Genomic DNA, 57671 nt, shown 5'->3' with positions numbered 1-57671 from the left:
CCAACGCCGTACGCAGGAAGGTGCGGCGACCATCGGACTGTTCGAGACTGCGCAACAATGGCTGACTGGCGCGACCCCGCCACGGCGATTGCTGGAACTGCGCCAGCCCCGCCAGCAGGCGCTGGTACACCTGGCGATGGTGGCTGGAACGGCTGCGCCAGTGCTCCAGTTCAGCGTGGAGGTGATCGTCGAAGTCACCCGACTGCAAGCGCACCATCCAGTCGATGGCCTCCTCCGCCACCGGGTCGTCGAGACGCTGCTCGTTCATGCTTGCAACCCTCGGTAACAGCAGCGCAGAGCCTGGGCCATGAGTTGATGAATGCGCCCGAGGGACAACCCCAGGCGGCCCTGGATCTGCACGTAGGTGAGTCCCTCGAGCTGACTGAGCACGAACACCGTGCGCGACTGGCTGGACAAGCCATCGAGCAGCCGGTCGATAGCGACCAGGCTCTCGATGAGCATCAGTTGCTCCTGCGGCGAGTGCTGGAACTCTTCCGGCACCAGGGCCAATGCCTGCAGACAGGCTTTTTCCAGATCACGGCGCCGCCAGGTTTCGTACATCAGGCGCTGGGCAATGGTGGTCAACAGCGCGCGCGGCTCGCGGATCGCGCCTGGGTCGGGGAGCATCCACACCCGCAGAAAGGTTTCGGCGGCGAGATCTTCGGCGCTGTGGCGGCAGCCGGTGCGAAACGCCAGGCGCGTGTGCAACCAGGCGTAATGCTCGCGGAAAATACGGGTCACGGTCTGCTGTTTGGGCAGGTTTTCCACATCCATGGTCTGACAATCTTCTGAGGGACTGCGCACGCCATCGGACAAGAAGGTGGTGGCCGGTCAAGGGATCGGTTGACTGCTTCCCTGGCAGTTGGGTCGAGTGTGCCCCAGGGAAATCACGCTGAAAAAGAATAAAAAATCGTAGAGACATGAAAGTTTTGCATATATGCGCCGCGCCCCACGGTCCCTTGGCGTGCACCTGAATTGCCCCTCCATCTCGCCTTGAATCAGCGTGCCAGCGCCCGCCAGTGGTTATAGCCACCTGACAAGATGTTCTAAATGATTGACTGAAAATCCCGGGCTCTCGTTGCTCAAGGTGGGAAACAACGGCCAGTAGACCACTGCGCTTCACCGACCCGGAGTTTCATCCATGCCCCGACGTTTTCCCCCGCCTCCCTGACGTGCGCACGAGCCATTCGGCACGTGCGGGCGGTTCGGGATCGTCCCGCCCCCGCGCCCGAATACGCCCCGCATGATTTTCCCGACAGCCTGCGGCTGTTCGCCCACGGCGCCAGCGGGCGCTGATGGAACTCTTTGCCAAGGATCGCTCATGATTCACCACGTCCCGCTGTTCTCGCGCAAACACCTGCCCGGCCTGCTGGTCGGCGGCCTGCTCACCGCCCCTGCCTGGGCCGCCGATACCACCCTGGACAAGGTCCAGGTGGTCGGTGCCCGCGTCACCGAAGCCAGCGCCGCCATCGGCGAAGACCGCATCAGCAACACCCTGAGCATCTCGCACCAGGCGCTGCTTTCAGCGCCCGCAGGCACCTCGGGCCTGAAAATGCTCGAAGCCCTGCCCGGCTTCAACGTGCAGGTCAACGATGCGCTGGGCCTCTATGAGTTCGGCAATTCGGTGTTCGTGCGGGCGTTCAACCTGCAACAGATCGGTTTCTCGCTCGACGGCGTGCCGCTGGGGCGCAGCGACCAGTTCGGCGGCAGCCCGATCTATCGCTACGTGGACAACGAGAACACCGAGCGGGTGACCGCCTCCACCGGTGCCGGTGATGTCACCCAGTCCGGCTATGCCTCGCTCGGGCCTTATGTCGATTACCAGACCATCGACCCGTCCCCGGAGCCGGGTGCGAGCCTGTCCTACACCTTGGGCAGCGACAGCCTGCGGCGCAGCTTCGTGCGTCTGCAGACCGGCGAACACCAGGGGCTGTCGGCCTATGTCAGCCGCTCGAAGATCGACGGCGACCTGTGGCGCGGCCCCGGCACCATCGACCGCGAACACCTGGAGGCCAAGGTCCGCTACCGCTTCGGCGAGGACAACAGCGTCTGGCTCCGCGCGGTGCACAACTCGTTCTTCGACTACGACTCGCCCTACGTGAGCCTGGCGCAGTACCACGGCACCGCCAACGACGCGTTTGGCCGCTCCGGACGCGACTTCGCCTACCTCGATTACCTCCCCGACCTGCCCGAGACAGCGCCGGGCGTGCCGTACAGCAACAGCGGCTACAACCAGTACTACAAGCAAGCCATCAACCAGCGCCGCGACACACTCTACAGCCTCGGCGGACAATTCCGCCTGAACGACAACCTGAGCCAATACGCCACGCTCTATTACGAGGGCAAGCGCGGCTACGGCGTATCGCCCGAGGCCTACGCCACCTCGCTGGCCCTGCACAATGCCGAGAGCAACGTGCCCGGGCTGGTCGATCCACGGGGCGTGCAGTACGGACTTTCGGCACTCAGCGGGCATCGCTACGGCGCGCGCACCGGCCTGCAATGGGACCTCGGCGCCCATCGCCTGGAAGCCGGCGTGTGGGCCGAGAAAGACGTCTTCAACCGCTTGCAGGCGCGCTACAACCTCGTCGGAGGCAGCCCGGCGGGTGAGCCGTTGCGCAACGAGCCGGTGCACTTGCAGGGTGATTTCACCTCCACCCGTGACTCGCTGCAACTGCACCTGAAAGACACCTGGGCGCTGCTCGATGACCGCCTGCTCGTGCAATACGGGTTCAAGCGCCTCGAACTGGACTACCGCATCGAAGGCCAACGCAACGCCGGCGACTACATCAACGGCCGCAACCCGCGCCTGTCGACGACCTGGCGCGACGGTTTCCTGCCGCAACTGGGGGCGGTCTACAACCTCACCGACAGCAGCCAGTTGTTCGCCTCGTACTCCGAGAACATGGCATTACCGCGTGGCGCCGACGACATCTACCGTGCCGCCAGCCCCCAGGCACCGGCGCCGGAAGCGGAGCGGGCGAAGAACTACGAGCTTGGCTGGCGCCTCAATCGCCCCACGTTCAACGCCGCCTGGGCGCTGTACCGCAGTGATTTCGACAACCGCCTGCAAGCCTTCGCCTCACCGGTGCCCGGCAGCAGCCAGGTCGAAACCTTCTACCAGAACGTCGGCAAGGCGCAGGCCTACGGCACTGAACTGAGCGGCCAGTGGAAACCCGGCGTGCTGGGTGGCCAGGTGATCCTCAACGGAGCCCTCACCTACAACCGCGCCCAGTTCCAGGACGACGCCGCGGGCCTGGCCCTGAGCGGCAACGACCTGCCCGACAGCCCGCGCTGGCTGGGCCAGACCGGCATCACCTGGGAAATCACACCGTGGGCGATCCTCAACCTTTCGGCGCGCTACATCGGTGAGCGCTACAGCAACTTCACCAACAGCGAACAGGTCCCCGGTTACACGCTCTACAACGCCTACCTGGACCTGGGCGGCGAAGCCTGGGGCAACGGCGCGCTGAAAAGCGTCAAGTTGCGCTTTAACGTCGACAACCTCTTCGACAAGGACTACCTGGGCTACATCCTCACCAGCACCACCGGCCCCGCGGTGTACCGCCCGGGTTCGCCGCGCACCTTCCAGACCACCCTGAGTGTGGACTTCTGACCGCCCTGGCCGCGCCCGCCAGGCGCGGCCGCTGATTTCTGGAGCCTGCCCCATGAAGCCAATGCTGTTCACCCTTGCTCTGGCGAGCCTGACGACCCATGCCGCCAGCGTGCCGGAGCCCGCCGCTGTCAGCCCGGAAACTCTCGCCCTGCATCAGCGCCTGCTGGTCCTCGACAGCCACCTCGATACGCCCTTGCAACTGACCCGCCCCGGCTGGGACATCAATCAGCGCCACGACACCCAGATCGATGGCAGCCAGGTCGATCTGCCGCGCATGCGCGAAGGCGGGCTGGATGGCGGCTTCTTCGCCATCTACACCCCCCAGGGTCCACGGGACGAAGCCGGGCTCGCCCATGCCAGTGCCTATGGCCTGGCGACCCTGCAGCGCATCCGCGACATGATCGACCGCCAGCCGCAACAGTTCGCCCTGGCACGCACCGCCGACGACGCCCGGCGCATCGCCGCGAGCGGCAAGCGGGTGGTGTTCATCAGCATGGAGAATGCCGAACCGCTGGCGGCCGACCCTGAGCTGTTGCGCACCTACCAGCGCCAGGGCCTGAGCATGCTCGGGCTGGTGCATTTCGCCAGCAACAGTTTTGCCGACTCGGCCACCGCCCTGCCCGAGTGGCACGGGCTGAATGACAAAGGCAGGGCACTGGTGCGCGAAGCCAACCGGCTGGGCATTCTGCTGGACGTGTCGCATGCGTCCAACGCCGTGCTCGACCAGGTACTGGTGTTGTCCACAGTGCCGGTCATTGCCTCGCATTCCAGCAGCCACGCGATCAACGCCCACCCGCGCAACCTCGACGATGAGCGCTTGCGCAAATTGGCGGCCAAGGGCGGTGTGATCCAGGTCACGGCTTACAGCGACTACCTGGTGCCGCTCACACCCAACCCTGAACGCAACAAGGCCCTGGCCGCGCTGGGCGCGCGCTTTCGCAACATCGCCGCGCTCAGCCCGGAGCAGGCCCGGGCGTTGTTTGCCGAACGGGCCGAGATCGACCGGCGCTACCCGCAACCGCGAGCGGACCTGGAGGTGTTCATGAAACACCTGCTGCATGTGCTGGAGGTGGTCGGCCCGCGTCACGTCGGGATCGGTGCCGACTGGGATGGCGGTGGCGGCGTGATCGGGCTGGAGGATGTGAGCCAACTGCCCCGGGTCAGCCAGCGATTGCTGGATGCCGGGTACAGCGAACAGGACCTGGCGGCTATCTGGAGCGGGAATCTGTTGCGGGTGTTGCAGGAGGCACAGGCCGGGGCGGGTTGAGCCGTCAGGATCGAGCGCCGCGTGGGCGGCGCTGGATTTCCCGTCCGGCCCTCAAACCGACAATTGATTGGTGAACTGCCCCACGGCATTCACCACCTTCTGCGCCCCGTCCTGGATCTCGACGATAACGGTCCCCGCCTGCGCGGACAGCTCAAGGCCCTGCTCGGCATGGCGCTTGCCCTGTTCGATGATGCGCACGGCTTCTTCGGCCAGTTTCTGGTTTTGCGTCACGACGTCGACGATTTCTTCGGTCGCCTTGGTGGTGCGCGAGGCCAGTTGCCGGACTTCATCGGCGACCACCGCAAAGCCGCGCCCCTGCTCGCCCGCACGCGCCGCTTCGATCGCCGCGTTCAAGGCCAGCAGGTTGGTCTGGTCGGCAATGCCGCCGATGCTTTTGACGATGCTGCCAACGATCTGCGACTGCTTGTCCAGCGCCGCGATACCTTCCACCGCCGCAGTCATTTGCACCGCCAGGCCCTGGATAACATCGACGGTTTCCTGGATCACGACGCTGCCGCGCCGGGCGCTGTCGTCGGTCTGTTGCGAGGTGGTGAAGGCGATTTCCGCCGCCTGCGACACGGCGATCTCGCGGTTGACCTGGTCGGTGATGACCGTGGCGAACTTGACGATCTTGTACAGCCGGCCATGGGCGTCGGAAATGGGGTTGTAGGTCGCTTCCAGCCAGACCACATGGCCGTGGCTGTCGATGCGCTTGAAGCGATCGGCGATGAACTCGCCACGGCGCAGTTTTTCCCAGAACCGCTCGTAGCCCGCAGAACCCTGCTCTTCGGCGTCGCAGAACACCCGATGGTGTTTGCCCTGGATGCCTTTGAGGGTGTAGCCCATCGCATTGAGGAACCGCTCATTGGCGTTCAGCACCGTGCCCTGCAGGTCGAATTCGACCACGGCGGTGGAACGTTGCAGGGCCTCGATAAGGTTTTCCCGCTCCCGCGAGGTTTCGATGGTGCGGGTCAGGTCGTTGGCGTACAGCGAGACATAGTCGATCTGCCCGCGTGCGTTCCTGACCGGCTGCACGATCGCCCGCAGCCAGGCCTCGTTACCGTTGCCACGGCGCAGTTGCAGGGCGCCGGCCCAGTGCTCGCCGCTCTGGATCGCGCGCTTCATGAGGCCGAAGTGGTTGGTGCTCTGGGCATACTCCGGCACCAGCCCGAAAAGGATCTTGCGTTCCACGGCGCTGGCCGAGTACTGCATTTCCTTGAGGAAGTTGCCGTTGGCATAGGTGATTTCACCTTGCGAGCTCAACGTCAGGACGAGCATTTCACTGTCCAGGCTGTCCTTGACCTGTTCGAGCGACGAGAGCTTTTCACGCGCTTCTGCAAGCTCCTGCTTGAGCCGCCGATATGCTGAAAACATGAGGAAGTCCTCCAATTACGAGAGAGATAAGCAGCGTGCACCTTCAATACGTCAGTACTTCGTCATCCAGGCTTCCAGGTCTTGCGGCGTAAGCGGCTTCGACAGCAGGTAACCCTGGGCAACGTGGTACCCCTGATCCTTGAGAATCTTGTACTGGCCTTGCTCCTCGACCCCTTCGGCAACCACCTTCAGGCGAAGGCTGTCGCCGATGCGCATCACTGCGTCACTGAGCGCACGACTGGTTTCATCCGCTTCAAGATCCAGCACGAAGCTACGGTCCAGCTTCAATTCCTGGATGGGCAGTTTGCGAAGGTAACTCAAGCTTGAGTAGCCTGTCCCGAAATCATCCATGGCCAGTTTGATGCCGCGTTCGCTGAGGTCGTGAAGAACCTTCATGGTCCCCGGGTTAGTGTCGAGCAGCAGGTTTTCGGTGAGTTCAATGGTCAGGTCCTTGGCCGCCAGGCCATGTTGATCAAGCACGTTGCCGATCATTCCGGCCAGGTCCAGATTGTGGAAGTTGCTGGGCGACAGGTTCACCGACACCGACGGGATGTTCAGGCCCTTGCGACGCCACACCGCCAGTTGCCGGCAGGCTTCCTTGACCGCCCAGTGCCCCAGCTCGGTAATCAGCCCGCACTCCTCCGCCAGCGGGATGAAACGCGCGGGCGAGACCACGCCGAAGGTCGGGTGCGTCCAACGGGCCAGGGCTTCGACGCCATACACCTGGCCGTCTTCGATATTCACCTGGGGCTGGTAGTTGAGGTGCAGGCCGCCCTGTTCGATGGCGTCGCGCAGGGCGTTTTCCAGCGCCTGGCGCTCCTGGGCCAGCTCGTTCAGCTCATGGCTGAAGAAGCTGAAGCGGCCGCGGCCCGAGTGCTTGGCCTGGTACATGGCCATGTCGGCGCGGTGGATCAGGGTGCCCATGTCATGGCCGTCGCGCGGGTAGATGCTGACGCCCATGCTGGCGGACGGCGAAAAACACGAGCCGGCGATCTGACAGGGCTGGGAAATCGCATGCTTGATGTCCTCGATCGCCTCGGTGACGTTGTCGCTGTCGCAATTGGGCAGGACGATGACGAACTCATCGCCCGACAGCCGGCCAACGATGTCGGCGGCGTTTCGGTTGGCATTGAGGCGCTGGGCGATCAATTTGAGCAACGCGTCGCCCGCCGGATGGCCCAGCGAATCATTGATTTGCTTGAAACGGTCGAGGTCGATGAACAACACCGCCAGCGAGGTTTTGCTGCGCCGCGCCTCGATCAACGCGTGATCGGCCTTGGCATGCAGCAGGCTGCGGTTGGGCAGTTGCGTCAGACTGTCGTAGAACGCCAGTTGGCGGATGCTCTCGCGGTTGACCTCGCGTTCCATGGCCAGCGCGCACAGCGGAATGATCACATCGACCATCTGCTGGTGCAGCACCGAGGGCGTCCGATGATCGCTGTAGTAGAAGGCCAGCACCCCGATGGCGGCGCCCTTGGCGCTCTTGATCGGAATGGACCAGCAGCTCTTGATTCCCAGGTCGAGGAATTCGTCGCGGATCAACGCCCAGCGCGGGTCGCTGCCAATGTCCCGGACAAACACGATCTCGCCCCGCTCAGCCGCAAGGCTGGACGAACCGATGCCGTCCTTGATCGGCATGCCTTCGAGCAGTTGCCCATAACGCTCGGAAAAGCCGGGCGCCGCCAGCGGGTGCATGGCGCCATCTTCATCGACCTGGATCACTGCGGCGCGAACTTCCGGGGACATCCGCTCGACTTCCTTGCACAGCAAGTCCATGACCGACTCCAGCGGCATCTCCCGCACCATCGCGTCGAGAATGCAATGTTGCAGCACTTCATGAATCTTTGACGCGGTGATATCGGTCAATACCGTCACGGTGTGGGCAAGTTCGCCATTGGCGCCAATCACCGGGTTGATTGCAACATCACACCAGATACGTTCGCCGCCTTTGACTTTCAATAACTCTTCGAGGCGGAATGAACGGCCGCCTTTCAAACCTTCTTGAACCCGCGCAATACGCGCCGAGGGTAAATGCGGCACCAGTAACTTCGCGGGTTTGCAGCCTTCAACCTCACTAAAGTCATAACCAAAGATCTTGGCAAAACCTTTATTCGCATAGACCACGCCGCCACTACCATCGGTAATAAAAATCGCATTATCAGTTTGATCGGCGACCATCGATAACAGTTTGATGCGTTTGCGTTCCTTTCGCTGTTCCGTCACATCTTTGACAAATGCGGTGAATAATATCTGGCCCTCACTGACGACCCGCGAAATCGACATCGAACCCCAGCGTTGCGTGCCGTCTTTTTTATGAATGGGCACATCCCGGGTCGTACCGACAATCTTGTTGATACCGGTGCGCCGATTGGAGTCGACATAGCCATCATGTTTACTGCGGATGTTTTCCGGCACCAGCATGCTGACATTTTTTCCAAGCACTTCTTCCCTGGAAAATCCCCACAACTTTTCCGCGGCGGCATTGAACAACACCACACAGTTGCAGGTGTCGATTACAACCACACTGTCGATGGCTTGTTCCAGCGTTTGCACGAAAACATCAGAGAGGTTTTGGGAAATAGGCATCAACTCGATCCGAAAAAACATATGTACAGTTGCGAAGGCACGGCAAGCCCGATGAAACCGTCTTTCATCACGCGCGTTACAGGGCTGCCTCAATAACCAGGAAAACGCCCGGCGGGGCGCGGCGCATAGCTTACGCCCACCAATGGCCCATAGCCATTATTGATGACGGCAGGCTATGTAAAGTTTTCAGCGCCGGCTAATAACGCAGGAAAATATTTTATTTATTAAAAATAAATGACAACTTCCTGACGCACATCAATATCTAAACAACCCGCATGTGTTAAGCGAATCAATCGGCACACATTAAATAATATGCACGCAAAGCAAAGGCCTCGCCGAGGGCTCCTCGCTGAACGAAGCGGCCTGCGGGATAGTCGGAACAGCAGGACCTTCACCCCGGGATGCTCAACCGATGCCGTTACGATCCGCCGCTTTCGCCACCGTGCTCATGCTGGCCGGCAATCCTGTGACCGCCGCGGAAGCGCCGCTGCGCCTGGAAAGCCTGAAACGCTGTGGCGACCTGCTGGAAAGCCGGCAGCAGGACTGGTGCCTGCGCGTGCGCGGGCTGGGCGCGGCAACGCCGCACTTGAAGCTGGGTGACAAGGCGCTGCCGGCCAACAGCGTGCAACGCGAGGGCGACACCTTGCGGCTGCGCCTCGACAGCGCCGGCTACCAGAGCGGCCCGCTCTGGCTGGAAGACGGTCCGCGCGCCAGCAACGCCGCCTGGCTGAGCCTGCGCAACAGCCATGTGCTGGCCGCCGGGCCGGACGAGGTGGCGAAGAACATGGACGGCCTTACCACCTACGTCGATCTGGTCAGCCTGCTGATCGAGGAAAACCAGGACGGTCGCCAGGAAGCCGAGCGCCTGGCGCGCAAGTACGGCGCGAAGGTGGTCGGCAGCATCGCGCCGCTGAACCTCTACCAGCTTCGCCTGCCGGCCAATGACCTGATGCAGCGCGATGCGTTGGTGCTGCGGCTGGGCAGCGAGACCAGCGTGGATGCCGTGGTGGTCGAGGAGTCCGCGGCGGAAGAATCCGAGCACGCCACCGCCCGCCCCGCGGCGCAGAACAAGCCGGCCGAGGACTCGGACGAGTGGGCCGCGAACCGCTTTCTCGATGCAGTGAATTACTACCAGCGGCGCATACCGGGACGACAGGCGCCCATCCATCCGCAGCCGGTGCGCATCGGCCTGATCGAGCGCGACGTCGATTTCGACACGGCGGACTTCGCCGACTACCTGGGCGCCTGCTCGCCACCGCGCACTTGCGTCTACGCCCGCGACGCCGCCAAGCCGGACAACCACGGCACCACTGTCGCCGGCATCCTCGGCGCGGGCTGGGATAACGGTGGCAATACCGGTTTCCTGCGCGGGCTGGACAAGGCCGGCGGCGGTTTCGAGGTCATCGTCGAGCGCAATTCCGATGCCGGCATCACCGCCAACATCGCCGCCTCGGTGAACCTCGTCGAAGACGGCGTGCGCGTGCTCAACTGGAGTTGGGGCATCCACCGCGTCGGCGCGAAGAATGTCGACGGCGACGACGTCGACTCGCTGCTGCGCTCGGGCATCGCCATGGCTGGCTACGAGGAGTTGCTGGAGGAATTCTTCCTCTGGCTGCGCAAGGATCATCCCGATGTCGTGGTGGTGAACTCCGCCGGCAACGGCGCGTCGTTCTCCGGCAGCGATGAATACCGCCTGCCCTCCTCGTTTATCACCGAGCAGTTGCTGGTGGTCGGCGGGCACCAGCGCAACGCAGACGGCGGGCGCGCCGTCGAGGACCCGGCGTACGCGGTCAAGCGCAGCACCTCGAACATCGACATGCGCGTCGACATCACCGCCGCCGCGTGCGCCCACGCCTCGAACCGCGAGGCCGGCCAGACCGGCGCAGTGCACTGTGGCACCTCCTATGCCACGCCGATGGTCGCCGGCCTGCTGGCGGCGATGCTGTCGATCAATCCGCAACTGCAGCCCGAGCAACTGCGCATGCTGCTGCGCCGCAGCGCCATGACCATCGGTGACAACCACGACTTCGAAGCCATGGACGGCGAGGACCTCACCGCGCCCATCCTGCCGTCCGAGCGCAACTACCAGCTCGGCGACCGCGACGTCGGCCGCTCGGCGCGGCTGGACATGCAGAAAGCGCTGGACCTGGCGGTGCAGAGCCGCGATCGGGTGCGCTGAGGCCCGGCCACGCTGCCACCGGTCGCACACGGTGCGTTTCCGGCGAACGACGGCGCTGCCGGCGAAGTCCTCTCTACAGCGCTCATCCAAAGAAGCGCGACGCCTGCGTGATTCCCGAGCCTGACTGGAGATGTGCTGATGAGCGATCTACCGACCACACGACCCGCCGCACCCCCGCTGCGCTTTCAAGCGGACTTCGAACAGATCCCGGAGGACGAGGCGCAGACCAGCAAGGAGCTGGCCGAGACCCTGCGCTCGATCATGGAAACCACCTTCGCCGACCGTGGCCATGCCGACCGCAGCGTCCACGCCAAGGGCCACGGCCTGCTGCGCGGCGAGCTGACCGTCCTCGACAACCTGCCGCCCGAGCTGGCCCAGGGCGCGTTTGCCCGCCCCGCCACCCTACCCGTCTACCTGCGGCTGTCGACCAACCCCGGCGATATACTCGACGACAAGGTGTCCACGCCCCGGGGCCTGGCGATCAAACTGGTGGGCGTCGAAGGGCCGCGCCTGCCGGGCAGCGAGGGCGAAGTCACCCAGGACTTCGTGATGCAGAACGCCAAGGCGTTCATTTCCGCCACGCCAAAGGCATTTCTGAGAAGCCTCAAATTGCTGGCGAAAACCACCGACAAGGCGCCGGGCTCGAAGAAAGTACTGTCGGCGGTGCTGCGCGGTGTCGAGGCGGCCGTGGAAGCCCTGGGCGGTGAAAGCGCCACGCTGAAAAGCCTCGGCGGCCATCCGCAGACCCACATCCTCGGCGAGACCTTCAACACTGTGGTGCCGGTGCTCTACGGCCCGTACTACGCCAAGCTGGCGATGGTGCCGGTGTCGGCGTCGCTGACCGAGCTGACCAACCTGCATGTCGATTTCCATGGCAACCCGGATGGGCTGCGGGCGGCGGTCGCCCAGTACTTCGCCGGGCACCGCGGTACCTGGGAATTGCGCGTCCAGCTCGCCACCGACAGCGAGCAGATGCCCATCGAGGATGCCTCGGTGCAATGGGACGAAAAACTCAGCCCGTTCGTGACCGTGGCGCGGGTCGAAATCCCCGCGCAAAGCACCTGGGACGCGGAAAAGGTCAGGGAAATCGACGACGGCATGGCGTTCAGCCCGTGGCACGGACTGGCCGCGCACCGGCCATTGGGCGGGGTGATGCGGGTACGCAAGCCGTCGTATGAAATGTCGGCGGATTATCGCGCCAGCCACAATGGCTGCCCGATCCACGAGCCGCGCTGAAGGCTGGCCCTGGGCGTGATCCGCCCAGGGCCTCGCGTCATTTCTTCGGCAACACGCTACTGAGCACCTGCCGCGCGGTCTGCCGGATCACCCCGACGCTGTCCGGGTCGCCCTGCAGCAGCGCGCCGGCAAACTGCCGGGCCTGCTTGAGGCTGATATGCGGCGGCAGCGGCGGCACGTTCGGGTCGGTGCGGAAATCGATCACCACCGGCACATCGCTGGCCAGCGCCTGTTCCCAGGCAGCGGCAACATCCTCGTCGCGCTCGACGCAAATGCCCTTGAGGCCAATGGAAATGGCAAACAGGTGATACGGCACATCAGGGATGTCCTGGCTTGCGGCGAACTTCGGGTCGCCCTCCATGACCCGCTGTTCCCACGTCACCTGATTGAGGTCCTGGTTGTTGAACACCGCGCAGATCCAGCGACCATTGCCCCACTGCTTCCAGTACTTGGCGACGGTGATCAGCTCGGCGAGGTTGTTCATCTGCATGGCGCCGTCGCCGACCAGGGCGACGACGGTCTGCTCCGGGTGGGCGAATTTGGCGGCGATGGCATACGGCACCGCCGCGCCCATGGACGCCAGCCCGCCCGACAGCGAGCACTGCATGCCCTCGCGGATGCGCAGGTCGCGGGCAAACCAGTTGGCGCAGGAGCCCGAGTCACTGGTGATGATCGCGTTGTCCGGCAGGCGCGGCGACAACTCGTGAACGACCCGCTGCGGGTTGATCGGGTCTGCGGTGGTCAAGGCGCGCTTCTCCAGCTTGGTGTCCCAGGCCTTGCGCCAGCCTTCGACTTTCTTGCGCCAGCGCCGGTCGGTCTTCTGTTCGATCAGCGGCAACAGCGCCTTGAGGGTGTCGGCGGCGTCGCCCACCAGGTTGATGTCCATCGGGTAGCGCAGGCCGAGCATGTTCGGCGCGATATCGATCTGCACGCCGCGGGCGTGGCCCTCCTTGGGCAGGAACTCGGCGTAGGGAAAGCCCGAGCCGATCATCAACAGGGTGTCGCATTCGTTCATCAGCTTCAGGCTGGGTTCGGTGCCGAGCAGGCCAATGCAGCCGGTGACCCACGGCAGCTCATCCGGCAGCACGGCCTTGCCCAGCAGCGCCTTGGCCACGCCGGCACCGAGCTTTTCCGCCAGGGCGCGGACCTGCTCGCTTGCCTGCAAGGCGCCGGCACCCACGAGGATCGCGACCTTGTTGCCCGCGTTGAGCAACTGCGCCGCGTCGACCAGGTCGGCTTCACGCGGCACGACGCGCGGACGGCAGACACCAACGCTGGAATGCAGGGTGCCATGGGCACGGGCGGGTTCTTCGTAGGGCAGGTCCTGCAGGTCATTGGGCAGGATCAGCGCGGTGACTTTGCGTTCCCCCACGGCCGTGCGCACGGCACGGTCCAGCAGGTGGCGTACTTGCGATGGTGCCGACGCCTGCTGGACAAAGGCCCCGGCCACGTCCTTGAACATCGACATCAGGTCCAGTTCCTGCTGGTAGTGGCCGCCCAGCGCTGTGCGGGCCTGCTGGCCGGTTATGGCGAGGACCGGCATATGGTCCAGGCGCGCATCGTAGAGGCCGGTGAGCAGGTGCGAAGCCCCCGGCCCGGACGTGGCGATGCACACGCCTAACTCGCCGGTGAATTTGGCATGGGCGCTGGCCATGAAGGCGGCCATTTCTTCGTGACGGCACTGGACGAATTCGATCTTGCCGGAGCGCCGCAGCGCACCGAACACGCCGTTGATGCCGTCGCCGGGGTAGCCAAAAATACGCTTCACGCCCCACTGGCTGAGCCGTTCCACGAGAAAGTCGCCTACGGTGCTGGACATGGTTGCTGCCTCCTTGATCCTGCGGTCGATAAAGGCTGGGACCGGCAGTGGAGCGCGCATGTTCAGATTGATTTGCGGCGGCGGCTCAGGCGATCTGGATGTACAGCGAATAGCCGCCGAGCAACATCCAGAACGCGAGGAAGATCCACGGCGTGCGCAGCGAAAACAGCAGCGATTTGCGGTGACCGGCGCGGGACGTCTCGGCCTCGCTGAACAGCGGCGATTCGTCGTAGGCCAGGCCCATCAGCGGGTCGCTGTGCAGCAGATGGCTCTGTTTGACCTGCCAGTGGTCAATGATCCGGTACGCCGCATGAATCCCCGGCCACGCGTTCAGCGAACTCAACACGCCCAACAGCGCGAGAAACGGCGGCACCACCATGGTGAACATCTTGCCCCACTCGGGGTTGAGGTTGGCCATGGACGACACGAAGGCAATCACCAGGAACGACTGGGCGGCCAGGTAGGCGTCGGTTCGGTTGGCGAGGATGCTGGTTTCGTACTGGATTTCGCGCCGGTAAAAGTCCAGGCGCTCCTTGGGAGAGCCGAACATCCGGGCGTTCTGGGCATCGATCTGGTGGTCGGGGGTGGCGGGCGTGATGATTCGGGGCACTCGGTAGCTCCTGTCCGTTGCGCGGGGCTGGGATGCAGGAACGTTGTCGCACTGGATCCCACGCAGGTTGGGAATCCGCGACCTCGAACAAAGTTCACACGGGCGCCATTCAGCGCACGAACATCACGGCATCAAGATGGCTTCATGCACCTCGATGGACGGGACCGGCACCCTGCCGCGCTGCCCATCCAGCCACTCGCGCATCTTGCGCGCATCGAAAATCTGCCCCTCTTCCATCATGCTGAGGATCAGAGTTTGAGACATCCGGTAACACCCGCATTGGAAACAACGCCGTTGTTCCCACCCCGGTGAGCACTCGATGGATTCAGCGCGACCCGCGCAGATAAGGCAACTCATGGATCCCCCTGGGTTGTTTTTGTAGTGGGAAAGGCACGCCTGTCCGTGCTTATGACGAGAGAGCATAGCCGAGCCATGAAAATTCCGTGCCAGTCGGGGGGATTCGACGGACGGTAATGGCCTGATCGCGCCGAGAGGCGCCGTGCGGGCGGCGCTTGATCTCAGCAGCCCGGCAGCCTCATCGGCATGCGCACTCGCCTTATATCTCCACTTGCGTGCCCAGTTCGATCACCCGGTTCAGCGGCAGCTTGAAGTACTTGAGGTTGCTGTTGGCATTTTTGAGCAGGAAGGCGAACAGGTGCTCGCGCCACTTCGCCATGCCGATGCGACTGGTCGGGATGACGGTCTCGCGGCTCAGGAAGTAGGTAGTGCGCATGTGGCTGAAATCGAGGTCGGTGCGCGGGCATTGGCTCAAGGCCAATGGCACGTCGGGCTCTTCCATGAAGCCGAAGTGCAGGTTGACCCGGTAGAAACCGTCGCCGTACGCCTCCACATCAAAGCGCTTGGCGGAGTTGACGCGCGGACGGTCCTCGAACACGACCGTGAGCAGCACCACCTGTTCATGCATCACCTGGTTGTGCAGCAGGTTGTGCAGCAAGGCGTGGGGCACCGCGTCGGTCCTCGCGGTGAGGAACACCGCCGTGCCCTGCACCCGGTGCGGTGGTTGCGCCTGCAGGCTGCTGATGAACAGCGGAAGCGGCAGCGCGGTTTCGTCCAGGCGCTCGACGATGATCTTGCGCCCGCGCTTCCAAGTGGTCATCAGGATGAACAGGCCGATCCCGGCGATCACCGGGAAGGCGCCGCCCTGGACGATCTTCGGCGCGTTCGCCGAGAAATACAGGCTGTCCACCAACAGGAAACCCAGCAGCAAGGGCACGGCCAGCCAGCGTGGCTTTTTCCACAACAGCAGCACCACGGCGGAGGAAAGGATGGTGGTGATCAGCATGGTGCCGGTGACTGCCACGCCGTAGGCCGCGGCCAGGGCACTGGAAGACTCGAAGCCGATCACCAGCAGCACCACGCCGACCATCAACGCCCAGTTCACCGTGCCGATGTAAATCTGCCCCTGCTCCTGGCTGGAGGTGTGCTGGATGAACATGCGCGGGACGTAGCCCAACTGGATGGCCTGGCGGGTCAGGGAAAAGGCACCGGAAATGACCGCCTGGGAGGCGATGATCGTCGCCAGGGTCGAGAGCGCGACCATCGGCAGCAGCGCCCAGCCGGGGGCCAGCAGGTAGAACGGGTTACGTACGGCTTCCGGGTTATCGAGGATCAACGCGCCCTGGCCGAAGTAGTTGAGCACAAGGCCCGGCAGCACCAGGCTGAACCAGGCCCGGGCAATCGGTTTGCGGCCGAAGTGGCCCATGTCGGCGTACAGCGCTTCCGCACCCGTCAGCGCCAGCACCACCGCGCCGAGAATGGCGACGCCAATGCCCGGATGCACCACGAAAAACTGCACGGCCCAGGCCGGGTTGAGCGCCAGCAGCACTTCCGGGCGCTGCACGATCCCGTAAAGCCCCAGTGCGCCCAGCACCACAAACCACACCACCATCACCGGGCCGAACAGGATGCCGATGCGTGCGGTGCCGTGTTTCTGGATCAGGAACAGCGCCACCAACACGATCACCGACAACGGCACGACCCAGTGGTCGATGCCGTCGAAGGCCAGTTGCAGGCCCTCAACCGCGGACAACACTGAAATCGCCGGGGTGATCATGCTGTCGCCGTAAAACAGCGCTGCGCCAAACAGGCCGAGGAGCACCAGGGCCCTGCTCATTCGCGGAAAAGGTGCAGCGGCCCGGCGCGCGAGGGCGGTCAAGGCCATGATCCCGCCTTCGCCCTGGTTGTCGGCGCGCAGGATAAACAGCACGTATTTGATCGAGACCACCCAGATCAGCGACCAGAACACCAGTGACAGGATCCCCAGCACGCCGTCATGGCTGGGCTGAACGCCGTAGTGGCCGGAGAACACCTCCTTGAGGGTGTACAAGGGGCTGGTGCCGATATCGCCATACACCACGCCGGCAGCGGCGATCAGCATGCCGATGCCGGAGGTTTTGGCGTGGTGGGAGGGTTCTGCAACGGTCAGTGCTTCACTCACGGGTGACTTCTCTGGGTTGAGGGGCTGACGCGGGCCCTTCATGAGCTGGGGTATTTCACCGGGGGGGCGTCCGGGTGCGGGCAAAAAAACGCGCTCAGTATCGTTTTATGCGTTGGGATGGGGCGTAAAAAAGGCGTAAAAATTCGGTTTTTTTTGGGGGGGTATCTGCACATTTCATGGCTGTTTGGCGACCAAGCGCTAGCCGAAAGGTTTTCAGCGCCCTCAAGACCGAGCGCCGCGCGGGCGGCGCTCAATCTCAAGAGCGCTGGAGAGCTTCCGACATGCGCCTTCCAACCACCGAATGACCGAAAGAGAGGCAGATACCCAAACCCCGCCCTCACTATCGCCCCCGCTTCAACAACACAATAAAAAACACACCCCCCAACGCCGCCGTCGCCACACCAATCGGCAGATCCTCAGGCGCGATCAAGGTTCTGGCCGCCACATCAACCCACACCAGAAACACCGCGCCCAGCGCCGCACTGACCGGCAGCAAGCGCCGGTTCTCCGCACCCACCAGACGGCGCGCCATATGCGGCACCATCAGCCCGACAAAACCAATGGCCCCGGACAACGAAACCAACACCCCGGTCAGCAACGACGTGCAGAGGAACACCTGAATACGCAGACGACGACCACTAAACCCCAGACTGATCGCCGTCTGTTCACCACTCATCAACGCATTGAGCCCGCGAGCCAGCACCCACAGCGCCAGCATGCAAGCCGCCACGCACAGCGCCGGCAGCCAGATCACCTCCCAGCGCGCCGAGCCCAGGCCGCCCAGCATCCAGAACACCACCGACGCCGCAGCATGTTGCTCGCCGGTGAACAGCAACAGGTTCACCCCCGCCATCAGCACGAACGACACCGCCACACCGGCGAGCAGCAGCCGGTCGCTTTCGAGACGCCCGTCCCGTCGGGCCACCGCCAGCACCAGCAGCATGCTGCCCGCCGCGCCGATAAACGCCGCCAGCGGCAGGCTGAAGATGCCGATGAATTCGCCGAGGTAAAGAATCACCAACACCGCCCCCAGCGCCGCGCCGGAGCTGACGCCGAGCAGGTGCGGATCCGCCAGCGGGTTGCGGGTCACCGCCTGCAACGCGGTCCCGACCAACGCGAGGCCCGCCCCGACCAACGCGCCGAGCAGCACCCGCGGCGCACGGATCAGCCAGACGATATGCTCCTGCCCCGCACTCCAGTTCACCGGCAGCTCAAGCCCGGCCTGCCGGCCAATGATCCCCCATACGGTGCCCAGCGGAATCACCGCCGGCCCGAACGCCAGCGCGACCACGCAAGACAGCAGAATGACCAGCAGCAAGGCTGCGAGCAGCCCGCGATAGGCGGCATGGCTTCGGATCAGCATCAGTGCGAGTCCTGCGCGAACAACCGTGGGTGCAGACCCGCGGCGAGTTTTTCGATGGCGATGGCGTTCTCTACCGACGGTGTGACTTCCAGATAGGTCAGCACCACAAAACGCTGCTCACGAATGGCCCGCGCCGTTTGCAACGCCGGATGACGCAACAGGAAATCACGTTTCTGCTGCCAGCTCAGCGGGCCGTAGTCGACGATCGCGATGACTTCCGGATCGCGCTCCACCACGCTTTCCCAGTTCACCTGGGTCCAACTGGCGGCGACGTCGTCCATGATGTTGTGCCCGCCAGCAGCATCGATCAGCGCCTGGGGCATGCCGAGGCGGCCCGAGGTGGTGGGCCGGTCTTCGCCGCTGTCGTAGAGGAATACCCGTGGCGCTTCTCGCGCCTGCCGAACCGTGCTGGCGACCGCGTCGATGCGTTCGCGCATCTGGCCGACCAGCGCCTGGGCGCGGTCTTCGACGGAGAAGATCCGCCCCAGATTCGTCAGGTCGCGGTACACGTCATCCAGGCTGGCGCGCGGCTGCTTCATGATCCATGAGCAGGATTCGCTGAGTTCATAGACCGGAATGCCGAACGCCGCGAGGGACGTCGGGGTCAGCGGGCCACCGACCCGCATGCCGTAGTTCCAGCCGGCGAAGAACAGGTCGGCATCCACCGCCAACAGCGTTTCGACGGACGGGTAGCGGCTGGCAAGCTGCGGCACACCCTGCAGCGCCTCGCTGATCCAGGGGTCGCGGTGCTTGGTGGCGGTAAAGCCGGTGTAGCCGGCCAGACGCTCGCGCACGCCCAGGTGCAGCAGCATGCCGGTCATATTCACATCGTGAACGACGACCCGTTGCGGCGCCTTGTTCAAGGTGATGTCGCGGTCGCAACTGCGCACGGTGAGTGGGTAATCGCTGGCCAGCGACGGCGCTGCCGCCAACGCCAGCGCCAGGCCGGCAAGTAACCGATAGTTCATGGTTGAGTGATCCAGGTGACACGCGGATAGGCGTGCAGCGGGTGGGTGTCGACCAGCGCCCGCACACCGAAAACGTGGTGCAGAAGCTCACTGGTCAGGACCTCGGCCGGTGTTCCGCTGGCGACGATGCGGCCCTCGGCGATGACGCAGAGCCGATCGCAAAACGCCGCCGCCAGGTTCAGGTCATGAAAGCTGGCGAGGACGCTCAGGTCGAGGCTGCGCAGATGGCCCAGGAGTTCGAGCTGATAACGCGGGTCGAGGTGGTTGGTCGGCTCGTCGAGAATCAACAGACCAGGCTGTTGCACCAAGGCCCGGGCCAGCAGCACGCGCTGTTTTTCGCCACCGGACAGGCTGGCGAAACTGCGCAGCGCGCACGCCGTGAGCCCTACCCGCTTCAGCGCCTGCGCCACCTGCGCGGCATCGTCCGCGTTGTCGCCGCCGAACAGGCCCTGGTGCGGGGTACGCCCCATGGCCACGACGTCGGCAACGGTCAGGCCGAATTCCTGGGGAAACTCCTGCAGCACCACGGCAATGCGCTGTGCGCACCAGCGCGGGGTGCGCCGCCACAGGTTCTCGCCGTCCAGCATCACGCTGCCCATGGCCGGTTCATAGGCACGGTAGGCGCAGCGCAAAAGGCTGGTCTTGCCGCTGCCATTGGGGCCGATCAGGCCGACGAATTCGCCCTGGCCGACCCGCAGGTGGATATCCCGCAGCAGCCAGAGCGGATCGCGGTCACGGCCGGGGGCGGCCCAGGCCAGCCCCTCGATACTGAGTGAGGACATTCAGTCTCCGTGCGCCCCCGCCGGGGGCGCGGCAGTCAGAAGGTGTAGTCAGCCGTGACGAAGAACGAACGCGGCTCGCCCAGGTACCACTGCCGACCGTTGTTGCCGGTGGTGGTGGCGTACTGGCGGTCGAACAGGTTGTTCAGTTGCAGGCCGAGGGTCAGGTCCGGCTGGACGTGCCAGTCGATGTTGGCATCGACCACGGTGTAGCCCGGGACGTCGACCGTGTTGGCGTTGTCGCCGTAACGGCTGTCCACGTAGCGCGCACCCGCGCCCGCGCTGAAGCGCTCGGCGAAGTCCTTGCTCAACCACAGGTTGGCGGAACGGCGCGGCACGTTGACCGGCTGGTTGCCTTTGAAATCGCTCCCGCCACTGGAAAACTCGTCGAACTCGGCGCGAACCCAGGCGGCGTTGGCGGAGAGCTGCACGTCGTACGGCAGGCGCAGTTCCAGCGTGGCCTCGATGCCGTCGGAGGATTGCTGACCGATCTGTTGCTGGATCGTCGGATTGACCGGATCGGTGCTCAGCAGCTTCTTCTTGACGATGTGGTACGCGGCCAGGGTCCATTCGCCACGGCCGTCGAGCAACTGCTGCTTGATGCCCACTTCGGTCTGTTTCGCGGTGCTGAGGTCCCATTGCTGCTGCGCGGTCGAGAGGGTCAGCAGGTTGCTGACGCCTTCGGTGCTGGTCGCGTATTGGCCGTATAGCGAAAGGTCCTCAGTAACGGCGAACACCAGGCCGGCGCGCCAGTTGCCACCGGACAGGCTGCGATCACTGCGGGTGTCAGTCGGCACATCGGTACGGTCGAGGTGGACCTGATCGCGGCGCACACCGGTGATCAGCGAAAGCTGCTCGGTGAGCTGGGTGCGGTTCTCGGCGAACAGCGAGAACTGCTTCGCCTGGTTGGCGTCACGGGAGCGATACGGGTCGGTGCTGACATAGCCGCCACCACCCGAGCCGGCCAGCGGCACGGTGTCGCTGTAGACGTTGCCGAAGTCATGCTTGCGCACGAAGCGGATCGAGTTGTAGTCCGCGCCGACCACGGTGCGGCTGTCCAGCCCGAACAGCGAATGCTGCAGGGTGAAGGTCTGACGGTCGCCCACCTGCTCCTGGGTCTGCTTGATGCTGATGAAGCTGTCGCGCCGCACGAGGTCGCCCGGCAGCCAGGTGTAAGTCTCGGCATTGCGCCAGCGGCGCTGGGCCTTGAGGAAGTACAACTGGTTGCTGGCGCTGAGGTTGTCGTTGATCGTCCAGTCCGTGACCAGCCGGGTGGACTGGTCGTTGTAGTGATCGGTCGCATCCTCGACGTTGTAGTTGTGGTCACGCAGCGACTCGCGGAAATGCCCGTCCACCAACGGCGTGCCGAAGTAGCGTTGCGGCTCCTGGTCGCTGTAGTCATGGCTGAAGGTGAAGCTCAGGTCGTCGGTCGCCTGCCAGCGCAGCGAGCCGCTGAGGGCGATGCTTTCCGAGTTGCCGCGATCGACCCAGCCATTGCTCGCCTGCTGGTTCAGGTTGAAGCGGTAGCTGAGGCTGTCGGTCAGCGAGCCGCCGCTGTCCAGCGCAGCCTGGCGTTTGTCGTCCGAGCCATAGCCGAGGCGCAGGTGATTGCGGATCTCGCCCTCGAACGGCTTCTTCGGCACCACGTTGATCACCGCGCCCGTGGCGCCTTCGCCGTAGAGCACCGAGGCCGGGCCGCGCAGCACATCGATGCGTTCCACGGCCCAGGTGTCCACCGGGAACGTGACGGTGCCGGCGCCGACATACAGGCGGGTGCCGTCATACAACTGCATGGTCGAGCTGTGGCCGGTGAAGCCGCGGGCCGACAGCGCGGTGCCGCCATTGCCGGGGGTGCCGATGAAGGTGACGCCCGGGGAACGGGTCACGGCGTCCTGCACGGTGGCGTTATTGCGTTTGAGGATCTGCTCGGCGCTGATGCTGGTCACACTGGCCGGGGTTTCCAGCGGCGTCAGCCCCAGGCGCGAACCGCTGGTGCTCGGGGTGTGCAGGTCAGGCTGAGGGTTTTGCTCGGCGACCTCGTTGATGGCCGTGGCCGGCAGGGACAGGGCTTTTTCGTCTTCCGCGGCGTGCGCCGGCAGGGACAGTAATACGCAAGGTGCGAGGCTGGCACACAGCAGCGTGCCCGAGAGGGAATTGAACAGGGAATTACGGGACATGTCGTTCCACTTGAAGCAGGAATGAAAGAATCCCGGAGGGAACAACGCATAGGGAATCGCGGGCGCGACAGCCCACGGAAACCGGCCTGCGCCCGCCCACCGCGGGTTTGCCAAACGATGCTTCAGGCCGGTCTCCGGGCTCGCGAGGGTCATGAAACATTCGCCTTCCCATGCGCGGGGCACAGTGGCTTTTCGAATGTTTCGCTCGCATACCGTTGCGGGGGCAGCGCCGGACTGATCAGCAAAGTGACGAACCGGCTTCCCGTTTCACCCCATACACGGCGGTATGGGACACCTGAAACAGGCGCGCAGTTGACCATCAAAGTGCCAGCCGGTCAACGACAGAGGTGTCGGTGGCCGGCATCAGGACCGGCAATCACCGACGCGACGACTCAGCCCATGTCGTTGATGCACACCACTTTCGGCTGCGTCATGTCTTCATAGGCGAAGCGCACCCCTTCCCGTCCGAGGCTGCCGTATTTGAAGCCACCGAATGGCATGGCGTCGAAGCGGTAGTCGGACGAGTCGTTGATCATCACGCCACCGGCCTCGATGCGCCGGGCCAGCTTCAGCGCGGTCGACAGGTCGCGGGTGAATACGCCGGCGTGCAGGCTGTATTCCGGCGCGTTGGCCAGGGCGACGGCGTCGTCGAGGTGGTCGAACGGTTCGAGGATCACCACCGGCGCGAACACTTCCTGCTGCCAGATCCGGCTGGCGTGGCTGACCTGTTCCAGCACGGTAGGTGCGTACAGCGCGCCCTCGCGGCGGTGGCCACAAAGCACCCTGGCGCCTTCCGCCACGGCGTCTTCGACCAGTTGTTCGGTGCGGCAGGCCGCCTGCTCGGTGACCATCGGCCCGACATCCGTTTCGCGAAGCGACGGGTCACCCAGGTTCAAGGCCCGCGACTGCGCCACGAACTGTTCGCGGAACGCCGGATAAATCGCGCGGTGCACCAGGATGCGCTGGGTGCCGATGCAGTTCTGTCCGGCGGCCCAGAAGGCACCCGAGACGCAGGACTCCACGGTCGGCCCGAGGTCGCAGTCTTCCAGCACCAATACCGGCGCGTTGCCGCCCAGGTCCATCGCCAGCTTTTTCAGCCCGGCGCTGCGGGCGATGGATTCGCCGGTGGCAAAGCCGCCGGTGAAGGAAATCATCCGCACCTCGCGCAGTTCGACCAGCGCCCGGCCCAGTTCCACACCGCCGGTGGCCGTGGTCACCACGTTGTCCGGGAGCCCGGCCTGCGACAGGCACTCCACCAGTTTCAACGCCGACAACGGCGCCAGCTCGGACGGTTTGAGGATCACCGCGTTACCGCCGGCAATCGCCGGGCCCAGTTTGTGCGCGACCAGATTCAGGGGGTCGTTGTAAGGCGTGATCGCGACGATCAGCCCCAGTGGCTCGCGGGTAAACCAGCCCTGGCGGGACTCCGAGCCCTCATAGGCTTCGAACGGCACCACTTCACCGGCATTGCGCCGCGCCTCTTCGGCGGACAGCTTCAGCGTGTTAACACAGCGCTTCACTTCCTTCTCGGCCTGGCGCAGGGTTTTCCCGGCTTCGGCCACGATCAGGCTGGCGAACGCCGCGGCGTCGGATTCAACGAGTCGTGCGGCCTCCTCGAGAATCCGCGCACGGCGATGGCGTGGCAGCGCCGCGCTTTCGCTGACGCCCGCCCGCGCCCGGGCCAGCAGGCCCGGCACCGCCGCAGCGTCGAGGTTGGGCACGCGACCGACCACACCGCCATCGAACGGGCTGAACACGTCGATGTGGCTTGGGGCTACGGATTGAACACTGGCCATGCGAGATACGCTCATGAAAGGCTCCGGTTACTGGCGGTCGGTGGTGTGCAGGGCGATGATGTCGGAGAGCAAGGCAAACGCCGTCTCGATCCGGCCGGCGCCCGGCCCGGACACTGTGACGGCGCCGAGCAGTTCGGTGTTGAAGGAGATCGCGTTGACCGCGCCGGAGATACCGGCCAGCGGGTGCTCGAGCGGCAACAAACGCGCTTCGACGCTGGCGGACACCGAACCGTCGGCCGCCTTGCTGGCGGCGCCGATCAGTTTCCAGCACTGCCCCGTGGCCTGCGCCTTGACGATGTCTGCGGCGCTGATGCCGCTGATGCCCGAGCAGGCGACGTCGCTGACGCTCAAGTGCGCGTCCAGCAGTTCGTTGGCGAGGATCACCACTTTCAGGCGCACGTCATGGCCTTCGACATCCGCGGTCGGGTCGGCTTCGGCGTAGCCCAGTTGTTGCGCCTGGGCCACCGCATCGCTGAACGCCAGGCCGTCCTTCATCCGCGTCAGCACATAGTTGGAAGTGCCGTTGAGGATGCCCTCGAAACCTTGGATTTCCGCACCGGCAAGGGCTTGTCGGGCCAGGCGGATCACCGGCGTGCCGCTCATCACCGAGCCTTCGTATTCGAACGCCAGGCCCTTGCGACGGGCCAGCGCCTTGAGCTCGGCGCCGTGCAAGGCAATCGGGCCCTTGTTGGTGGTGACCACATGAATGCCGCTTTCCAGCGCCCAGCGGCAGAAGGTGGCTGCCGGCTCGCCGTCGACTGGGTTGGTAAAGGTCGCCTCGGCAATGATGTCGGCGCCGGACTGCTTGATCACCGTTTCATTGAAGGCCTCGGCAGTACCGCCGGCGATGCGCGCCAGCGCGCCCTTCTCGGCGGGCAGCGCGACCAGTTCGGCGGCGTCCAGGCCGTTGCGGTTGACCACCGAGCCGAGAAACAGGTCGGTGACGCCGACGATCTTCAGGCTGAAACCGAGGGCCGCCTTCCAGGTGGCGTTACGCTCTGCGATCAACTGGGCCAGGCCACGGTTCACACCACCGAAGCCGACCAGGGCAATGTTGTATTCAGTCACGAAGGCATTCCTCTTTGCTGTTGTCTGATGGCATCAGCGTACGAGTCGGGCCAGGGCACTTGAATACGGCAAAACGCTGTATTTGTTGAGCGATTTGCGCAGTGCGCAAACGCCTGAAATCGAGGCGCGAAGGGACGCTTGCGCTGCGGTGAGCCAGCGCAAGCGTGGGGGGGGCATCGCGAGCAAGCTCGCTCCTACAGTGTGGGAGCGAACCGTTGCGAAATGGGCGGAAGGGTTACTTCAGAAAACAGCAGAAAGGACAAAAGAGGTCACGGTGTTTTCCACGCCGGGCATGGCCGCGATTTCTTTCCAGACCGCGTGAACCCGCTCAGGGCTCGCCGCGTTGACCCGCAGCATCAGGTCGAACTCGCCACTGAGCACCTCGCACTGGACCACCTCGGGAATGGTCCCCAGCTTGGCCAGCACATCGTCGCCGCGCATGCGGTCGTAGCGATAAACGAAAATCGCCGCGCTGATCAGCGACGAAGGCCGGCGAGCGTCGCCCAGCCGCACGGTATAGCCCTGAATCGCGCCATCGCGCTCAAGCCGTTCGACGCGCTGGCGCACCGCGTTGCGCGACAGGTTGACCTTGGCCCCCAGCTCCGCATGAGCGATACGCGCATTGGCGGTCAGCTCGGCGAGGATGCGCTCATCCAGGGGGTCCAGAATGCGCTTCATAGCGCCCTCGCCTGCGCAGCCCGCAACACATGACAGAGTCCGTCCAGATCGCCACGCTGAAGGGCCGGCGGCTCGTCCGCCAAGGCTGGCGGCAGCGCCACCTCGCCGTCCCACACACCCAGTTGCGCCAGCAGCGCGGCGGATTTTTCCGGCGCGATCTGGCCCAGGGTGACCATCGGCGCGCCCAGGCTGCGCCGATGCAGGCGCCCGGCCAGCGCGCCCACCGCCGTATGCGGATCGACAATGGCGCCGGTGTCCTCGCGCAGGCGGATGACCTCGCGGCGCACCTCGGCCTCCTCCACCGCATAGGAGTCGAACAGTACCCGCGCCTGCAGCCACTGCGGGTTGCCAATGCTCAGCTCGCCACAGGCTTCGAAATGTTCCATCAGCGTCCGGACGCAACCGGCACTGCGCCCGTACAGCTCCCAGATAAAGCGCTCCAGGTTCGAATACAGGGAAAAATCCATGGCCGGCGCCAGGGTGCGCTGGCTGGCGTGGGTGGCATATCGATTGCGGTGGAGGAAGCGGTGCAGCGCGTCGTTGCTGTTGGTCGAAACGATCACCTGATTGATCGGCAGGCCCATTTTCTGCGCGACGAAGCCGGCGTAGATCTCGGCAAAGCTCGCGGCAGGCACGCTGAACCCGACGGGCCGGGTGCCACCGCCCAACTGCAAGGCGGCATGGAAGTAAAAAACGATCTGGGCCAGCACGCCGACCCAGTTGGTGGAGTTGAAGCAGACCGGAATCACCCCCTCCAGCGGCCAGGCGCGAAACAGCCGCGCGACCAGGGTCTGGCAGTCATCGAAACTGCCGTCCACGGGGATCAGCAGGACGCGTTCAGGGTCGGCCGCCAGCAAGGCGGCGAGACGGTCGGCGGGGACGTCGTGACGCGGGTAGAGAATCGCCATGCGCACACTCGGGCATGCCGCGAAGGCCTTGATGGCGGCAACGCCGGTGTCGCCGTTGGTGGCGCCCACCACCAGGGCTTCGCTAGTCGATTCATCGAGAAAGTGCCTGACCAGCCGAGCCTGAAGCTGCGCGGCAAAGTCTTTCGAGGTGCGCGTCGGGCCATGGAACAACTGCAGAATCCATTCGTTATGGCCAATCTGCTGCAGCGGTGTGATCGCGCGATGGGTGAAGTCCTTGTAGCTGTCGCTGAGCAGTGCGCGCAGGGTCGGCTCATCCAGCGCGTCACCGACGAAGGGCGCGATCACCCGCCATACCAGCTCATCGAAGGGCAGCCAGGACCAACTGGCGATTTCCTCCGGGCTGATCTCCGGCAAGTGCGCCGGCACATACAACCCGCCATCGGCAGCAGGCCCCGACAGCACGACTTCACGGAAGTCGGCCCGTACATCGCCATTGCGGGTGCTCACGTAGTGCATGAAAACTCCAGAAAAGGGTTACGAAGGCCGATGGGCTTGAGCCACCAGCCAGTCTGAAAACAGCGCGGCATCGGGCGGCAACGCGCGCCCTTGCTCACGGACCAGGTAGAACGATTCGCTGGCTTCGATGCGCTGGCTGAAGGGCGCGACAAGCTGCCCGTCCCTGAGCAGGTCCTCGACCACTGAGGAACGCGCCAGGGCAACGCCCTGCCCCAGCTCCGCCATGCGGATCGTCGAAATCAGCGTGTCGAATTGCAGCCCCCGCGAGTAATCGACATCGTCCGCGCCGACCCGCTTGAGCCAGTAGCCCCAGCCCTCTTCGTAGCCGAGGACATGCAGCAGCGGATGGTGCTTGAGGTCCTGCGGCTGACGGATCGGCGAGCGCGCCAGCAGCGCCGGCGAGCAGACCGGCACCAGCACGTCCCAGGTCAGACGCTGGGCATGCAGACCCGGCCATTCACCATTGCCCCAGCGCACTTCGAGGTCGTCCTCGCCATCCGGCGCCTTGACCCACAGGTTGCTGATGTAGCGGATGTCGATGTTCGGGTTCTCGCGGCTGAAATCGAGCAAGCGCGGGGCCAGCCAGTACTGCAGGAACGACAGGCTGCCGCGGACCTTCACCGGCCTGCGCTTGTGCTGGCCGAAAATCTCGTTGGTGCCCACCGCGAGACGGCTGATCGCGTCCTGCACCACCGGCAGGTAGGACTGGCCCTCCTCGGTCAGGTCGAGGCCCCTGGGCAGGCGCTTGAACAAGGCCACGCCCAGGTGGTTTTCCAGTTGGCGGATCTGCTGACTCACTGCGCCCTGGGTCAGGTGCAGTTCCTCCGCGGCGTGGGTGAAGTTCAAGGCGCGCGCCGATACCTCGAATGACCGCAGCCAGTTCAGCGGCGGCAGGGATTTTTGCTTCATCGGCACGACCTCGTTCGGAATTGAATCCGTCCATCATGAACCGGAATCTTCAGGTCGCGTTAACGCCCGGGACCACCGGCAGCATGGCGGCAAGCCGCTGTTCGCGCTTCTTGCGGGTCACCCAGTAGACGAAGTAGCACCAGGCGATAAAGGGCAGGCCGAAGTACAGCGCCACCCGCTGCTCAGGGTCGAACGCGATCCCGACGCAAGCCAGCACGCAACACAGAATCGCGCCCAGCGGCACCCAGGGGTAACCGCGCACCCGGAAATGCAGGTCTTCGACGCGGCCACCATTGGCCACATAGTGCCGGCGAAACGCGATCTGGCTGGCGGCGATGCTCATCCACACCACCACCACCGCCAGCCCGGAAACGGACACCAGCGCCAGGTACACCGTGTCCGGCGCAACCACGCTGCTGAGCAGCGACGCCACCGCGCCGGCCATGCTCAGGATGATCGCGTTGACCGGCGTGCCGCGCGGCGAAAGGCGGCGGAAGCACTTGGGCATATGGCCCTGGTCACTCAGGGTCCAGAGCATCCGCGAGGCGGCGTACAGGCCGGAGTTGGCCGCCGACAGCAGTGCGGTGAGGATCACGAAGTTCATGATGTCGGCCGAGTACGGGATGCCGATCATGTCGAACACCATTACGAACGGGCTTTCCACCAGGCCTGCCTGCTCACGGGGCAACAAGGTCGCGAGGACGACGATGGTGCCGACGAAGAACAGCGCCAGCCTGACCACCGTGGTGCGAATGGCCTTGGGCACGCTGTCCTGGGGATCCTTGGCTTCGCCGGCGGCAATACCGATCAGCTCGGTGCCGGAGAAGGCGAACGACACCGCCAGCAGCGTCATCGCGATGGGCAGCAAGCCGGTGGGGAACAGGCCCTCGCGGGTGAAGTTGGACAGCCCGATGCCCTGAACATGCTTGACCTCGAACAGGCCGCAGATCGCCCCGGCACCAATGACGATGAAGGCAATCACCGTCAGCACCTTGATCAGCGACAGCCAGAATTCGGTCTCGGCGAACAGGCGCACAGACACCACGTTGAGGATGAACACGGTGATGGCGAAGAACGCACTCCATATCCACACCGGCGTGTCCGGAAACCAGCGGACCATCAGGATCCCGGCGGCGGTGAATTCCGAGCCAATGGCGACGGCCCAGGTCAGCCAGTACAACCAGGCCACCGTGTAGCCGGTGCCCGGTCCCAGGTAACGGGTGGCGTAGCTGCTGAACGAGCCGGTTTCCGGCATCTGCACGGCCAGTTCGCCCAGGCAGACCATCACCAGGTAGACCATCACGGCGCCGACGATATAGGCGATCACCGCGCCGAGGGGGCCGGCCTGGTTGACCGTGTAGCCCGAGGTCAGGAACAACCCGGTGCCGATCACCCCGCCCAGCGCCAGCATGACGATGTGGCGGGTGTGCATCTCTTTCTTGTATTCGGCCGGATCAGCCGACGCTGTCGTTGAGTGTTCAGTGGACATAGTTTGATTCTCATGAAGTGTCTGGTGTTCAACGGGAAACCCGCAACGAGGCAGTACCAACCAATGCACCAGCGACTGTTATTGTTATTGCTTTCATGAAACAGGGCGCCCCGCCATCCCGGGCAGACCGCCCTCCCCCTCAGGCGGACACGCTGGCGCGCCGCTCGCTGCCGGCCACATCCGTGCGTTGGGCACGTACCGTGGCGAAGGCCTGACGCAAGTCTTCCAGCAGGTCAGCGGTGTCCTCGATACCGACGGACACCCGCACCAACCCTTCGGAAATGCCCAGCGCCTGACGCTCTTCCAGGGTGTTTTCCACGTGGCTGGTTGTCCGTGCCGGCCCGTAGATGGTTTCCACCGCGCCGAGGTTGCCGGCACGGTGGGCGTAGCGCAGGCACGGCAGCAGCTTGACGACGGTGTCCATCCCGCCAACCAGCACGAAGCTGACGATCGCGCCGAATCCCTTCATCTGCGCGCAGGCGATTTGGTGACCGGGATGCTGCGGCAATCCCGGATAGTTGACGGCTTCCACCAGCGGCTCGCTGCACAGGAATTCCGCCAGTGCCTGGGCGCTCGCCTGTTGCTGGCGCAGGCGCAGGGCGAGGGTCTTGATGCCGCGAATGATCAGGTAGGCGGAAAACGGGTCCAGCGAGGCGCCATTGATTTCCCGGTAGTGACGCACCTGCGCCATCAGCGACTCGGCGCCGCAGACCACACCGCCGAGCACATCACCATGTCCGGAAAGGAACTTGGTCGCGCTGTGCACCACCACATCGACGCCCAGCGCCAGCGGGTTCTGGTTCAGCGGCGTGGCAAAGGTGTTGTCAGCGACGACCAGCGCGCCGACACGCTTCGCCGCCGCCACCAGCCGGCGAATATCGAGGATTTTCAAGGTCGGGTTGCTGGGCGTCTCGAGGTAGACAAGATCACAGCCGAGGGCGATCTCGCGCTCGATGGCCTCGGTGTCGAGGGTGTCGCACAGCGTCACCTCGACGCCCTGGCGGGGCAGGAACTCTTCGAAGATCTTGTTGGTGCCACCGTAGCTGTCGCGGGTCGAGACCACGCGCTTGCCGTTGCACAGGAAGGTGTGCAGGACACCGCTGATCGCCGCCATGCCGGTACTGAAGGCCACGGCCGACTCGGCCTGCTCCAGCGCGCACAGCTTGTTTTCGAGCACCGCGACGGTCGGGTTGCTCATGCGGCTGTAGATGAAGCCCGGCTCTTTGCCCAGTGCGACGTCATACCAGGCATCGATATCGTGATAGCCGTAGGCAGCGCTGGCGACGATCGGGGTCTGGGTGGCGTTATAAGGGTGTTCGACCTGCTCCCCGCCCCACACCACACAGGTGCCAACACCCGGTTGCACGCCCTGAGCGACCTTTGCTTCGTTGTTCATGTCTTTGTCTCGCATCGATGAAACACGGCGGTGTTTCGACTGGGTCTGCGAGGACTATAGGGAGGACGCGGCCCCTTGAAAAACGATGGAATCCGGGCCTAAGGGGAGGGTTTTTTAATGGCTCCTTGGGTGGGAGGTGGATTGCTTATCGCGAGCAAGCTCGCTCCTACAGTTCCTATGTCTGTCAGTGTTAAGCGAGCTTGCTCGCGATAAACCGCATCACAAAATCCCGGTTTTCAGGGATGGCGCGGCCTTCTGCCATCAGCTTATATTGCTCGCCGTGCCGACCCTTGGCGCCCCTCGCCTATCCGACAGTACAACGCCATGTCCAAGATCGCGCTGACCGCCATGCAATCCCTCCCCTCTGGCGTGCTGCTGGTCGAGGACGAGCCCCATTTCCAGGAGCGCTTGCTCAAGATCCTGTCGGATCTGGGCTGTGCCCCCGGGGCGCTTCACGTCGCCGGCAGCCTGGCCGATGCCCGGCAGATCAGCCAGACCCAGGCGTTTTCCCTCGCCCTGGTGGACCTTGGGCTGCCCGATGGCAGCGGCATCGATCTGATCGCCGAACTCCGCCAATGCCCCCATCCCGTGAGCATCCTGGTGATTTCCGCGTGGAGCACGCAGGACAAAATCCTCCAGGCATTGCAGGCCGGCGCGACCGGCTACCTGCTCAAGGAGCGCGACGACCTGGAAGTCCTGTTGTCGATTCGCAGCGTGCTGCGCGGTGGCGCGCCGATCGATCCGTTTATTGCCAGGCATATCCTCGCGCACATTCCGCAGGCCGAGGGAAAGGTGGCCAACGTGGCGGACAGCGAGCAAGACAAGTCGCCCGACCTTCTGACCGAGCGCGAAGCGCAAATCCTGACGCTGGTCGCGGACGGCAAGTCGAACCGGAATATCGCCGAGCACCTGTACATTTCGCTCTACACCGTTGAGTGCCACATCAAGCACATCTACCGGAAGCTGGAAGTGTCTTCGCGCATCAACGCGCTCAACCAAGCGCGCTTGCGCGGTTTACTCCCGTAGTGCCGAGGCATCGTTCCCTCGGCGCGTGGCTGCTCGGCCTTGTGCTGCTGGGTAGTTGCCTGCTCCAGGCGGCATGGGCGCAATCCTGCCCGCCCACCATCAGCACCGTACAGGCCGCCAGGGAGACGCCCGGTGCAGCAGGCCGGCCGACGCAGGGCTGGCAAGCGGTCACGCTGCCCGATATCTGGACCACCCGCTGGCCCGATTTCACCGGTGCGGTCTGGTATCGCATCAGCTGGCGCCACGGCTGCGCAGCCGGCGGGGCAGAAAAGCCGCTGGTCGCGCTGGTCACCAGTTCGATCAACCTGGCCGGCGAGGTCTACCTGAACGACACCCTGCTCTGGCGTGATGCGAGCCTGCAGGAGCCGCTGTCCAGAAGCTGGAACATGCCGCGCCTCTGGATCCTCCCGGACGCGGCGCTGCACCCGCAGGCCAATGACATCTGGATTCGTGTGCAGGGCCGGGCACTGGTCTTTCCTGGACTGGGCCTGGTGAGGATGGGCGCTCCCGCGCAGATGCTGGCGTTGCATCAGCAGCTATGGTGGTCGCAGCGCACCACGTTCCTGATCAACATGGTCGGCTCGCTGTGCATTGCCGGCCTGTTCGCGGGGATCTGGCTGCTGTACCGCAAGCACGCCCTGTATGGCTGGTTTGCACTGTTGAACCTGGCCTGGGTGCTGTTCGTGTACAACATCGTGGCCGTCGATCCCTGGCCGTTCAGCCATACGGTGGATGTGGCGCGGGCCAACGCCATCGCCTTCATGGCCTTTTGCATGTGCTACGCGATTTTTATTTTCCAGTTGCAGGGACGGCCCCTCAGCCGGGTGCAGGAGCGCAGCCTGCAAGCCCTGACGCTGGGCCTGTCGCTGCTGATTGTGTGCATGCCGGAAAAACACTTGCTGGCCGCCATGCAACTTGGCGTCAGAACCCATCTGCTGGTCTTTGCCGCGAGCTGCATCATGCCGCTGGTCCATGCCTGGCGCAGCAGGAAGCTCCAGGATGTGTTGTATGCCTCGCTGGGCCTCGGATTCGTGATCATCGCGCTCTACGACACGCGCACCTATTACCTGAAAATCCCCGATCCCGTCCTGCTGACCCCTTACGCCAACCTCATCACCATGGCCGTGATCACCGCCGTGCTGGGCTCGCGCATCGCCCACAGCATGCGCCGCACCGAGCGCTTCAATGTGGAGCTGTCGAGCGCTGTAGAGGAGGCCTGCCGGGAGCTCGAGACGACATTGAGCAATGAACACCAACTGGAACTGTCGAATTTGCGCTTGCAGGAGCGCATGCAGTTCATTCATGACCTGCATGACGGTTTTGGCAGCGCCCTGGTCCGGGCCATCGTCCAGGCGGAACGCAATGCCGATGCGCATGCGGATGCGCGCCGCCACATCTCGACCCTCAAGTCACTGCGCGATGACCTGCGCAACGTCATGGACAGCGGCGAGCGCGTCAACGCCGACATGCCGGCGACACCCTCGGAATGGATGGCTCCGACCCGGCACCGTTTTTCGACGCTGTTCGATGAAATGGACGTGACCAGCCGATGGTCCTGCCCTGCCACATGGCCCTGGCCACCCAGTGTGGCGTTCTGCATGGAGCTGACACGTTTGCTCGAGGAAGCCCTCTCCAACGTGCTCAAGCACAGTGGCGCAACAGCAGTGGACATCACACTGGCCGTTGTCGCGGACCGTGAGCTGATGCTCGAGGTCCGCGACAATGGTGTGGGCTTTGACCTCTCGGCGGTCAGCCAGGCCGCTACCGGCATCGGCCTGCTCTCCATGCAGGCGCGGATCGCCAGGCTCGGCGGGACACTCCTGGTAGAGTCCCGGCCGGGCCTCAGCCTGGTCCGTGCATCCCTCGGCAACTGACCTGGCAGGCGTTCTTCAGTTCAGATTGCCGTCGTTGTTCTCGATGTCCTGAAGAGAAATGCTGGTGTTCTTCTCTCCGCCCCTGCCGTCTTCGCAGATTGCGGCGATATCCACTTGTCGCGGGTTGTAGCGGATCTGCACATTGCGGCAACTGTTCTGGAACGAACTGGCCGAATCGCCGCCGCCGCTGAGCGTGCCGTACTCATTGGAGACACCCAGCAACTCGATCGCCGTCGCGTTGTAGCTACCGTTGCGGGTGCGGCATTCGGCGTGAATCGACACCTCGTTGCTATCGGTATACAGCTCGATGTTGCGACACGAGTTCTGGAAGGTGGAGGGTGCCGCCTGTGCGGGCGCCATCAGCACCAAGGAGAGTAACGCGGACATCCCGCCGAGGATGAGCGCCCGGGTCTGTCCGCGCTGAGTAGTTGCCTGGTTCATTTACTGATCCCTGTTATTGAAAGTTTAAGGAGGCGTTGCCTTGGCTGCCGCCGCGCTGGCTGCGGCAGATGATGAGCGGGCGCCGTCAGCGGCACCCGTCAATGTGCTTCACGAGGTAGGTGGTTTTGCCGACGCCGGGCGGTGGGCGGGACTCGAGCAAGACACGCAACTCGCAGTCGCGGCTGCGGACACGCCAGTGCCGGGTGGTGTCATCCGCCTGATCGCGCTGGCGCTCGATGCTTTCGATCGGCATCTGCTTCAGGACATTGATCACGCGTGCGTCCTGCAACACCACCTGGATCTGCTCGACGCTGTCGTAGTAGCCGGACAAGGCCGCTTGCGCCGGCGCGCAGACCAACCCCGTCACGGCGCACAGCCACAACGGCGTGCGCATCAGGGGTGCAAGGCAACTGAGGGCGTTACGGATTCCACGCATAAGGACGACCGCCAGAACGATAGTGGGGTGACGTCGCTATGCTATTTTTCGGCCTTGCCTCTGGATATCACTGGTTACTGGTATTTGTGGGGCTGCCCGGGCAATTCTTAAGCGCTCAGGAGGCCGTAGCTGGCTGCGTTTTCACGCCGACTGCCCACGGCCTGAACACACAAAGGCTGGCCACTGCCGCCAGGCACACGCTGGCCGCGCCATAGATCAGCACCCAAGCGAATCCCTGATCGAGTGCGGTATGAAAGGCAGTCGCCGGTATCGCTTGTTTGCCGGCCGCCACCGCCTGGGCCGTGGCCTGCAATGCCGAACCCTCCCTCAACCCCGGCAGTGTCTGGCGCAAGCTGCCGGCAATGCCTTGCACGAGTACCCACCCCATCACCGCGATGTTGATGGCCAGCGAGGTCATCCGCGCACTCATGTCCATGCCCGAGGCCATGCCCGCCCGCGATGGCAGCACGGAGCCGGTGCTGGTGTTGGTCACCGGGGTGTTGGTCAACCCAAGTCCGGTCCCCGCCAACACGCAGCCTGCCGCCATAACGGGAACCAGCAAATTGGCACTGCCGATGGCGATGCACATCAACATCAATCCCGCCCCGATCACCAGCAGCCCGGCAGGAATCATCACGCCCGGCTGAAGTTTCAGCGCCAGGCGTTCACCCAACGGCGGCACAAACAGGGTTGGCAAGGTGTACGCCAGCAGCAGCAAGCCCGCGTCGACGTTATCCAGCCCCATGCCTGCCTGGAAATAGATGGGCAGGTAGATCATCAGCGGCCAAAAACTGAAGTTCATCCCCGCCGAGCCCAGCAGCGCCCCTGAAAACCCGCGGATGCGGAACACCGAGAAATCCATCATCGGCTGCGGGTTGAGCCGCTGCGAGATCAGGAACGCCACGAACGCCAGCAGGGTCGCCAGCGCCAACGCAACGACTGTCGCGCTCGACAGTTCAGGGCCCTGGATAATCACGTAGGTCAGGCCGAACACCGCGGACGCCAGCAACAGGATCCCCAGACTGTCCAGCTTGCCCGTCGGCACCTCGCGGGTGGCGTGCACCCCGGCGCCCGCCAGGGCGAACGCTATTGCCGCCAGCGGCAGGTGAATCAGAAACACCCACTGCCAGTTGGCGAGCGCGAGGATGCCTGCGCCGATGATCGGCCCGAGGCCCAGGCCGGCGCCGAAAACGATCCCCCACAGGGCAAAGGCCTTGCTCCGTTCACGGGGCTCGGTGAACTGCCGGGACAGGATCGAAATCTGGCAGATCAGCATGGCGCCGCCGCTCGCGCCCTGCACGGTCCGGGCGATGATCAGCATCGACGCGTCTTCGGCAAGTCCACAGGCCAAGGATGCCAGCCCAAACACCGCCACACTGGCGAGAAACAACGTCCTGCGCCCGTAGCGATCCACCAGCGTGCCCACCGCCATCAACACGGTGGTACAGGCCAGCGTGTAGGCGTTCATTATCCATTGCAGGTCGCTGAAGCGACTTTCAAGCAGCGTTTCGAGGGTGGGCAGTATCACCGGGATACTGGAGATCTCCAGGCCGAACATCATCGCCGCCAGGCACACCGCGGCCAGCGCTTTCACCGAATCCTTCATTGCACGTTTCCACAGGCTCAAATAGTCAGCGGATGATCCGGCGATGAGGGGCTTGTGGAAATCGGCACGAAGGCCATGTATCGTCAACTTCATGCCAAAACGCCATCCTGCTGCACTGCCCTTCAATCGAACCCTGGTCGTGCTGGCGTACGACCAGTTGTGTACTTTTGAATTCGGCACCGCCATCGAAGCCTTCGGCCGCGATGATCCCGAACTGAAAAAACCACTTTATGAACTGCGCGTCGCCGCGGCCGAACCCGGCCCGCTGCGGGCCTTTGGTGGCGTGCAGATCACCGTGGAAGGTGGCCTGGAACTGCTGGAACAGGCCGGAACCGTCGTCATTCCCGGGTGGCGCGACCTGGCTGAAGACGTTGCCCCCGACGTGCTTCAAGCGCTCACGGCCGCCAGCGCCAGGGGTTGCCGGATCGTCACCATCTGCGCGGGCACCTTTGTCCTCGCGGCAACCGGCCTGCTGGCGGGCAAGCGCGCCACCACCCATTGGCACCATCACCAGGCTCTTGCGAAGGCTTATCCGGAGATTCAGGTCGAGCCCTCGGTGCTCTATGTCGATGAGGGCAACATCCTCACCTCGGCAGGTTGTGCCTCGGGCCTCGACGCCTGCCTGCACCTGATCCGCCGGGACTTCGGCCCCGACGCGGCCAACCGGGCAGCCCGCCGCATGGTGACCCCGCCCCATCGCCTGGGCTGCCAGGCCCAATACATCGAACAGCCGGTTACCGTCAGACCGGGCAGCAGCCTGGCGCCGCTGCTGGATCAACTGCGCGCCAGACCCGACAGCGACCTGACCATCGACCAAATGGCCCACGCCGCCCACATGAGTCGCCGCACCTTCCTGCGCCGCTTTCACGACGCCACCGGAACCACACCCGCCGACTGGCTGCTGGGCGTCCGGCTGGAACGCGCCAAGGCGCTGCTGGAAACCAGCGCGCTGCCCATGCCGCTGATTGCCGAACAATGCGGCTTCGGCACCGCCGCGACGTTGCGGCATCACTTTCGTACAAAACTGGACAGCAGCCCGAGCTGCTATCGCAAGCAGTTCGGGCGGGCATGAGAATTCAAGCCGGTCAGCCTGAGGATTTTATAAATCGTCTGAGCGAAGGATGGATTCGCCTGTGTACCTGTTTCAATGAACGGACACTTGCAAGCATTACAACTACGCTCGACACGGTGTTAGAACGTAGTGATAGAAATTCGGCACGCCGTTGAACAACGCGTCCTGCTTGTCGCGCGGCACCTTGTCCAGCAGCCACGGTCGTCGTAGTGGCGAAGGCGTAGCTCCGGCTCCCACAGGGGACAGTGTTATGTCGAGGACTTGCGCCGCGTATCCATGCCATCCCACCATGGCGCTGCCCGCCACCAAGGGCTATCTTAGCCTCCGTGACAGCCACGGCTCGTCGCCCCATAACAAGATCGCCGTGCCCAAGCGGCATGCCACAGGGAGCCTATCCATGACGCGGCATAGCGCCCAGACCCACCCGAGCGAACTCGCTGCCTTCGTCAACGAGCATTTCCCCGAGCGGCGGATCCGCCCGGACGGAGTCATTGCCCAGTCCTGGTACCGCAGCGTCATGCAGCACCGGCTCGATCCCGCCACGGCCACCCGCCTGGATATCCTGTGCGCCGACGATATCCGCCGCCACCAGGAACAACACCAGCAGTACCTCGATATCGCCAGCCAGGGCGTCAGCGGCCTGGCCCGCCGCGTGGTGCCAGCCGGTTTCGCGGTGCTGCTCAGCGACGAGCAGGGCATCACCCTCGACGCCCGCCTGCCCGTCCAGCATGACCCCTACATTCGCTCGGGACTGGTGGTCGGGGCGCGCTGGGACGAATCCATCGCCGGCACCAACGGCATCGGCACCACGCTGGCGGCGGCCGAGCCGCTGATCATCCATCGCGAGGAGCATTTCCTCACCGCCAATGCGCGCCTGAGTTGTTCCGTCGCGCCGATCTTCAATGCCCAGGGCCTGTTGCAGGGTTGCCTGAACGCTACCTGCCTGAACAGCGATGGCCCCAAGGAAAGCCAATACCTGACCCTGCAATTGGTGATCCTGTATGCGCGCCTGATCGAGAACGCGCACTTTCGCCAAAGCTACCGGGATCGCCTGACGCTTTCGCTCAAGCCCATCGACGAAATCGCCGACCTGGCCAATGAGCAACTGCTGGCAGTCGACGACAGCGGTCGGGTGATCGGCGCCAACCGCGCGGCCTTTGTCGCCCATGACCAGGCCAATGGCCGCAACCTGCTGGGCAGCCTGATTGACCAGTTGCTGCCCATGTGCGTCAACGAGTTACTGCGCCTGACCAATGGCGGCGCCCGCGGCCTGCGCCTGCGCGCCCAGCATGATGAGGCGCTGCTGGACCTGAGCCTGCGCATTCCCTCGGAGCAGCACCGCGTGGCGCCGACACCGGCAGCGACCAAGGCGCCGCGGCCCCGTCACCCCGACCTGGAACAACTGGCCGGTGCCGACCCGACGCTGCAACAGGCGGTGCGGCGCCTGCGCAAGGTGATCGACAAAGACATCGCCATCCTGATTACCGGCGAAACCGGCACCGGCAAAGAAGCCTTTGCCCGGGCCATCCACCAGGCCAGCGCCCGCCAGGGCGGGCCCTTTATCGCGCTGAATTGCGCGGCGATCCCGGAGAGCCTGATCGAGAGCGAACTGTTCGGCTACCGCGGCGGCAGCTTCACCGGTGCCGAGAAAAAAGGCATGAAGGGCAAGCTGGAACTGGCCAATGGCGGCACGCTGTTTCTCGATGAGATCGGCGATATGCCGGCCCACCTGCAAACCCGCCTGCTACGGGTGCTGGCCGAGCGCGAGATTTCCCCGATCGGCGCCCAGGTGCCGGTGCCGCTGGATATCCAGGTGATTTGCGCCACGCACCAGGACTTGCAGGGCATGTTGCGCGACAAGGGCTTTCGCGAAGACCTGTTCTATCGCCTCAACGGCATGAACCTCAACCTGCCGCCGCTGCGCGAGCGCAGTGACCGCGCGCAACTGATCCAGCACCTGCTCGACAGCCAGGCCGAGGCTCAGGGCCTGCAGCTCACCGACCCGGCGCGGCAATGCCTGCTCGACGCGCCCTGGCCCGGCAATATCCGCCAGTTGCTCAATGCCCTGCGCTACGCGGTGGCGCTGGCCGAGGACGGCTGCATCGACCTGGACTGCCTGCCCGGCGACCTGCTGCACAGCCCCGCCGTGCACGCGCTGCCGGCCATTCCGCCGACGAGCAGCGAACCGCAAGCGTCGAGCCTGTTGGCGACCTTGCGCCGCCATCGCTGGAATATCAGCGCGGCGGCCAGCGAACTGGGCGTCGCCCGCTCGACGCTCTACCGGCAGATGAAAAAACACCGGCTGGTGCAGCCCAACGACTGCCTCTGAGCCGCAACGAAAAACGCCCGGACCGTTAAACACGGTCCGGGCGTTTTCAATGGACGGGCTATCAGGCCTGGATGTACACCACATGGGTGTGGGTGTACTCGTACAGCCCGTGCTTGCCATCGGCACCGCCAATACCGGACTTGCGCGTCCCGGCATGGAAGCCCTGCATGGCTTCGAAGTTCTCGCGGTTGATGTAGGTCTCGCCGAAGTCCAGCGAACGGGTCGCCTGCAAGGCCGCGCTCAGGCTGCCGGTGTAGATCGATGAGGTCAGGCCGTATTCGCTGTCGTTGGACAGCGCGATGGCCTCGTCCAGGTCATCGACAATCTGGATCGGCAGCACCGGGCCGAAGATCTCCTTGCGCATGATTTCCATATCCGCCGAGCAGCCGGCCAGCACCGTCGGCTGATAGTGGAAGCCCTGGCCCAGATCGGCCACCGCGCCGCCGGTAATCACCTGCGCGCCCTGCCCGCTGGCGGTGCGGACCATTTGCGCCACCTTGTCCAGCGCCGCGCGATTGATCAGCGGGCCCATGTCCAGGCCACTTTCGGCCAGCGGGTCGCCATAACGGGTGGCGGCCATGGACGCGGCAATGCGCTCGATAAACGCATCGGCCACCTTGCGCTCGACATAGACCCGCTCGGCGCAGTTGCATACCTGCCCGGTGTTGATCACCCGCGAGGCGGTGATGGCCCTGACCGCCAGATCCAGGTCGGCGTCGGCCAGGACGATGGCGGGCGCCTTGCCGCCCAGTTCCAGGTTGAGTTTGGTGATATTCGGCGCGGCGGCGGCCATGATCCGCGAGCCGGTGCCAACGCTGCCGGTAAAGCTGATCAGGTCGATGCCCGGGTGGCTGGTCAGCGCACTGCCGACCGTTGCGCCGGTGCCGCAGACCACGTTGAAGACGCCAGCGGGCAGATCGGTCTCGGCCACCAGACGGGCGAATTCGAAGCAGTTGATCGGGGTTTCTTCGCTCGGTTTGATCACGATGGTATTGCCGGTCAGGAGCGCCGGCGCCATCTTGCGGGCGATCAGGAAGAACGGGAAGTTCCACGGCAAAATCCCGGCGACCACGCCCAGCGGTTTGCGCAGCAGAAAGATGCTCTCGCCGGCCCGGTCGCTGCTCAGCACTTCGCCTTCCAGGCGCCGCGCCCACTCGGCCATGTAGTCGAGGTAGTCGGCGGTGAAATTCACCTCGACCCGGGCCAGTTCCAGCACCTTGCCCTGCTCGGCGGTAATCACCCGCGCCAGGCGCTCGGCGTGCTCGCGCACTTTGCTGGCGATCTTGCGCAGGTAGCCCGCACGTTCGATGGCCGGCCGCAGCGCCCAGGCCTTCTGCGCCTGGCGCGCGGCGGCGATGGCCTGTTCGACCTCGGCGCTGCTGCCCTGGGGCACACGCCCGAGCAACTGGCCGTTGGCCGGGTTATGCACCTCGATCAGCTCGTCGCTGGCGACGAAGGCATTGGCGATGTAGTTCTGGTAGATGGCGTCACTCATATCCGCGTCTCTCTTGTCGGGGATGGCGCGACCGACCGGCAATGGCGCCGGCCGGCCCATAGGCTTATTGCTTGGCGCTGAACTGCTTCCAGGATTCGCCTTCGTTCTGCAGGTCATGGGAGCGCTTGATCAGGTACTGATGGATCTGGTCGACCTGCTCAGGGGTAAAGACATCGGCAAAGGACGGCATGCCATCAGGCACACGGCCGCCGAACAGGATCCCGAGGAACATCTGGTGTTTCTCCGGCGTCAGCTTGCGCAGGTCCGGCAACACGCCACCGCTGACCGCGTGGATGCCATGGCACTGCGAGCAATAACCGTCATACAGCTTGGCGCCGGCTTCGATGGACGCCGTGTCGTTGCTCAGCGCGGGCGGTTTCGGGGTGTCGGGACGCGGTGCCGGCTCTTGCAGCTTGGCGGTGCCGCCAATCTTGTAGGTCAGCACCTGGGAGAACGGCTGGACCCCGGCCCGCAGCGACAGGGCGCCGGCAAAGGTGGAGAACGCCCCGCCCCAGCCGGCCATGAAGGTCACGTACTGTTCGCCATCGACGCTGTAGGTGATCGGTGCCGCCATCACGCCACTGGCCGCCGGTTGCTCCCAGAGTTTCTTGCCGGTGTCGGCGGCATAGGCGATGACGCGGCCGTCGGCGCTGCCTTCGAACACCAGGTTGCCGGCGGTGCTCAGGGTGCCGCCGTTGAAGATGGTCACGTAGGGCACTTCCCAGGCCGGTTGCTGCTTGACCGGGTCCCAGGCGATCAGCTTGCCCGACCAGCCCTTGGCCATGTCCAGCAGGCCGTCGACATTCTCCGGCATCATCCCCGTGCGCAGGCCCAGCTGGTACATGCTCTTGAACGGGTTGCGCTTGGGCGCCTCGGGAATGTGCTCGTAGTAGGCCGACATGATGTGGGCCGGGATGTACACCAGCCCGGTGTTCGGGTTGTAGGACATCGGCTGCCAGTCATGCGCACCCCAGAAGGCGGGCGTCACCAGCTTGCGCTTGCCGTCCTTCCAGTAGGCGGCATTCTCATCATCGACGATCGGCCGGCCGGTCTTCATGTCCATGCCCTTGGTCCAGCTCTGCGGCACGATGCCCTTGGCCGAAAGCAGCTCGCCGGTGGCGCGGTCGATCACATAGAAGAAACCGTTTTTCGGCGCCTGCATCAGCACTTTGCGCGGCTTGCCGTCAATCGGCAGCTCGGCAAGGATCATGTGCTGGGTCGCGGTGTAGTCCCAGGCGTCGCCCGGAGTGGTCTGGTAGTGCCAGACGTATTCGCCGGTGTCGGCATTGACCGCGACGATCGACGACAGGAACAGGTTGTCGCCCTTGGCCTGGCTGCGCCATTTCGGGTCCCAGAGCGAGCCGTTGCCCACGCCGATATACAGCAGGTTCAAATCCGGGTCGAAGGCAAACGAATCCCAGGCTGTGCCGCCACCGCCCTGCTCGGCGAAAGCATCGCCGAACCAGGTCTTGGCGGCGATTTCCATGCCCTTGCCTTCGGGCGGCAACTTGGGGTCGCCCGGCACGGTGTAGAAGCGCCAGGCTTCCTTGCCCGTTTCAGCGTCATAGGCCGTGACATAGCCGCGCACGCCGAACTCGGCGCCGCCGTTGCCGATCACCACCTTGCCGTTGACCACCCGTGGCGCGCCGGTAATGGTGTAGCTGCGCTTGTGGTCGGCGCGGGTATCGACCGACCAGGCGCGTTTCCCTGTCTTGGCGTCGATGGCTTCCAGGCGGCCGTCGAGCACCCCGACATAGACCTTGCCCTTCCACACCGCCACTCCGCGGTTGACCGCGTCACAGCAGGCTTCGCCGGCGCGGTTGCGGTCCGATTGCGGGTCGTATTTCCAGATCAGCTTGCCGTCGCGGGCATCCAGCGCATACACCACCGAGAACGGCCCGGTGGTGTACATCACGCCGTCGACCACGATCGGCGTGGCTTCCACACCGCGATCCAGGTCGAGTTTGTAGCTCCACGCCAGGCCGAGCTTGTCGACGTTCTGATCGCTGATCTTGTTGAGCGGGCTGTAGCGCTGCTCGTCGTAGGTCCGCCCGGTGCTCATCCAGTTGCCGGGTTCCTTGTCGGCGGCAATCAGGCGCTTGCTGTCGACGTTGGCCGGCACTTCAACGGCCAGCGCTGGCGTGGTGGCCAGGCTCAACAGCAACGCGGCAGCCAGGGATTTCAGAGGGATACCGGCGACGGTGGAACGAGCGCCGGAAGGCGAGGCATGGCCAATCTGTCTCATGGGGTTAGTCCTGTTCTTATTAGTGGCGCGATCTTTTCGCTGCGCACCAGGGACAGAGCAACGGCTATGCCAGATTGTTTTGATTGGGCTGGAGGGCTTTGTTTACGGGGGGGTTCGGGAAAAGGAGGAGCGTTTTCGGGGAGGCTGGAGCGCTACAGGTGTTGCGTCGGGCGCTACAGGGGTGGGACAGGTGGAGTGCCGGTCTCCAGGCGACAGATTTTCAGCGTTCTCAAGATCGAGCGCCGCGCGGGCGGCGCTCGATCTTGAGAACGCTGAATAACAGTCGGCTAGCACAAGGCAACATCAAAACGCATAAGCCACCTGCGCCCACACCCGTGGCTGCCGCTCGCTATCGCTTTGCTCCGAATGATTGCCAACCGGCCAGCCCGCCAACGCACTGATATTCCAAGTCCCGGTTGACCACCCCCCGCCAAAACCTGTGGCAGAAAGACGACGGGGCGCGGTGTCGGTGGTCCAGCTTGCGGTATTCAGGCGCGCTTCGCCGTGATCGGCAAAGGTCACCAGTTGCCAGGTATCGGTCAGGGCATAACGCAACTCGAGATTGGTAAGCCAGCCCCGATCACCAAATGCGGCGGTCTGGTAGGTGGAGCGCGCGCCGAAGATGCCGCCGATATAGAGCTTTTCCGAGTCGTCCAGGTTGTCATCCGACCACTGGCCCTGGAGGCGAACATACAGGGCCAGACGTCCACCCAACTGTTGCAGGCGGGCCAGGCTGGCGCGCAGCACGCTGAAATGGCCCGGATCGGCCTTGCCGACCAGTGACCAGGGCGAGCCGTCGATATTCAGGCTGCCCTCGCTCCAGCTCAGCGCAAGGGTGGTCGTGGCGCCGTTCAGCAACGGGTCCCGGGCCGTGCCGGAGAGACCGTAGTTGAGCACGCGTGATCGCTTTTCGCTGTTGATGCCGAGCAGCCCGGACTCGTCCCGCAGGTGTTTGTCGTCGAACTGCAGCCGGGCCTTGAGGCTGAACGCCGGGTACTGAAAGAGCGGCTGAATGATGAATGCACTGGCAGTTCGGGCCTTGCCCTTGGCCGCGAGGATTTCGAGTTCGTCGCCCAACTCATAGGACATGTCCGACAGGATGATGCCCAACCGGCTGGCCCAAGGGCCGACGTCCAGGTGGTAAGTGCCCCAGTGGTAATGGCCGGTCTCGGCCGAGCCCATGCTGCGCAGGCTCAGCAGGTCGCTCGGGTCAAGCAGGCCATGCAGGTTGAGGGCGCTGGCGAGCCGGCCCTCATCGTCATCGCCACCGAAGTTGTCCAGCGCAATGCCACCACTGAAGAAGGGCTTCACGCTCAGGTCATCCGGGGGATCGTATGCCGTGCTGCCCAGCGTGAGGCTGGTGCGCGATGGCAAGTCGGGGATTTCCTGAAAAGGCAGCAGATCCGCCGCAGTACCCTTGGCAAGGCAGGAAAACGCAAGGACACACAATGCGGACAACAGGCTGGACGCCATGCGCATACGGGATTACCGGGCTGATCTTCGGGGGGCGAGGCAAGATATGGCTTTGTGCTATCTCCGCGCAAGTCCCGCCCGGGTGAAACGCAACTGATCGCGACTATCCAGGGTGAGCCGGTGATTGCGTAGGCCAGGTCGCGTGACTTTTCCCGACAACCACCCTGGCGAAAACCCACTCCAACGGCTGCCTCAGGCTACAAAGCTTCTACTATTTCCGACTTTCTCGTAGGCAATTTCCCAATCATACTTTTCCGCCCCATGAGTCGTTGCGCACTTGGGACTCGCTACCTAGTCTTCGCCGGTCGCTGCACAATCAGCGATCGGGTTTGGTAGCCCGGTAAATCAAGACGCACGACGTCCCTCTGAAATAGCGGTGCTGTTCGCCCGCTGTTGATTTTCATGGCGGCTGTGCGTAGGGCGCCTTCGGGCGCGCTGGGTTCCTTGATTCCCGGTCTACCAACCTGCGCACGGCCGCCACCCTTTCGTTTGGTAGCGAACGGTGACGGCTCCACTAATCAAGGAGCCACACAATGAAAAAGATCGTTCCCGACCCGCCCGTCTCCACCCTCGGCCAAACCGTTCCTCACACCCATTTCGGCTCATGCAACGGCGCTCATCCACCGGTGTTTTCCGTACACCCGGCGGCCGATATCGACGACGCGCTGGTGCATCTTTCGGCCGCGCTGACATCAGCCTTCGAAACCAACGCGCAACTCTGCGAAATGCTCGAACGGCCGCTGGCGAACCTGGCGTGGTCTACCTGGCAATCACTGGAAATCTGCCAGGCGTTGATTGAAGCGTTGCGAAATGGAGACGCCCTCGCCCAGGCTCAAGGGTAAGAAGCGGATCCGTTGAAGGTCCACGCAGGTGGCCCCTCGACACCCCTCGCCTGCCGACCTGGCTGCCTCGGGACTGAGCCGAACGCTCTCCCCCGCCCATCCCATCGATTGCACTGATGATTACTATCGAAGTGCTCCCCTGTCGGACTCCCAAAACCGGCTCCTATAATCGCCTCCCAGCTTTTCCCCTCTCCCCCGCCTGCCTTCAGGCGACATTCACCCCTTGGAACCCAGCACCCATGCCAAGCGCCAGCCAGGCCCCTCGCGGCCTCCCCGAACATAGTCAGCAAAGCGTCAAACAGCAGTGGCTGGCAATCCTTTCAGTCGCCGTGGGCGCTTTCGCCCTGGTGACCAGTGAGTTTCTCCCGGTGGGCGTGCTCAACGATGTCGCCAGCGACCTCGGCATCAGTGCCGGTCATGCCGGTCTGATGGTTACCCTCCCCGGCATCATGGCCGCCCTCGCCGCGCCGTTGCTGTCGGTGGGGATTGGCGCTCTGGACCGTCGCTATCTGCTGATCGGCCTGACGCTGATCATGATCATCGCCAACTCGGTCGTGGCCTATGCCAGCGACTTCGGTCTGTTGCTGTTCGGCCGCGTGTTGCTGGGCATCAGCATCGGCGGTTTCTGGGCGACAGCCATTGCCCTCAGCGGCCGTCTGGCGCCCAAGGGAGTCGGCGTAGCCCAGGCTACTTCAATCATCATGGTCGGGGTGACCCTGGCCACGGTGTTGGGCGTTCCGGTAGGCACCTGGCTAAGTGGCCTGATGGGGTGGCGCATGACCTTCCTGGTTACCGCCCTGCTGGGCATTCCGGTGCTGCTGGCGCAGGTCTTCCTGCTGCCGCGGCTCAACCCGGACAAGGCCATTCGCATCAGTGACCTGCCGGCCTTGTTTATCAATCCACAGGCGCGGGTTGGATTGATCGCGGTCTTGCTGATTGGCCTGGCGCACTTTGCCGCGTACACCTATGTCGCGCCCTTCTTCAAACAGAGCGCCGGTTTCGATGGGCCGACGATTGGCTCGCTCCTGCTGCTCTATGGCGTGGCCGGGGTTATCGGCAATATTTTCGCCGGCTTTGCCGCCAACCGCAGCGTGCGCCACACGCTGTTGCTGGTGGCACTGACCATCGGCATCAGCACCGCCCTGTTCCCCCACTTCGCCACCGGCATGACCGGCGCCGCGATGCTGATCGCACTCTGGGGCTTCGCCTTCGGCGCGTTCCCGGCCTGCGCCAGCATCTGGATGTTTGTCGTGGCGCCGAAGGATGTCGAGCGCGGCATGCCACTGTTCGTCGCCCTGTTCCAGGTGATCATCGCGCTGGGCTCGTTCTTCGGCGGGCGGATCGTCGACCAGATGGGCAGCTCGGTGCTGTTGAGTCTGGCCACGGCCCTGGTGGGCTGCGGTTTTGTCACGGTGCTGGTACTGGGGCGTAACGTCAGTAATAGCGCGGCGGCGCAGCCCTGCTAATCCGTCAGGTAGAAGCAGCGAGCGTTGATTTTCAAGATCTGTCCCCTTTTTCTCCCCGACAGCGAGCGACCCGGCAGCGCACCCTCCCGGTTGACAAGCGATAGCTGAAAACAGAACGTAGCGGCGCTACAGCACTGTTGCGCGCCGCCGGCGGCTATCGCAATCCATCGGCCAGAGGAAGGAAACTGCATGGCACTGCCGCCAGACAAAGGCACCACCTCGATCGGGCTGGTACAAGAGGCGTTGTTCGGCGCGCGGCACAAGGGCGTCGACGTGGCATTGGTGTTGCGCCAGGCGCGGATTGATCCGGCGCTGCTGGCATCGCCTCAGGCACGGGTATCGGCGGCGGGGTTCTCGCGTCTGTGGGTTGCCCTGTCGGACGTGCTCGATGATGAGTTCTTTGCCATCGATCGCCACCCGATGCGGCGCGGCAGTTTCAAGCTGATGTGCCAGCTCACGCTCGGTTGCGACAACCTGGAGCACGCCCTGCGGCGCATGCTCGCATTCCTTCGCTCGATTCTGGATGACGTGTACGGTGAACTGGTGTTCGACGCCGAGTCGGCGGTCATCGTTCTCCACGATCACGGCGTGCAGCGCAGGCTGTTCTGCTACGGGACCTGGCTCATTCTGGTCCACGGCCTGCTGTGCTGGCTGGGCAATCGGCGGATTCCGATTCAGCGCCTGGACCTGCGGGCGCCACAACCTGAGGACGACAGCGACTACCGGATGCGTTTCTGCGAAAACATCAACTTTGCGGCGCCGGTCTCGCAGGTGTTCTTCGAGCGCGACTTCCTTGAGTTGAAGGTGGCCCAGACGCCCCTCACGCTGGCGGCATTCCTCAAGGAGTCGCCTGCCAGCATCCTCGTCAAATACCGCAACGACGAGAGCATCAGTGCCCGGATCCGGCAACGCCTGCGCGGGCAAAGCCCCGAAGAGTGGCCAGAACTCGAGGCGCTGGCGAAGATGCTGCGCATGTCCTATTCGACCCTGCAGCGCCGGCTGCAGGCCGAAGGGCTCAACTACCAACGGCTCAAGGACAACCTGCGCCGAGACATCGCCATCAATCTGCTCAGCCAGCCTGGCTTGACGGTGACCGACGTCGCGGCACGCACAGGGTTTCAGGAAACCAGCGCCTTCCACCGTGCTTTCAAGAAATGGACCGGGGTAAGCCCCGGCGCCTATCGCCGATCCCAGGGCGAAGACGCCGACCTCTGACGGTACCCATCCGACCGCACGCTCCCCTTCCCGCCCCGCGCTGCCCGCCCACCTCAAAGACTGCCCGAATCGGTCAATCACAACGATGCCTGCGGGCATGGGCCGCGCCCACGCCCCGCCCCTATGATCGGCTCCGCAGTACGTCGTACAGCGCGGCATGCCCGACGACCCACAGTGCACTTCACAAACAAAAACAAGATTGAAGGAGACACGCTATGCAACCGGTGAACGTTTATACGTTGGCGGCCGAGTCACGATTCAACCGTTTCCACAGGCTGATTCTATTCTGGTGCGTGCTGATCCTGGTGATCGATGGCTACGACCTGGCAGTGGTCGGCGCGGCGCTCCCGGCGATCATGAAAGACATGAATATCGACCCGACGAGCGCCGGCATCATGGCCGGCTCGGCGCTGTTCGGCACGATGCTCGGCGCCATATTTCTCGGCACACTGGCAGACCGCATCGGCCGCCCGAAAATGATCGCGTTCTGCGTCGCGCTGTTCAGTCTGTTTACCGCCGCAGCGGGCCTGACCAATGACCCCGTGAGTTTCAGTGTCATGCGCTTCATCGCCGGCCTGGGTATTGGCGGTGTGTTGCCGGTGTGCACCGCGCAGATGGGGGAGTTCTCGCCGCTGAAACTGCGCACCCGCCTGGTGACGCTGGTCTTCGCCGGTTATTCGGTGGGCGGCATTCTCGTCGCACTGACGGCCAAGCAGTTGATCGAAAGCCACGGCTGGCAGTGGGTGTTCTACATCGCCGGGCTACCGGTGCTGCTGATTCCGTTCATCCTCAAGAGCATGCCCGACTCGATCGGCTACCTGCTGAAGCATGGCCGCCAGGACGAACTGCGCGACATCGCCCGACAACTGCGGCCTGATCTCGCGATCAGCGACCAGACCGTGATGACCGGCAACCCTGCCGTGCTCGGCAAGCAGGAGGCGCCGGTGCGCAACCTGTTCAAGGACGGCCGCGGCTTCAGCACCGTGATGATCTGGGCAGCCTTCATGACCGGGCTGTTCATGGTCTACGCCCTCAATTCCTGGTTGACCAAGCTGATGGCGATGGCCGGTTTCAGCCTGGGCTCCGCGCTCAACTTCGTCATCGTGTTCAATGTCGGCGCCATCGTCGGTGCCCTCGGCGGCGGCTGGTTGAGCGATAAATTCAACATCAAGCATGTGCTGGTGTGCTTCTACCTGGTCGGTGCGATCGCCTTGACGTTGCTCGGCTATACCCGCTCGACCAGCCTGCTATTTGCGGTGGTGTTCGTGGTCGGTGCCTCGACCCTGGGCACACAACTGCTGGCCTATGCCTACGCCGGCGACTTCTACCCCTCGACCCTCCGCTCTGCCGGCGTTGGCTTTGCCTCCGGGGTTGGCCGCATCGGCGCGATCGTGGCACCGGTTCTGATCGGCTGGCTGGTGTCCTTGAGCCTGCCACTGGAGCAGAACTTCATGGCGATCAGCCTGGCCGGCCTGATCGGTGCCGCGGCCGTCACCCTGATCAACCAGTCACGCTCCGACTCTGCCCAGGCAAAGGCTGCCGTGGCGTCCAACTGAGCCTGCGGCCCCGGCGCGCCCGCGCTTGCCCCTCACACACGAACCTGTAAGAGATGACTATGAACCGCTTATCACAACCGCCACTCTCGGCGCAGCTACTGGAGCAGACGGTTGATTGGGCGATCGCCTCGCGCCGCAGCATCAGAGCCTTTCTGCCGACCCCGGTATCACGCGAGGACATCGAATCGATCCTGGATGTAGCGCGCTTCTGTGCGACCGGCGTGAACATGCAGCCGTGGCGCGTTCATGTCATCACCGGGGCAATGAAGGCACGCTTGTCCAACGCGATCGCCGCGCTCGACAACGACCCGGCGCTCACTGAAAACCTCGCCGATCCTTACGAGTATTACCCGCGTGAGTGGGTCGCGCCCTACGTCGAGCGGCGCCGCCAGGTCGGCTGGGAGCTGTACAGCCTGCTGGGCATCAGCAAGGGCGACAAGCAGCGCATGCATCAGCAACACGCCCGCAACTATCGGTTTTTCGATGCGCCGGTGGGCCTGATCTTCACCATTGACCGTGTGCTTCAGGAAGGCAGCCTGCTGGATTACGGCATGTTCCTGCAGAGCGTCATGCTCGCCGCTCGCGGCAGAGGCTTGCACACCTGCCCGCAGGCCGCGTTTCTCAAGTACCACGAGGTGATTACCGAGATGCTGGCGATTCCTCCCGAGCACATGCTGGTGTGCGGGATGAGCCTTGGCTACGCCGACGAAACCCGCATCGAGAACACCCTGGTCACCGACCGCGAGCCCGTCAGCGCCTTCACCACTTTTCATCACAATAACAAGGAGACAACCCCATGAATCCTGGTGCCTATGAGAGCGGGCTCGAGCGTAGCCCTGCCAACCACTTGCCCCTCACGCCGCTCGGTTTCCTCGACCGCGCCGCCCTGGTCCATCCGCAACGGCATGCCGTGGTGCATGGCGATCTGCGGCGAACCTGGGTTGAAACCCGTGAGCGCTGCTACCGGCTGGCTTCGGCATTGGTCAGCAGAGGCCTGGGCCATGGCGACACGGTGTCCATCCTCTCGCCAAACACCCCGGCGATGCTCGAAGCACACTATGGGGTGCCGCTGGCCGGCGCGGTGCTGAACGGCATCAACTATCGCCTGGATGCCGAAGGTGTCGCCTTCATCCTTCGCCACAGCGAATGCAAGCTGCTGCTGGTGGATCGCGAGTTCGCCAGGCTGGCGGCGGCGGCGCTCGAACTGCTGGAACAACGCCCGGTGGTGATCGATATCAACGACCACCTTTCGCCCGACGGGCCCGCCATTGGCGAAACCGATTACGAGCGCTTGCTGGCCGGCGGCGACCCTCGCTTTGCGGGTGTCTGGCCTGCCAGCGAATGGCAGCCGATCGCCCTCAACTACACCTCCGGAACCACCGGCGATCCCAAGGGCGTGGTTGCCAGCCACCGCGGCACTTACCTCATGAGCCTGCTGCAAATGACCAACTGGCCGCTGGCCCGGGCGCCGCGCTACCTGTGGACGCTGCCCATGTTCCATGCCAACGGGTGGTGTTTCACCTGAGCGATCACCGCAGCCGCCGGCACCCACGTGTGCCTGCGCAAGGTCTCGGCTGAAACGGTGTTCGACGCCATCGACACCCATGCGGTCGATCACTTCTGCGCCGCCCCCATCGTCATGGCGATGATCGCCAACACGACCGGCCGCGCCGCCCTGGCGACGCCGGTCCGGGTGCTGACCGCCGGCTCCCCGCCGCCCGCCGCAGTGCTGCGGGCAGTCCTGGCGTTGGGCTTCGATGTCGATCATGTCTATGGCATCACCGAAGTGTGCGGAACACCGGTGAGCTGTGTCTGGCAAGACGCCTGGGACGCCCTGCCACCCGCTGAACAGTGCGCGTTGCGGGTTCGCCAGGGTGCACGCGGCGCCGTCTTCGAAGACCTGATGGTGGCGGATTCCGAGACACTGCAGCCGGTCCCGCGCGATGGCCAGACCACCGGGGAACTGCTGATGCGCGGCAATACCGTGATGATGGGTTACCTGAAAAACCCGTCTGCCACCCGACAGGCGTTTTCCGGCGGCTGGTTTCATACCGGCGATGTGGCGGTCGTCCATGAGAACGGTTATATCCAGATCACCGACCGCTGCAAGGACGTAATCATTTCGGGCGGCGAGAACATTTCCTCCATCGAAATCGAAGAAGCGCTGCATGCCCACCCCGCGGTACTTCATGCGGCGGTTGTCGCGCAACCGGACGACAAATGGGGTGAAGTCCCCTGCGCCTTCGTTGAATTGAAAGCTGGCGTGCAAACGCCCACGCCGCAGGAATTGATCGCGTTCTGCCAACAACGCCTGGCCCGTTTCAAGTGCCCGCAACGGGTGATTTTCGACGAGTTGCCAAAAACCGCCACCGGCAAGATCCAGAAGTTCCTGCTGCGCCAACGGGCGGGCAGCCGTGACGCGATCGTGCGCCTGGCCTCCGGCGCCTGAGCGGCCGAGCACGACACCCGCCTGACAGCAATTCCTCCAGCGTTATCACTCATGTTGCCCACTAGCGGCGGCAGGGGTTCATGCACACTAAAACAACAAAAGGTGCTTGCAATGACGACATACCACGCCCACTTCCTCGTGCCGGTGGCGGCACTCACGTGCGCCCCCTTCGCGTGCGCGGATTTCATCGATGACACCAAGGCAAGCCTGGAACTCAGAAACTTCTACTACAACCGCGACTTCCGCAACGAGGGTGCCAGCCAATCGAAGCGCGACGAATGGGCGCAAGGCTTCATTCTCAACGTGCAGTCAGGTTTCACCGAGGGGACGGTGGGCTTTGGCGTGGATGCTCAAGGCCTGCTGGGGCTCAAGCTGGATTCAAGCCCGGACCGCACCGGCTCGGGCCTTCTGGCGTTCGATTCGCAGCGCAACGTCGAAGACGAGTACGGCAAGTTCACGCTGACCGCCAAGGCGCGGCTCGGCAAGAGCGAACTTCGCCTTGGCGGCATCAGCCCACTGATGCCGCTGTTGTGGAGCAACAACAGCCGGCTGTTGCCGCAGGTGTTCCGCGGTGGTTCGCTGGTGTCCAATGATGTCGATTCACTGACCGTCTCGGCGATTCGCGTCAACGCCGTGAAGCAGCGAAACTCGACGGATTTCGAATCGCTCACGACCTTCGGTTATCGCGCCATCGACGCTGATCATTTCGACTACCTGGCGTTCGACTACAAGCTACTGCCGACACTCACCCTGAGCTATCACATCGCTGAGCTCGCCGACCTCTATCGCAGCCACTACGCCGGCCTGAAGCTCAACCAACCGCTGTCGACAGGCGCGGTGATTGCCGACGTCCGCCTGTTCGATGCCGGAGCAACAGGCGACGAGCTGTTGGGGGACGTCGACAACCGCACGCTGAGTAGCTATTTCGCCTACAGCCTGAAAGGCCACACCCTCGGCGGCGGCTACCAGAAAGCGTGGGGCGATACGCCCTTCGCGTTCGTCAACGGGACAGACACCTACCTGTTTGGCGAGTCGCTGGTCAGCACCTTCACCGCGCCAAACGAACGTGTCTGGTTTGCTCGATACGACTACGATTTCGCCGCCCTCGGCCTGCCCGGCCTGACGCTGACCCTGCGGTACGTCAACGGCGACGATGTCGATCCCGCGCTGCTGACCACCCGCCAGGCAGCGGCCCTGCGCCAGGAGGGTCAATCGGGCAAAGAATGGGAGCGTGTCACCGATATCGCCTACGTCATCCAGAGTGGTCCGGTCAAAGGCCTGGCGGTGCAATGGCGCAACTCCACCAACCGTTCCACCTATGCCGACAGCGCCAACGAAAACCGCTTTATCGTGCGCTACACGGTAAATTTCTAAGCCCTTGATCCCGGCCTGGCGAGTTGCTCGCCAGGCCGACAGCCGTCATGTGTGAGTCAGCCCCACCTAAGCCCCCCGATAAGCCACTTCATACTCGGCTTTCAACAACCGCTTCATCAGCTTGCCCGTGGGTTCGCGGGGCAGTTCGCTGCGAAAGTCGAACTGCTGCGGGCACTTGACGCCACCCAGGCCCTCGCGAACGAAGCGGCGAAGCGTTTCCGCGAACTCGGCACTCCCGGCGATACCCACCCGGGGCTGTACCACCGCCACCACCCGCTCGCCCATTTCGGCGTCAGGCGCGCCAAACACCGCCGCATCCTCGACGTCCGGATGGGTGATGAGCAGGTTTTCGATTTCCTGCGGGTAGATGTTCACGCCGCCGGAAATGATCATGAAGCTCTTGCGATCAGTCAGGAACAGGTAGCCGTCCTCGTCGACCCAGCCGATGTCGTTCAGCGTCGCCCAGCCTTTGTCGTTGTATGCCTGGCGGGTTTTTTCCGGGTCGTTGTGGTACTCGAAGCGCGGGCCGTCGGCGAAGTAGACATCGCCTTGGGAACCCGGCGGCAGTTCCTCGCCGTCCGCGCCGAGGATCTTGAGGGTCCCCAGCACCGCGCGCCCCACCGAACCCGGCTTGCTCAACCATTGCGCCGAATCCAGGGCGGTAATCCCGCAGGTTTCCGTGCCCGAGTAGTACTCATGGATAACAGGCCCCCACCAGTCGATCATGGCGTGCTTGACCGGCACCGGGCACGGCGCCGCGGCATGGATCACCGCGCGCAGCGAGCGGTGGTCATAGCGTTGGCGAACCGCTGGATCGAGCTTGAGCATGCGCACGAAATGCGTGGGCACGAAGGTCGAGTGCGTGATGCGCTCCTGTTCGATCAACGCCAGTGACTGCTCCGCGTCGAAACGCTCCATGATGAACACGGTCCCGCCGAACCGCTGGATCACCATCGCCCAACGCAGCGGCGCGGCGTGGTACAGCGGTGAGGTCGACAGGTAGCGGCTGTCGCCATCCATCTCGTAAAGCGCCCCGCCGAGGCGCATCAGCGGGATCGGCGCTTCGATCGAGCCGTCCGGCAACTGCGGCTTGACGCCCTTGGGGCGGCCGGTCATGCCGGACGAATAGAGCATGTCGGAACCCGGGCTGGGGTCGCTGACCAGGGTGGTCGGCAAGCCCTCGCAGGCTTCGCGCAACGAACGGCGTCCAGGGGCGGCGCTGAATACCTGCAGGCTGTGGGAGCCGATCTGCTTCGCCGCCTGTTCGGCGACGTCGGCATAGGCGCGGCCGGCCACCAGCGCCTTGGCACCGGAGTTTTCCAGCACGTAGGCGAGGTCGCCCACGGAGGTTTTGGTCGATACCGCGGTCAAATACAGTCCGATGCGCTGAGTGGCCCAGGCCACCACGAAAATCTCGAAATCGTTGCCCAACACCACCGCCACGGTGTCGCCGCGGGTGAGGCCAAGGCTGCGAAACAGATGGGCGGCCTGGTTCGCCAGGGCATCAAGTTCGCCGTAGGTCAGGACCTCATGGGTGGCGGCGAGGACGCAAGCGGGCTTGTCGGGGTTGGTGCGGGCGTGAATCAACGGGTGCATGGCGTTTTTCTCTTATTGTCGTTGTCAGGAAGTACGGCCCGCGGATTCAACGTCCCGACCACACCGGGGCGCGTTTCTCGGCAAAGGCTTTCGGGCCCTCGATGGCGTCCGCCGAGGCAAGCATGGCGCGAACCTGCGAGTAGTCCCACTGTTCGCCCATGCCCTGTTCCACCGACACATCCAGGCCGCGCATCACCGTTTGCTTGGTCGCCCGCACCGACAGCGGGCTGCAGGTGAGGATGTCATCGGCCCAGCGCCGGGCGAGGTCCATCACGTCACCCTCCGTCACTTCGTTGACGAAGCCAAGCTGCACGCCTTCGCTGGCGCTGACGCGGCGCCCGGTGAGCAGCAGGCCCATGCTGCGCTTGAGGCCGATCAGCGCGGGAAGCCGCAACATGCCGCCGGCCAGCGCGGCCAGGCCGATCTTGGCTTCGGGAAGCGCGAAGGCGGCATTGCTCGACGCGACGATGATGTCGCAGGCCAGCGCCAGTTCGAAGCCGCCGCCCATGGCGACTCCGTTGACGGCGGCGATCACCGGTTTGTGCAGGTCGAACCGCGCGGTCAGCCCGCCGAACCCCGCCGGCGGGGTACCGAGATCGCCGCCGTTGGCCTGCTGCTTGAGGTCATGCCCGGCGCAGAACGCCTTGTTCCCGCTACCGGTGAGGATCGCCAGCCACTGCTCGTCGTCACTGGCGAAGTCGTCAAAGGCGCGCTGCAGCTCTTCATGGGCTGCGTAGTTCATGGCGTTGTAAGCATCCGGCCGCTGCAGGGTGACGATTGTCAGGTGCCCTTCGCGGACCACGCGGATGAATTGATAGTCCATCGTTCTCTCTCCCGACCTAGGCCAGCATGCCGCCAAGACGGCGATTGATGATGTCGCGGGCGTCACTGACCATGCGCTCCAGCAATTCTTCGCAACTGGGCACGTCACGGATCAGCCCCTGGATCTGTCCGGCCCAGACCAGCCCGGCGTCGAGATTACCCGTCTCCAGCGCTTCCCGGCCCTTGGCGCCGGACACATAGCCACGAATGTCCTCGAACGTGGCTTCGGCCGCCTGGGACAGGCGCACCACTTCGTCCGACACGCTGTTGCGCGCGACCCGCCCGGTATTGTGGAAGCGGCGAAAGATCAGGTGGGTGGCCCGCTCGTCGTTCTCCACCAGGAAGCGCTTGATCGCCTCATGAATTGGCGCTTCACGAGTCGCGCAGAAGCGCGTGCCCATGTTCACCCCTTCCGCGCCCAGGGCCATGGCCGCCGCCAGGCCGCGCCCGTCGCCAATGCCGCCGCTGGCGATGATCGGGATGCTGACTTTGTCAGCGGTGGCGGGGATCAGCACCAGCCCGGGAATGTCATCCTCGCCGGGGTGCCCCGCGCACTCGAAGCCATCGATGGAAATGATGTCGACGCCCATGCGCTGCGCCGACACGGCATGGCGCACCGCCGTGCATTTGTGGATCACGGTCAAGCCGTGGGCCTTGAACGCCTCGACATGTTCCTGCGGCTTGTTGCCCGCAGTTTCGACGATACGCACGCCGGAATCGATGATCGCCTGACGGTACTCCGCGTAGGGCGGCGGGTTGACCGACGGCAGGATCGTCAGGTTCACCGCGAACGGCTTGTCGGTCATGCTCCGGCAGCGGTCGATTTCCCGGCGCAGCGCGTCGGGGGTCGGCTGGGTCAGCGCGGTCAGCGTCCCCAGGCCGCCGGCGTTGGAGACGGCGCTGGCCAGCTCGGCCCGGCCAACCCACATCATGCCGCCCTGCACGATCGGGTGGCGGATGCCGAGCAATTTGGTCACACGGTTACGAAAGCTCATCTCACAGCACCTCCAGAATCGTGACGTTGGCGATGCCGCCGCCCTCGCACATGGTTTGCAAGCCATAGCGCTTGCCGCGGGCTTTCAGGGCGTGGATCAGGGTGGTCATCAGTTTGGTCCCGGACGAACCGAGCGGGTGGCCGAGGGCAATGGCGCCACCGTTGACATTCAACCGCTCGGGGTCGGCGTCCAGCGCGTCCAGCCAGGAC

Annotated in this window: 43 protein-coding genes, 2 pseudogenes and 1 riboswitch (2 of these 46 running past the window's edge); of the genes and pseudogenes, 15 read left to right on the top strand and 30 right to left on the bottom strand. The window is 64.1% G+C overall.

Features of this window, described 5'->3' with window-relative positions:
• Together CKW37_RS15980 and CKW37_RS15975 are read right to left on the bottom strand one after the other, a co-directional pair.
• Window positions 1-268: the 5' portion of a DUF4880 domain-containing protein gene (locus CKW37_RS15980; protein ID WP_095156672.1), read on the bottom strand. It extends 155 nt beyond the left edge of the window; only the first 268 of its 423 coding nucleotides appear in the window; it begins with the start codon at window positions 266-268; its stop codon lies off the left edge, out of view.
• Window positions 265-774: a sigma-70 family RNA polymerase sigma factor gene (locus CKW37_RS15975; RefSeq protein ID WP_095156671.1), complete on the bottom strand. Its 510-nt coding sequence runs from the start codon at window positions 772-774 to the stop codon at window positions 265-267. The genes CKW37_RS15980 and CKW37_RS15975 overlap by 4 nt, the downstream gene beginning before the upstream one ends.
• A gap of 547 nt (window positions 775-1321) precedes the next feature.
• Between CKW37_RS15975 and CKW37_RS15970 the strand changes: the two genes are divergently transcribed.
• Window positions 1322-3613: a TonB-dependent receptor gene (locus CKW37_RS15970; protein WP_095156670.1), complete on the top strand. Its 2292-nt coding sequence runs from the start codon at window positions 1322-1324 to the stop codon at window positions 3611-3613.
• Window positions 3614-3665: 52 nt separating this feature from the next.
• Window positions 3666-4880, top strand: coding sequence for a dipeptidase (locus tag CKW37_RS15965; protein WP_095156669.1), 1215 nt, complete (start codon window positions 3666-3668; stop codon window positions 4878-4880).
• Window positions 4881-4931: 51 nt separating this feature from the next.
• Here CKW37_RS15965 and CKW37_RS33675 read toward each other — a convergent pair whose 3' ends face one another.
• The 3 genes and pseudogenes from CKW37_RS33675 to CKW37_RS15955 form a co-directional block, all read right to left on the bottom strand.
• Entirely contained in the window at window positions 4932-5342 is a 411-nt protein-coding gene (locus CKW37_RS33675) for a methyl-accepting chemotaxis protein (RefSeq protein WP_371864295.1), read from the bottom strand.
• A gap of 135 nt (window positions 5343-5477) precedes the next feature.
• Window positions 5478-6158, bottom strand: a pseudogene (locus tag CKW37_RS33670) (PAS domain-containing protein); the annotation flags it as partial.
• A 147-nt stretch (window positions 6159-6305) separates the two neighbouring features.
• On the bottom strand, window positions 6306-8840 hold the full coding sequence (locus CKW37_RS15955) for an EAL domain-containing protein (protein ID WP_095156787.1): 2535 nt from the start codon (window positions 8838-8840) through the stop codon (window positions 6306-6308).
• Between the two features lie 412 nt (window positions 8841-9252).
• Between CKW37_RS15955 and CKW37_RS15950 the strand changes: the two genes are divergently transcribed.
• The gene (locus CKW37_RS15950) at window positions 9253-11019 is read left to right on the top strand and encodes a S8/S53 family peptidase (RefSeq protein WP_095156667.1); all 1767 of its coding nucleotides are present in this window, start codon (window positions 9253-9255) and stop codon (window positions 11017-11019) included.
• A 138-nt stretch (window positions 11020-11157) separates the two neighbouring features.
• Window positions 11158-12255 (top strand): catalase family protein, encoded by a 1098-nt coding sequence (locus tag CKW37_RS15945; protein ID WP_095156666.1) that lies wholly within the window; start codon window positions 11158-11160, stop codon window positions 12253-12255.
• 37 nt (window positions 12256-12292) lie between these two features.
• Here CKW37_RS15945 and CKW37_RS15940 read toward each other — a convergent pair whose 3' ends face one another.
• The 15 genes from CKW37_RS15940 to CKW37_RS15875 form a co-directional block, all read right to left on the bottom strand.
• Window positions 12293-14074, bottom strand: a complete 1782-nt coding sequence (locus CKW37_RS15940; protein WP_095156665.1) for a thiamine pyrophosphate-requiring protein — start codon at window positions 14072-14074, stop codon at window positions 12293-12295.
• A gap of 85 nt (window positions 14075-14159) precedes the next feature.
• The gene (locus CKW37_RS15935) at window positions 14160-14684 is read right to left on the bottom strand and encodes a hypothetical protein (RefSeq protein WP_095156664.1); all 525 of its coding nucleotides are present in this window, start codon (window positions 14682-14684) and stop codon (window positions 14160-14162) included.
• Between the two features lie 123 nt (window positions 14685-14807).
• Window positions 14808-14948, bottom strand: a complete 141-nt coding sequence (locus tag CKW37_RS32975) for a hypothetical protein (protein WP_175650860.1) — start codon at window positions 14946-14948, stop codon at window positions 14808-14810.
• Between the two features lie 292 nt (window positions 14949-15240).
• Window positions 15241-17142, bottom strand: coding sequence for a potassium transporter Kup (locus tag CKW37_RS15930; protein WP_177454431.1), 1902 nt, complete (start codon window positions 17140-17142; stop codon window positions 15241-15243).
• A gap of 340 nt (window positions 17143-17482) precedes the next feature.
• Window positions 17483-18505, bottom strand: coding sequence for an iron ABC transporter permease (locus CKW37_RS15925; RefSeq protein ID WP_095156663.1), 1023 nt, complete (start codon window positions 18503-18505; stop codon window positions 17483-17485).
• A complete protein-coding gene (locus CKW37_RS15920; RefSeq protein WP_095156662.1) occupies window positions 18505-19473 on the bottom strand; it encodes an ABC transporter substrate-binding protein in 969 nt (322 codons plus the stop codon). The genes CKW37_RS15925 and CKW37_RS15920 overlap by 1 nt, the downstream gene beginning before the upstream one ends.
• Window positions 19470-20255: an ABC transporter ATP-binding protein gene (locus CKW37_RS15915; protein WP_095156661.1), complete on the bottom strand. Its 786-nt coding sequence runs from the start codon at window positions 20253-20255 to the stop codon at window positions 19470-19472. Before CKW37_RS15915 ends, CKW37_RS15920 begins: the two co-directional genes overlap by 4 nt.
• 35 nt (window positions 20256-20290) lie before the next feature.
• The gene (locus CKW37_RS15910; protein WP_095156660.1) at window positions 20291-22429 is read right to left on the bottom strand and encodes a TonB-dependent siderophore receptor; all 2139 of its coding nucleotides are present in this window, start codon (window positions 22427-22429) and stop codon (window positions 20291-20293) included.
• A 107-nt stretch (window positions 22430-22536) separates the two neighbouring features.
• A riboswitch (cobalamin riboswitch) is annotated at window positions 22537-22743 on the bottom strand.
• Window positions 22744-22821: 78 nt separating this feature from the next.
• Window positions 22822-24240: an aldehyde dehydrogenase family protein gene (locus CKW37_RS15905; protein WP_095156659.1), complete on the bottom strand. Its 1419-nt coding sequence runs from the start codon at window positions 24238-24240 to the stop codon at window positions 22822-22824.
• Between the two features lie 12 nt (window positions 24241-24252).
• Window positions 24253-25293: a homoserine dehydrogenase gene (locus CKW37_RS15900; protein WP_095156658.1), complete on the bottom strand. Its 1041-nt coding sequence runs from the start codon at window positions 25291-25293 to the stop codon at window positions 24253-24255.
• Between the two features lie 240 nt (window positions 25294-25533).
• Window positions 25534-25971, bottom strand: coding sequence for an Lrp/AsnC family transcriptional regulator (locus tag CKW37_RS15895; RefSeq protein ID WP_095156657.1), 438 nt, complete (start codon window positions 25969-25971; stop codon window positions 25534-25536).
• Window positions 25968-27356, bottom strand: coding sequence for a threonine synthase (thrC, locus tag CKW37_RS15890; RefSeq protein ID WP_095156656.1), 1389 nt, complete (start codon window positions 27354-27356; stop codon window positions 25968-25970). The genes CKW37_RS15895 and thrC overlap by 4 nt, the downstream gene beginning before the upstream one ends.
• Before the next feature lie 18 nt (window positions 27357-27374).
• A complete protein-coding gene (locus CKW37_RS15885; RefSeq protein WP_095156655.1) occupies window positions 27375-28265 on the bottom strand; it encodes a LysR substrate-binding domain-containing protein in 891 nt (296 codons plus the stop codon).
• A 49-nt stretch (window positions 28266-28314) separates the two neighbouring features.
• A complete protein-coding gene (locus CKW37_RS15880; protein WP_095156654.1) occupies window positions 28315-29754 on the bottom strand; it encodes an amino acid permease in 1440 nt (479 codons plus the stop codon).
• A gap of 139 nt (window positions 29755-29893) precedes the next feature.
• A complete protein-coding gene (locus CKW37_RS15875; protein WP_095156653.1) occupies window positions 29894-31150 on the bottom strand; it encodes a cystathionine gamma-synthase family protein in 1257 nt (418 codons plus the stop codon).
• A gap of 324 nt (window positions 31151-31474) precedes the next feature.
• Here CKW37_RS15875 and CKW37_RS15870 point away from each other — a divergent pair, with 324 nt between their 5' ends.
• Window positions 31475-32176 carry a response regulator transcription factor gene (locus tag CKW37_RS15870; protein ID WP_095156652.1) on the top strand — a complete coding sequence of 234 codons (702 nt, stop codon included), beginning with the start codon at window positions 31475-31477 and terminating at the stop codon, window positions 32174-32176.
• Window positions 32176-34050 (top strand): sensor histidine kinase, encoded by a 1875-nt coding sequence (locus tag CKW37_RS15865; RefSeq protein WP_095156651.1) that lies wholly within the window; start codon window positions 32176-32178, stop codon window positions 34048-34050. Before CKW37_RS15870 ends, CKW37_RS15865 begins: the two co-directional genes overlap by 1 nt.
• Window positions 34051-34065: 15 nt before the next feature.
• Here CKW37_RS15865 and CKW37_RS15860 read toward each other — a convergent pair whose 3' ends face one another.
• From CKW37_RS15860 to CKW37_RS15850, 3 genes are all read right to left on the bottom strand, one after another.
• Window positions 34066-34491, bottom strand: a complete 426-nt coding sequence (locus tag CKW37_RS15860) for a CVNH domain-containing protein (protein WP_095156650.1) — start codon at window positions 34489-34491, stop codon at window positions 34066-34068.
• Window positions 34492-34576: 85 nt separating this feature from the next.
• Entirely contained in the window at window positions 34577-34927 is a 351-nt protein-coding gene (locus CKW37_RS15855; RefSeq protein ID WP_143502004.1) for a hypothetical protein, read from the bottom strand.
• A 115-nt stretch (window positions 34928-35042) separates the two neighbouring features.
• Complete coding sequence (locus CKW37_RS15850) at window positions 35043-36719, bottom strand: MFS transporter (RefSeq protein ID WP_256587774.1); 1677 nt, start codon at window positions 36717-36719, stop codon at window positions 35043-35045.
• On the opposite strand from CKW37_RS15850, the gene CKW37_RS15845 reads away from it, so the two are divergent.
• Together CKW37_RS15845 and CKW37_RS15840 are read left to right on the top strand one after the other, a co-directional pair.
• Entirely contained in the window at window positions 36691-37605 is a 915-nt protein-coding gene (locus tag CKW37_RS15845; RefSeq protein ID WP_315974973.1) for a helix-turn-helix domain-containing protein, read from the top strand. The two genes, CKW37_RS15850 and CKW37_RS15845, sit on opposite strands and share 29 nt — an antisense overlap.
• A gap of 397 nt (window positions 37606-38002) precedes the next feature.
• Window positions 38003-39934, top strand: a complete 1932-nt coding sequence (locus tag CKW37_RS15840; protein ID WP_095156646.1) for a sigma-54-dependent Fis family transcriptional regulator — start codon at window positions 38003-38005, stop codon at window positions 39932-39934.
• 61 nt (window positions 39935-39995) lie between these two features.
• Here the strand turns inward: CKW37_RS15840 and aldA are convergent, their stop codons facing one another.
• The 3 genes from aldA to CKW37_RS15825 all read right to left on the bottom strand — a co-directional run bounded on the left by aldA (window position 39996) and on the right by CKW37_RS15825 (window position 45048).
• Complete coding sequence (gene aldA, locus CKW37_RS15835; protein WP_095156645.1) at window positions 39996-41429, bottom strand: aldehyde dehydrogenase; 1434 nt, start codon at window positions 41427-41429, stop codon at window positions 39996-39998.
• Between the two features lie 64 nt (window positions 41430-41493).
• Complete coding sequence (locus CKW37_RS15830) at window positions 41494-43674, bottom strand: PQQ-dependent dehydrogenase, methanol/ethanol family (protein ID WP_095156644.1); 2181 nt, start codon at window positions 43672-43674, stop codon at window positions 41494-41496.
• Window positions 43675-43977: 303 nt separating this feature from the next.
• Window positions 43978-45048, bottom strand: a complete 1071-nt coding sequence (locus CKW37_RS15825; RefSeq protein ID WP_095156643.1) for a ShlB/FhaC/HecB family hemolysin secretion/activation protein — start codon at window positions 45046-45048, stop codon at window positions 43978-43980.
• Between the two features lie 632 nt (window positions 45049-45680).
• On the opposite strand from CKW37_RS15825, the gene CKW37_RS15820 reads away from it, so the two are divergent.
• From CKW37_RS15820 to CKW37_RS15790, 7 genes and pseudogenes are all read left to right on the top strand, one after another.
• A complete protein-coding gene (locus tag CKW37_RS15820) occupies window positions 45681-45989 on the top strand; it encodes a hypothetical protein (RefSeq protein WP_095156642.1) in 309 nt (102 codons plus the stop codon).
• A gap of 239 nt (window positions 45990-46228) precedes the next feature.
• The gene (locus CKW37_RS15815; RefSeq protein WP_095156641.1) at window positions 46229-47455 is read left to right on the top strand and encodes an MFS transporter; all 1227 of its coding nucleotides are present in this window, start codon (window positions 46229-46231) and stop codon (window positions 47453-47455) included.
• Window positions 47456-47644: 189 nt separating this feature from the next.
• Window positions 47645-48670 carry an AraC family transcriptional regulator gene (locus tag CKW37_RS15810; protein ID WP_095156640.1) on the top strand — a complete coding sequence of 342 codons (1026 nt, stop codon included), beginning with the start codon at window positions 47645-47647 and terminating at the stop codon, window positions 48668-48670.
• Window positions 48671-48885: 215 nt separating this feature from the next.
• A complete protein-coding gene (locus CKW37_RS15805) occupies window positions 48886-50226 on the top strand; it encodes an MFS transporter (RefSeq protein WP_095156639.1) in 1341 nt (446 codons plus the stop codon).
• Window positions 50227-50285: 59 nt separating this feature from the next.
• Window positions 50286-51026: a nitroreductase gene (locus tag CKW37_RS15800; protein ID WP_095156638.1), complete on the top strand. Its 741-nt coding sequence runs from the start codon at window positions 50286-50288 to the stop codon at window positions 51024-51026.
• A pseudogene (locus CKW37_RS15795) lies at window positions 51023-52675 on the top strand (AMP-binding protein). Before CKW37_RS15800 ends, CKW37_RS15795 begins: the two are co-directional and overlap by 4 nt.
• A gap of 111 nt (window positions 52676-52786) precedes the next feature.
• Window positions 52787-54049, top strand: a complete 1263-nt coding sequence (locus tag CKW37_RS15790; RefSeq protein ID WP_095156637.1) for an OprD family porin — start codon at window positions 52787-52789, stop codon at window positions 54047-54049.
• A gap of 66 nt (window positions 54050-54115) precedes the next feature.
• On the opposite strand, the gene CKW37_RS15785 is transcribed toward CKW37_RS15790, so the two are convergent.
• The 4 genes in view from CKW37_RS15785 to CKW37_RS15770 are tightly spaced (at most 46 nt apart) and all read right to left on the bottom strand, a layout consistent with a single transcriptional unit that may run on beyond the window.
• Window positions 54116-55645, bottom strand: a complete 1530-nt coding sequence (locus CKW37_RS15785) for an acyl-CoA synthetase (RefSeq protein ID WP_095156636.1) — start codon at window positions 55643-55645, stop codon at window positions 54116-54118.
• Window positions 55646-55691: 46 nt separating this feature from the next.
• Window positions 55692-56468, bottom strand: a complete 777-nt coding sequence (locus CKW37_RS15780) for an enoyl-CoA hydratase-related protein (RefSeq protein ID WP_095156635.1) — start codon at window positions 56466-56468, stop codon at window positions 55692-55694.
• A 16-nt stretch (window positions 56469-56484) separates the two neighbouring features.
• A complete protein-coding gene (locus CKW37_RS15775; protein ID WP_095156634.1) occupies window positions 56485-57462 on the bottom strand; it encodes a nitronate monooxygenase family protein in 978 nt (325 codons plus the stop codon).
• A gap of 1 nt (window position 57463) precedes the next feature.
• Window positions 57464-57671: the final stretch of an acetyl-CoA C-acetyltransferase gene (locus tag CKW37_RS15770; protein ID WP_095156633.1), read on the bottom strand. The gene runs 953 nt beyond the window's last position; 208 of the gene's 1161 nt are visible here — the last part of the coding sequence; its start codon lies beyond the right edge, outside the window; its stop codon occupies window positions 57464-57466.

Origin of the sequence: Pseudomonas sp. Irchel 3E13, from assembly GCF_900187455.1 — a bacterium.
GTDB lineage: Bacteria > Pseudomonadota > Gammaproteobacteria > Pseudomonadales > Pseudomonadaceae > Aquipseudomonas.
The sequence above is the reverse complement of the archived record's forward strand: the minus strand, read 5'-3'. Positions and strand labels throughout refer to the sequence as shown.

Bases quoted from the DNA above. Each gene is read 5' to 3' on its own strand.
- CKW37_RS15885 (WP_095156655.1), bottom strand. From the start codon at position 28,265: ATGAAGCAAAAATCCCTGCCGCCGCTGAACTGGCTGCGGTCATTCGAG.
- CKW37_RS15880 (WP_095156654.1), bottom strand. From the start codon at position 29,754: ATGTCCACTGAACACTCAACGACAGCGTCGGCTGATCCGGCCGAATAC.
- CKW37_RS15805 (WP_095156639.1), top strand. From the start codon at position 48,886: ATGCAACCGGTGAACGTTTATACGTTGGCGGCCGAGTCACGATTCAAC.
- CKW37_RS15775 (WP_095156634.1), bottom strand. From the start codon at position 57,462: ATGAGCTTTCGTAACCGTGTGACCAAATTGCTCGGCATCCGCCACCCG.
- CKW37_RS15905 (WP_095156659.1), bottom strand. From the start codon at position 24,240: ATGAGCGTATCTCGCATGGCCAGTGTTCAATCCGTAGCCCCAAGCCAC.
- CKW37_RS15910 (WP_095156660.1), bottom strand. From the start codon at position 22,429: ATGTCCCGTAATTCCCTGTTCAATTCCCTCTCGGGCACGCTGCTGTGT.
- thrC (WP_095156656.1), bottom strand. From the start codon at position 27,356: ATGCACTACGTGAGCACCCGCAATGGCGATGTACGGGCCGACTTCCGT.
- CKW37_RS15875 (WP_095156653.1), bottom strand. From the start codon at position 31,150: ATGAACAACGAAGCAAAGGTCGCTCAGGGCGTGCAACCGGGTGTTGGC.
- CKW37_RS15800 (WP_095156638.1), top strand. From the start codon at position 50,286: ATGAACCGCTTATCACAACCGCCACTCTCGGCGCAGCTACTGGAGCAG.
- CKW37_RS15830 (WP_095156644.1), bottom strand. From the start codon at position 43,674: ATGAGACAGATTGGCCATGCCTCGCCTTCCGGCGCTCGTTCCACCGTC.
- CKW37_RS15955 (WP_095156787.1), bottom strand. From the start codon at position 8,840: ATGCCTATTTCCCAAAACCTCTCTGATGTTTTCGTGCAAACGCTGGAA.
- CKW37_RS32975 (WP_175650860.1), bottom strand. From the start codon at position 14,948: ATGTCTCAAACTCTGATCCTCAGCATGATGGAAGAGGGGCAGATTTTC.
- CKW37_RS15780 (WP_095156635.1), bottom strand. From the start codon at position 56,468: ATGGACTATCAATTCATCCGCGTGGTCCGCGAAGGGCACCTGACAATC.
- CKW37_RS33675 (WP_371864295.1), bottom strand. From the start codon at position 5,342: ATGACTGCGGCGGTGGAAGGTATCGCGGCGCTGGACAAGCAGTCGCAG.
- CKW37_RS15815 (WP_095156641.1), top strand. From the start codon at position 46,229: ATGCCAAGCGCCAGCCAGGCCCCTCGCGGCCTCCCCGAACATAGTCAG.
- CKW37_RS15840 (WP_095156646.1), top strand. From the start codon at position 38,003: ATGACGCGGCATAGCGCCCAGACCCACCCGAGCGAACTCGCTGCCTTC.
- CKW37_RS15945 (WP_095156666.1), top strand. From the start codon at position 11,158: ATGAGCGATCTACCGACCACACGACCCGCCGCACCCCCGCTGCGCTTT.
- CKW37_RS15925 (WP_095156663.1), bottom strand. From the start codon at position 18,505: ATGCTGATCCGAAGCCATGCCGCCTATCGCGGGCTGCTCGCAGCCTTG.
- CKW37_RS15940 (WP_095156665.1), bottom strand. From the start codon at position 14,074: ATGTCCAGCACCGTAGGCGACTTTCTCGTGGAACGGCTCAGCCAGTGG.
- CKW37_RS15790 (WP_095156637.1), top strand. From the start codon at position 52,787: ATGACGACATACCACGCCCACTTCCTCGTGCCGGTGGCGGCACTCACG.
- CKW37_RS15785 (WP_095156636.1), bottom strand. From the start codon at position 55,645: ATGCACCCGTTGATTCACGCCCGCACCAACCCCGACAAGCCCGCTTGC.
- CKW37_RS15920 (WP_095156662.1), bottom strand. From the start codon at position 19,473: ATGAACTATCGGTTACTTGCCGGCCTGGCGCTGGCGTTGGCGGCAGCG.
- CKW37_RS15855 (WP_143502004.1), bottom strand. From the start codon at position 34,927: ATGCGTGGAATCCGTAACGCCCTCAGTTGCCTTGCACCCCTGATGCGC.
- CKW37_RS15870 (WP_095156652.1), top strand. From the start codon at position 31,475: ATGTCCAAGATCGCGCTGACCGCCATGCAATCCCTCCCCTCTGGCGTG.
- CKW37_RS15850 (WP_256587774.1), bottom strand. From the start codon at position 36,719: ATGGCGGTGCCGAATTCAAAAGTACACAACTGGTCGTACGCCAGCACG.
- CKW37_RS15950 (WP_095156667.1), top strand. From the start codon at position 9,253: ATGCCGTTACGATCCGCCGCTTTCGCCACCGTGCTCATGCTGGCCGGC.
- CKW37_RS15895 (WP_095156657.1), bottom strand. From the start codon at position 25,971: ATGAAGCGCATTCTGGACCCCCTGGATGAGCGCATCCTCGCCGAGCTG.
- CKW37_RS15970 (WP_095156670.1), top strand. From the start codon at position 1,322: ATGATTCACCACGTCCCGCTGTTCTCGCGCAAACACCTGCCCGGCCTG.
- CKW37_RS15975 (WP_095156671.1), bottom strand. From the start codon at position 774: ATGGATGTGGAAAACCTGCCCAAACAGCAGACCGTGACCCGTATTTTC.
- CKW37_RS15915 (WP_095156661.1), bottom strand. From the start codon at position 20,255: ATGTCCTCACTCAGTATCGAGGGGCTGGCCTGGGCCGCCCCCGGCCGT.
- CKW37_RS15810 (WP_095156640.1), top strand. From the start codon at position 47,645: ATGGCACTGCCGCCAGACAAAGGCACCACCTCGATCGGGCTGGTACAA.
- CKW37_RS15860 (WP_095156650.1), bottom strand. From the start codon at position 34,491: ATGAACCAGGCAACTACTCAGCGCGGACAGACCCGGGCGCTCATCCTC.
- CKW37_RS15965 (WP_095156669.1), top strand. From the start codon at position 3,666: ATGAAGCCAATGCTGTTCACCCTTGCTCTGGCGAGCCTGACGACCCAT.
- aldA (WP_095156645.1), bottom strand. From the start codon at position 41,429: ATGAGTGACGCCATCTACCAGAACTACATCGCCAATGCCTTCGTCGCC.
- CKW37_RS15820 (WP_095156642.1), top strand. From the start codon at position 45,681: ATGAAAAAGATCGTTCCCGACCCGCCCGTCTCCACCCTCGGCCAAACC.